This window comes from Kitasatospora arboriphila, from assembly GCF_039528095.1.
Lineage (GTDB): Bacteria > Actinomycetota > Actinomycetes > Streptomycetales > Streptomycetaceae > Kitasatospora > Kitasatospora arboriphila.
Genome location: NZ_BAAALD010000017.1, coordinates 1 through 56,991 on the forward strand (window position 1 = coordinate 1; position 56,991 = coordinate 56,991).

A 56,991-nucleotide genomic window follows, 5' to 3' on the forward strand; every position below is an offset into this window, starting at 1 on the left:
CCGGCGGATCGGCCTCGTACTGGACCGTACGTGGACGATTCGCCGGTGCGTCCAGCTGGGGGCACCTCCCGGCCGAAGGCTGGGGGGAGGATGCCCGGCGTCGCGCGCCCGGCAAGATCCGAAAGAGAGGGCCTCGGACCGGTGGGGGCGCCCGCGGTCACTCGCCCTGGCCGGCGCTTCCCATCGGGCCGATCTTCACCGGGGATCCGCTGCCGTCCGTGACGGGCAGCGAGCCGGAGCCCGGCCAGGGCAGGGTGACCGGGTGGGTCTCGTCCGGCGGGGTCACCACCAGGCCGGTGATCCGGACGCCGGAGCCGCCCGAGGTGTTGGCCGGGTAGATGATGCCGAAGAACGTCGACTTGCCGTTCTTCACGACGGCCGTGACGACCGGCTCGCCGGAGCGCTTCGCGGACAGCGTGCCCGCGGAGGTCTTCAGGTCGACGCCCGCGTAGCCGGCGAGTATGCAGTCCTTGCCGCTGTGGTTCTTCAGCTCGACCACGACGGTGTTGTCGGGGTCACCGGAGATGGTGCGGTCCGCGGCAGTGATGGTCAGGTCGGCCGTCCGGCACTTGGCAGGCTTCCCGGCCCCGGTGGAACCGGCCGGTGCGGCGGTGGAGGCCGTGCTGCCCTTTCCCGGACCTGCCGAGGCCGGACCGCCCGAAGCCGGACCGCCGGAGGCCGGGAGGCCGCCGGCCGCGGTGCCGCTGGAGGCGGTGCCGGTGGACGCGGTCGGGGCTCCCTGTGCGGTGCCCGCCCCGTCGTCCTGGCACGCGGTGAGCGAGAGGGCGGCGGTGACGGCCAGAGCGGCGAAGGCGAGCTTGCGGACGCGCATGGTGATTTTCCTCCAGGAGGCGGCAGTGCCTGGTGCTCGGTGCGAGCGGGTTTCCGAAGACCAGGACCGCCCGCCCGGACGAACCGTTCCGCCCGGGACGCCCCCAGGACAGTGCTGTGACATGTACGAACGGAAACGACCGCGCCGCCGCCCGCCGTACCGCGCCGCACCCTGCCGCCGACCTGCCCTGACACCGCATCACACCACCACCGTGCACCGACACCCGCTGGCCGCCCCGTCACCGACCACCGGGACAGACCCGTGACCCGGACGACCTTGACCACGGACCGCGACACCACCGCGAGCACGCCATGACGAACCCCTCTGTCCCATTCCCGCTGCAGCAAACCGGTGGTGACGGACCCTCCGTGCGGCGGGCTGCCTGGGGCGGCGGCCGGGTTGATCTAGATTGCCCGATTGTGGGAGACAGTCGCGGCATCAGCCGCCGATCGGTGCTCAGGGCTGTCCCCGCCGTGGCCCTCGCCGCGAGGTCCGGCGGAATCCTGGCCGGGCGGGGTACGGCGACGGCACCCGCGCCGTTTCCGCAGCCGGCCGTCGTGGCCTCCCGGCCGGTGCACGGCTCGGCATCGCGGGTGCTGGAGCAGACGCTCGACGTCCGCTTCACGGACGTCTCCGTGCCGGGCCACGGCCCCGTCACCACCCGCACCTACAACGGGACGATCCCCGGGCCGACCCTGCGCGTGCGTGCCGGTCACACCCTGAGGCTGACGCACGTCAACGGCCTGCCGCCCAACCCGCCCCACAGCGGCGGCCACAACACCCCGCACCGGCCCAACAGCTTCAACCTGCACACCCACGGCCTGCACGTCTCCCCGTCCGGGCACGCCGACAACGTGCTGCGGGAGTTCGCCCCGCGCACCCCGGAGGAGTCCGCCGCCGGAGCCGCGGAGCCGCGGTACACGTCGACCGTCCACGTGCCCTGCGACCACCCCGCGGGCACCTACTGGTACCACCCGCACCTGCACGGATCGACCGCCGAGCAGGTCGTCGGCGGCATGGCCGGCGTGATCGTCGTCGAGGGCGACGTCGACGACGTCCCGGAGATCCGGGCGGCCGCCGACCTCGTCGTCTGCATCAACGAGCTCAAGGTCGGGGACGGCCACGTCCCCGCCTTCACCTCCGGCAGCTGGATGACCGGCGTCCCCTCCACCTTCACCGTGAACGGCAGCGTCAACCCCACCCTCCGGCTGCGTCCGGGCGAGGTGCAGCGGTGGCGGCTGGTCGCCGCGACCGCGTTCGCCGCCCTGCGGCTCACCGTCACCGGCGAGGCCGGAGACATGGCACTGCACCAGATCGCCCAGGACGGCATCACCTTCCCCACCCCGGTCGCACGGACGACGGTGGACCTGGCCATGGGCAACCGTGCCGACGTGCTGGTCCGGGGCGGCGCGCCCGGCCGGTACGAGCTGCGGGCCGACGGGCTGCCGGGACCGCTGATGACGATCGAGGTCGCGGGAGCGCCCGTGCGGCCGCCGATGCGGCTTCCGGCCTCACTGCCACCGGGCCGGCCCTTCCTCGACGAGCAGGACATCACCGACCCCGACGCGGACCGGGAGGTGGTCTTCCACGCTGATGCGGGCGTCTTCACCGGGGCGTTCCCGAACGCCTTCCGCATCCTGGGCACCCATGCGACCCCCGCAGCCGACCCCGGAGGCGATCCCACCCGCGACCCGGCTCACGGCCTCTTCGACCCCGCCTGCACCAACCACACCCTGCGCCTCGGCACGGTCGAACGCTGGACCGTCCGGACGGACGAATCCCTCGCGGCGTTCAACCATCCCTTCCACCTGCACACCGACCAGGTCCTCCTCACCCACCGCAACGGCGTACGGCTGGACCCGCCGGTCTGGCACGACACCCTCGGCCTCGCCGGCGGCACGCCCGGAGACTCCGTCACCTTCCTGGTCAGGTACGAGGACTTCACCGGTCGCACCATCGCCCACTGCCACCAGCTCCACCACGAGGACCTCGGCATGATGCAGACCGTCCACTACGTGGCGCCGTGAGGACCCACTGCCCGGCAACCCGGCCGGACGCGAGGAATCAGCGATCGATCACTCATCGTGATATGACGGCATGGCTCGCTACCCCTGAAGGAGGAAGCCATGGCAGGCAAGGCCAGCATCGTCTTCGCCCACGGACTCTGGGCCGACGGGTCGTGCTTCAACAAGCTCATCCCCGCGCTCCAGGCCGAGGGCCACCAGGTGTCCGCCTCGCAGCACGGCCTCGACTCGCTCGAGGGCGACGTCGCCTGCGTGACCCGTTCCATCGATCACGTGCCCGGCCCGGTCGTGCTCGTCGGCCACTCCTACGGCGGCACCCTGATCACCAAGGCCGGCACCCACGACCGCGTCGGCGCCCTGGTCTACATCGCCGCGCTCGCCCCCGACGAGGACGAGACCTCGCAGGGCCAGCAGGACAAGTTCGCCCGCACGCCCGTCTTCGAGCACATCGACGTCGCCGACGGCCGCATCTGGCTCCTCGAGTCGGGCCTCGGCGACTTCTGCGGCGATCTGCCGGAGGCCGAACAGAAGCTCGTCCTCGCGACCGGCGCCGTGCCGGTGCCCGACCTGTTCACCCAGCAGGTTCCCGGCACCGCCTGGCGCACGAAGCCGAGTTGGTACATCGTCGCGAACGACGACCGCACCGTGAACCCGGACCTGGAGCGGGCCGCCGCCGAACGCATGGGCGCCAAGACCTACGCAGTCGACAGCAGCCACGTGCCGATGCTCTCGCACCCCGGCCTCGTCCTCGACGTCATCCGCGACGCGGCGAAGGCCGTCGAGGCGTAACGCCGTCCCCGTCCAGGCCCGCCAGCAGGCGCAGCCCGTCCTCGGCGGGGTCGCCGGGTGCCGCGGACAGCACCAGGAGTTCCAGCCCCGATTCGTCGGGCAGCGCGAAGTTCTCCTGGTGCAGATTCAGCGGTCCGACCAGCGGGTGCCGGTACGCCTTGCGCCCGTGGGTGCGCGCCCGGACGTCCGCGCGGGCCCACAGTCGGCGGAACCGCTCGCTGCCCATCGCCAGTTCGCCGACGAGCGAGGCCAGGTGGGTGTCCTCGGGGTACTTCCCGGCGGCCAGGCGCAGGTGCCCGACCACGTCGAGGGTGCAGTTCTCCCAGTCCGCGTACAGGCCGCACTCGCCCTCGTCGAGGAAGAGGTGCCGGGCGACGTTGAGGCCCTGCAGCGGCCGGCCGTAGAGGAGCCCGGCGAGCCGGTTGCCGGCGAGCACGTCCAGGCGGTGGTTCATGATCAGCGCGGGTGCGTCGGTGACCAGGTCGAGGACGCGCAGCAGCTCCGGCCGGATCCGTCCGCCCGGTGCCTTCGCGCGGCGGCGGCGCTGCCGGGCGAGCCGGTCGAGGTGCTCGCGTTCGGTCTCGTCGAGGCCGAGGACGCGGGCGAGCGCGTCGAGGACCTGCTCGGAGGGCTGGGTCGCGCGGCCCTGCTCCAGGCGGACGTAGTAGTCGACGCTGACCCCGGACAGGTGCGCGACCTCTTCGCGGCGCAGTCCTTCGACCCGGCGGCGGCTGTCGGCGGGGATGCCGGCGGCGGCCGGGTCGACCCGTGACCGCCGGGTCCGCAGGAAGCCCGCAAGATCGTCCATGGGCCCAGTATGGCCTCCGGCGTCGCCCGCGAGGGTGGCCCTGCGATTACCAGGAAGTCCCGTCCGACGGAAGAGCCGTCCCTGAACGCCGGGCGCCGCAGCGCCCAGGATCTGGGGCATCCGATCCGAAGGAGTTCCCGTGAAGACGCTGATCGTCCATGCCCATCCCGAGCCGGAGTCGCTCAACGGCTCGCTGAAGGACCTCGCGGTGTCCACCCTGGAGGGCGCCGGCCACGAGGTGCGGGTCAGCGACCTGTACGCGATGAAGTGGAAGGCGGTCGTGGACGCCTCGGACTACGGCTCCCACGCCTCACGTCCGCTGAAGGTCGCCCTGGACTCGGGCCGGGCCTTCGACGCCGGGGCGCTCACCCCGGACGTCCTCGCCGAGCAGGAGAAGCTGCTGTGGGCCGACACGATCATCTTCCAGTTCCCGCTGTGGTGGTACACCGTGCCCGCGATCCTCAAGGGCTGGGTGGACCGCGTGTTCACCTACCGCTTCGCGTACGGCGTCGGCGAGCACAGCGACACCCGGTACGGCGAGCGCTTCGGCGAGGGCACCCTCGCGGGCCGGAGGGCGCTGCTGTCCGTCACCACCGGCGGCCCGGAGTCGCACTACGCCGCTCGTGGGATCAACGGGCCCATCGACGACCTGCTGTTCCCGATCCAGCACGGCATCCTCTACTACCCGGGCATCGAGGTGCTGCCGCCGTTCGTGCTGTACGGCACCGACCGGATGCGCGCGGAGGACTACCCGCAGGTCGCCGAGGCCTGGAGGCAGCGCCTGCTGACCCTGGAGTCGACCGAGCCGATCGCGTTCCGGCCGCAGAACTTCGGTGACTACGAGATCCCCTCACTGCACCTGAAGGAGGGACTGGAGCCCGAGGGCCGCACGGGTTTCGGGCTGCACGTACGCGGCCGCTGACGGGCTCGGGCGTTCGGGGCCGGGGGTGCGGAGCCGGGGCCCGGCCCGGCCCCGGCACCCCGTTCGACGGCACGGGGGCCTCCGCCCCGGCGTGCCCGGCATCGTCCTCACCGGGTTCACCCTGAACCGGGTCGAAGGCGCCCGGACCTCCGCCCGTCGATCGGCTACACCCTCTCGCCGTGCTTCCGCGGCCCGGCGGACCCGGCGGCACCCCGGGTGCCGTCGGGTGCGGCGCGGGTCAGGGTGCACCGGCCGTCGGTGCAGGAACGTTGCAGGCGGCCCTGCGAGACGGTCTGCATGAGTCCGACGGTCCAGCACATCGGGCATCCGCGCAGGGCGACGACGCCGACCGGCAGGAGGATCAGGCTGACCGGCCCGATCAGCGGAACGAGGGCGAACGCGCCGATCAGCGAGCCGAATCCGACCACGCCGCGCACCAGGTGCCGGGGCAGGGACCGGCTCGCGTAACCGGTGCCGTCGGTGATTGCGGTCATCGCATCCTCCCGGATGTCAGGTCGGGTGAGGCCTGCAGCGTCTGCCGCAGTGCTGCGCGGGCCCGGTGCAGCCGCGACTTCATCGCCGGAGTGCTCAGGCCGAGCGCCTCGGCGACCGTCCGCCCGCTGAGGCCCTGGATGTCGCGCATGACGAGCAGTCGGCGCTGATCGGCGGGAAGGGCGGCGATCGCCGCCGCCACCCGGCCGGCCTCCAGCCGCTGCAGGACCTCGTCCTCGGCCGACAGCACGGAGCCGTCCCGCGGAGGCACCGGATCGCGCAGTACCGCCCGTGCGTGCCGGAGGCACTCGTTGCGCACGATGCGGAACATCCACGAGGCCAGTGCGCCGGAGGCCCGGAGCGTACCGATCTTGCGGTACAGGATGATCAGTGCCTCCTGGGCCGCGTCCTCGGCGTCCTCGGGCGTGGCGCACAGGGAGTGCGCGAACCGCCGTACGTTCGGGTGCGCGCCCGACACCAGGGCGGTGAGCGAGTCGAGGTCACCGCCCTGTGCCGCGACGATCAGCTGCTCACCCGGCCAGTGGCCGGTCCGGTCAGCCACGTCCGTTCCTCCGCCTGCGCAGCACGAGCATGCAGGTGCACAGCACCACCAGTGTGGCGACAGCAGCGATTCCGATGATCACGGCGACCTCCCGGTCCTCTCCGACGTTCGTCCGTACGTGCATAAGAGGGGCGGTTCCTGAAAAAGGATTCGGCATCGCGGTGGGACGGTTGGGGCATCGGCATCGGCATCGACATCGGTCCGGGAGCGGCCTATCCCCGGACGGAGGTGTAGACGAAGCCGAGGCCGGCCAGGTGGACGAGCACCGCCGGGAACAGGGCCGGCCACGGTGTCCGGCCGCGGCGCCGCGCCAGTGCGATGCCGAGTCCGGCCAGCAGTACGGCCGCGACCAGCGAGACCCAGGGCGCCGCCAAGACCTCCAGGTAGCCCGTCCCGTCGCAGACGCGCTGGCCCGACATGGGCGAGGATCCGCAGCCGTCGGGGACGAAGAGCATCACGAACGACAACCCCGCAGTCACCGTCGTGCCGCCGAGCAGGAGCAGCCCGGAGACGACACCGAAGGCGATCTCGGCCGGCCGGCGCGGCACGGGACGGTACATGGGCGGCGGTGAACCGTACGCGGGCGGAACGTTCACGTCATCCCCTCGGGTCGGACGGCCGGGCGGCGGGCGTCTGCCCGACACAACCACCTTGCCCGCCACCCGAACCGCCCTGCATGAGTACACCTACTCAACCCCGGCGGAGGTCGGCCGTCGCGGGCGGATCGGTACGGACTCCGGTGTGGATTCCGGTGTGGTCTCCGGTGTCGTGATCCGGCGGACACCGGGCGTGGCACGCGATAGCGTCGTCACGGTCCGGTGGCCCGCCGATTCCGTGTCGCGGGCTGCCGGCGTTGTTGTCACCGCGCCTGTGAACGGCGCGAGTTGGGGAGGGGACGTACATGGCCGACCCGACCGACGTGCACTCCGGGCTGCCCAACGCCCTGAGCGTTCTGGCCGTACACCTGACGGCGGCCGGGCGGACGGAGGAGGCGCTGACCGTCGCCGAAGAGGCCGTGGCCGCCGCCCGGGCGCACGCGGAGGCGGATCCGGCCGCGTCCGAGCACCTCCTCGCACTGACGCTGAAGGACCTGGCCGGCCGCCTCACCGAGTGTCCCGGGCGATCGGACGCGGGACGGGCGGCCGCCGACGAGGCGGTGGAGACGTTCCGTCGGGTGGAGCCGAGGGACCCGGGAACCTTCGAGCAGCACCTGGCCCTGCACCTGGCCGTGTCGCTCTGGCTGGCCGCCTGCTACCGCGCGGAGGACGACGCCGAGGGCGCCCTGAAGCTGCTCTCCGAATCGGAGGCGGTCTTCTCCCGACTCGACACACGGCACCCCGGCGCGTTCGCCGCAGAGCTCGAAGCGATCGGTGCGGCCCGGGCCGAGTTCCTCCGGCAGTCTGGCATCGGGGACCAGCCCGGGCAGGACCGGCCCCGGGTGCTGCAGGGCGGCAGTACCCCGTAGCCGTCGGCCATGAGGACGGCGTCCTCCTACGGCACTTCCCGTCACCGACCAACGAGGCAGGACATGCCGCAGCGCACCGGCCACGGGGCTCAGTCAGGCCCGCGCGACCAGCAGGCCCGTCGAGGCGGCCAGCCCGGTGGTCGCGACGTGCCGCAGGCCCGCGGCGGCGAACAGCGCGGTGAACTCCGCCTCGGTCCGCTCCCGGCCGGGGTGCAGCGCCATCATGACGGTGTCCCGCAGCTTGCCGTCGTGCGGTGCGTCGTCCTCCGGCACGATGGCGTCGATGACGATGACCTGGGCATCCGGTGCCATCACCTGCCGGATGCTGCCGAGCACCGCCACGCACTGCCGGTCGTCCCAGTCGTGCAGGATCATCGACAGGAGGTAGGCGTCCGCGCCGTGCGGCACGCTGTCGAAGAAGTCCCCGCCGACCACGTCGACCCGGTCGGCGACGCCCGCCGCCTCCAGCACCGCCTTCGCGCCCCGGACCACGGCCGGCTGGTCCAGCAGGGTGGCCCGCAGCTCCGGGTAGCGCGGCAGGATCGTGGCGAGCAGGTGCCCCTGTCCGCCGCCGACATCGACCACCTGCGCCACGCCGGTCAGGTCGCAGTTCTCCACGGCCGCGGCGTGGGCCCGCCGGGCCATGTCGCCCATCGCGTCGTTGAAGAGTTCGGCCTGCTCCGGGTGGGCGGCCAGGTGTGACCACCAGTCCGTGCCGTGCACGTGCGGGAACGTCGGACGGCCCGTGCGCACCGAGTACGACAGTGAGTTGATGGCCTGGAGCTTCTCGGGCAGCCCCCAGAACCTGACCCAGTTCCGCACCGACCCGGGCACCTCGGCGCGCAGCGTCTCGGCCAGCGGGGTCAGGGCGAACGTCTCGGGCTCCACCTCCCGAAAGATCTTCTGGGCGGCCAGCGCCCGTAACACCCGGCGCAGTGCCTGCGGGTGCGCCCCGCACCGGCGGGCGAGTTCCGGCACCGGCACCGGCCCGTCGGCCAGGAGCTCCGCTATGTCGAACTCGGCTGCCACCACGAGAAGTTGGGTGACGAGGGCGCCGTGCAGCAGGTCCATCATCCTCTGCTGCGGGCGCTCGGCCGCGTCCTCGCGGGTGTCCGGAAAGACGCGCTCTTCTTGGACCTCACGGTTCTGCACTTGGCTTCTCCTTGGTGTGCACAGCGGCTGCTCGCGCCTCGGGCGCGGCGCATTCGAGTTGTTCGATGACGGATCACACGGATGGTCACTGGCAGTAGCGGTCCGCCGCCAGGACGATCACGGGGCCGCCATGATTGCGGTGCGGTCCCGATGAATGGTTCCCGGTCCTGCCGCCGTGCCGGTCAGCGCGAGCGGACGCCGGCTTGGGCCGGCGGAAGCTCCGGACGGTGGCCGCGGGGACGCCTCACCGGATGGGGCGGCGTGGCACGAGCGGGTGGCGGCCGTGCACCGGTCGTCTCCCCGACGTGGGCCTTCCCAGCGTGACCGTCGAACGACCCGCCCGTACTCCCGACTACGCCGAAAGTGGCCCGTCGCAGGCCGCCCGGACCGGGTGGAGCCCCCGTGAACCGCACCCGCCCGGCCTGCCCCGGCGGCCGCGCTCACACCGTCGGCCGACACATCGTCAGCCCCACGGTCCAGCCCTGGTGGCGGGCCCCGGGCGGCGCCCATAGCGTCGATCCGACTGGCGGCCCGAACCGGCCGCCACCCATTCTGCGCACCGTGTCACCGCGCCGGCATCCCCGAGAGCGCGGCAAGAAAGCAGGTCACCACAGATGCCCACGCGACGGGTCCATCACCTCGCCGCGGCCACTGCCGCCGCCACCACCCTCACCACCGTCCTGGCCACGCTGGGTGCGGTGCCGTCGGCCCGTGCGGCCGGCGGCCTGCACGTGGTCCAGCCGGGCCAATCGATCCAGCAGGCCGTCGACGCGGCCGGCCCCGGCGACACCGTCCAGCTGCTACCGGGCACCTACCGCGGCAGCGTCCGGATCACCACCGCCGGCCTCACGCTTCGCGGCGCCGGTCCGAACAGCGTCATCACCCCGGGTGACGCCGCCGACGGCACCGCCGGCGACACCGTCTGCGCCGCCGCCGGGCACGGCATCTGCGTCGTCGGCAGCGACCGGAACCCGCTCGGCGGTGTCACCGTCGAAGACCTCGCCGTCGCCGGTTTCCAGAAGAACGGCATCGACGCCACCGCGACCGATGGCATGACCGTGCGCACCGCCCACCTCCGCGGCAACGGCCAGCACGGCATCAGCCAGGAGAAGTCGACCCGGGCCGTGATCGTCGGCAACGAGGCGACCGGCAACGGCCAGTACGGCATCTTCCTCGCCAACATCGTGGATCCCGAGGGCGACAGCAGCGGCGGTGCGATCGACACCGCCGGCACCGTGGTCAGCGGCAACCGGCTCACCGACAACCGGCTCGGCGTCGCCGTCCGCCGTCTGCGCAACCTCGACGTCGAACAGAACGACGTCCACGGCAACTGCGGCGGCGTCTTCGTCGTCGGTGACGAGACGGTGCCCCGGGCGGGCCGGCTGAGCGTCACCCGCAACCGGGTCGTCGCCAACAACAAGTACTGCCCGGCCGCCGGGCGGCTCGCTCACATCCAGGGGACGGGCATCCTCCTCACCGGCGCCGAGGAGGTGGCGGTGACGGACAACCAGGTCAGCGACAACGTCGGCGACTCGCCGATGTCCGGTGGCATCGTGTTCTTCCACAGCCTGGTCGGCGTGGCCAACACCCGGAACTCCGTCGTGACCAACGACGCCGTCGGCAACTCCCCCGCCGACCTCGTCGACCGCGAGGGTGACAGCACGAACCTCTTCGGACGCAACCACTGCGCGGTCTCCGAACCCGCCGGCCGCTGCTGACCACGGCACGTCCTGGCGGTCCGGCCGAGCGGAGACGCCGCATGCGGGGCAGCCCCTCCTCGACGTCACCGGCCGCCGCCGGAGGGAGGGGGAGAGTCGGAGGACGGCCCCGGGGGCAGGTACGCCCCCGGGCCGGGCCGGGCCGGGCCGGGCGTCAGGACTGCGGGGCGGACGGCACGGCGGCCTCCCAGGCGAACCCGTCCGGGTCGGTGAAGGTGTCGGCGGTGGTGCTGCCGAGTGCGATGCGGTGCGAGCCGGTGCCGTCGGCGGGGACGCCGAGGTCCTTGGCCAGGGCGCGGCGCTTGTACAGCGCCAGCTTCACGGGGCTGGACTCGCCGGGGGCGAACTCGACGTACTTGCCGCCGAAGCTCTTGGCCACGGTGAGGCCCCGGCCGACGTAGAACTGCTTGGTGGCCTTCACGTCCTCGACGCCGATCAGCAGGACGAACTCGTCGATCTCGCGGGTGGCGGGGCCGGTGTCCTTCTTCGCCGAGGTCGCGATCTTCCAGATCGTCCCGTCCGGGGCCTGGACGACGCCGCCGTAGCCCCACAGGGACTTCGTGGCGGGCTTCAGCACCGTGGCACCGGCGTCCACGGCGGCGCTGACGAAGCCGTCGACGGTGGCGGGCCCGGAGACGGTGAGCGCCAGGGTGAAGCCGCGGAATCCGGTCGAGGGCGCCTCGGACGCCCGGAGGCGGACAAGGGTGTCCACGCCGAAGGCGCTGTAGAAGCGGTGGGCGGCCTCCAGGTCGGTCACCTCGACGGTGACGGTCGCAAGGGCCGTGTCGGTTGCGGGGGAAGTGGTGGTTGCCATGACCACCACGCTAGGGGGCGGGCGGCCGCCGGGGCTTCTCCGATCCTGACCGGTCCGCCGCCGTGGTCGCGCCCCGGGCCGGACCGCCCCTGGATACCGGGCGCCCGGCGGGGACACGCCCACCGGCACCGGGGCCTCGTCCGGCCGTCTCAGTCGCGCTCGACGCGCACGCCGCCGACCAGCCCCCAGGCGTCGACCCGGACGGTCGGACCACCGGGCTCGCTCGGGCCGTCGTCGCTCACGCCGCCGAGGCGGAGGCCGCCGACCTTCACCCGCACGTCGGGGCGGACCCGCAGCCGCACGCCCCCGACCAGGCTCAGCTTGGTGATCCGGATCTCCGCACCGTCCGGGATGTCCACATCGGTCAGGTCGATGTCGGCGCCGCCGACCAGGGACGCGGTCAACGTCCGCTCCTGGATCACGGCACCGCCCAGGCGGTGGCCGCCGATGATGCTGACCCGGAAGTCCGTCCGCCGGGCATCGCGCCCTTCGTTCTTCGTCATGGGCACCACCGTACGGGGCCGCGACGCCCGCTCGGCAGTGCCCCCTGCCCTGCTGACGGCATGACAACCGTCATGACGTCAGCAGCCGTTGCGGACGCGAAGGGTGCGACGGGCGCATCGGCCCGGTTGTCGCGTCGCCGCGGATGGGTAGGGTCCGGGCGTGGAGACGGTCGAGGTCGTTCCGGAGAAGGTGGCCTGGGTTCTGGTGCGTGGCGGCCGGGTGCTGGTGACGCGCGTCCGCGGTGTGGACGTCTTCTACTTCCCCGGCGGGAAGCGGGAGCCGGGTGAGTCCGATGCCGAAACCTTGGCGCGGGAGGTCGACGAGGAGCTCCGGGCCCGGATCGACACCGCCACCATGGTGCACGTCGGCACCTTCGAGACGCGGAGGGATTCCGACGGCAGCACCGGGTTCCGGATGATCTGCTACACCGCCGAGCACACCGGTGCGCTGGTCGCCTCCAGCGAGATCGCGGAGTTGGACTGGTTCGGGTACGGCGACCGTGCACGGGTCTCGGCCGTGGACCGGATGGTGTTCGACCAGCTGCACGCGTCCGGCCGACTGCCCTGAGGGCGCCCGGTCGCGTGCGGGACCCGCCGGCGGACGTCGTCCGGCGTTAGCCGGTGGCCGCGCGCAGGATGCGGGTCGCGCGAGGCCGCCGCCTCGGCGCGCAGCGCGGGCAGGTCGACGTCCAGGACGCGGCCGGCCCACTTGCGGACCCGCCCGGCGACGAGCACGGTGTCGATGTGCGGGTGTTCCAGCCGAGGACCACCGCCCCGACGGGGTCGTTCAACGGCAGGTTCTTGATCTCGTCGGCGGTGAGCAGCAGCAGGTCGGCCTGTTTCCCGGGCGTGAGGGAGCCGGTGACCCCGTCGAGGCCGCAGGTGCGCGCACCTCGCAGGGTGGCGAAGTCCAGCACGTCGGCGGTGCCGATCCGGCCCGGTGCCGGTGCGGTTCCGCCCGATGCGTGGGCGGCGTTCACGGCCCGCATCCGCTGGATCGCGAGCAGGGTCCTCATCTGGGTGAACATGTCGCCGGCCAGGGCGACTTCGACGTCGATGCTCAGTCCGGGCCGTATCCCGACGGCAAGGGCCTCGCCGACGGCGGGCACGGCGCTCTCCAGGCCGATCTGCGGTTCGGAGGTGGGCGCGAGCGAGACCGTGACACCGGTCGCTGCGATCGCCCGCCAGGCGTCCGGGCCGAGGCCGGTGGCGTGGATCAGCGGCACCTGTTCGTCGAGCAGGCCCGCCCGCCCCCAGTCGAGGACCGCCCGCGAGGAGGGGGCGCCGAACACCGCGTCGACGCTCACACCGATGCCCAGTGTCCTTGCGGCAGCGGCGAGTTCGGGCCCGTAGGCGAGGCCGGGACCGGCGATCTCGTCGGTGGCCAGGGCGGCGAGGCGGAAGGTGATCAGACCGCTGCCGAAGCGGTCGCACAGCCTGGCGAGATCGGCCGGCCACTGCCGGTCCCAGACGCCGAAGTGCGGTGCCGTCGCGGCGTGGACGCCGCGGATGCCGGTGTCGACCAGGGCCTGAACGGCGGCGTCGGAGTGCGCGGCGCTGCGGGAGTTGTGGGAGAACCTCATCGGCCGATCCGGTGAGGAGACCGTACAGGCAGGGAACAACTGGGAGACCGGCACCCGCTTCGGCGAACTGCACGGCTGCGACGGCGCCCGCCTGCATGCCCCACAACTGCCGGCGACCCCGTTGAACCGCGCGGACGAATACGCTGACCTGCGGAAACATCTATCGATTGCGCAGGCCATGCGAGCAGTCAGGCAAGGCTGGAAGGCCTCGCTGCGCCGAACGGCGGAAGCTCCACGGCGCCGCGATCGCCATCTGGCAGACGCGCAGCCTCCGCGGCACGGATTCTCATGTTCGGGTCGGTGCGGCAGGGTCTGAGCGGATCGATGCTGACCTTTTGCCGACTTCCCGACTACCCGCCGGATGGAGACCATGGTGTGCTGACGGACCGTAACAGGGGCTATCCCCGCACAGGCGGGGAGCAGTCGAAGCGGCTCATGGCGAGCGGGTCCGCCAGGAGCACGCTGGTGTCGAGAACGTACGTGCGCCGACCGGTCTGGCGGGAGCCGCCGGGCTTGTTCCTGATGCCACGCGTGTGGTCGGTCATCGCTGCATCTCCCGATCCGCCGCGATCGGCCCACCGTTCCCAGGACACGCCGGGGGTCGGGCACCGCCGCAGCCCGGTGGTGTGTGGGTGGACGGTAGCCGAAGCACCCGAGCGCGCGCGACGATGCGTGAGCCCCGTCACACCGGGCCGCAGCCGGAGGGGCTCAGAGCTCGGAAGTCGGAGCTCAGAGGGAGTCGACGAGGCCGCCGTCGACGACGAAGTCGGCGCCCGTGATGTTCGCCGCTCCGGGACCGGCGAGGAACACCACCAGGTCCGCGACCTCCGACGGACGGGTGAAGCGGCCGGTGGGCGACTGGGCCGCGGCGGCACGGGCCACGTCGCCGGGGTCGACGCCGCGCGCCGGCCCGACCGTGGCGGCCACGCCGTCGGTGCCCTGCCACAGCGCCGTCTCGACCGGGCCGGGACCGACCGTGTTCACCCGGACACCGCGTGGCCCGACCTCCTTGGACAGGGCCTTGCAGAAGTTGGTCAGCGCGGCCTTGGCGGCGCCGTAGTCGATGACCAGCGGGTCCGGCAGCCGGGCGTTGACCGAGGAGACGGTGACGATCCGGCCCGCGCCGGAGGCGAGCAGGTGCGGCAGCGCGGCCCGGGTGGCGCGGACGGCGGCCATCAGGTTGACGGTCAGGGCCCAGTCCCAGTCCTCGTCCGTCACGCTCAGGAAGCCGTCCACCCGCGGGCGCACCGCCCCGACGTTGTTCACCAGCACGTCGACGCCGCCGTGGAGCGCGGCGGCCTCGGCGACCAGCGCGGCCGGTCCGTCCGGCGTCGCCAGGTCGACCTCCACGACGGTGAGGTCCGCACCCCGCGCCAGGTGCGTGTCGAGGGCGTCGGTGCGGTGGCGCGATCCCGCGACGACGTGGCTGCCCGCGGCGAGGAAGGCCTCGGTGATCGCGAGTCCGATGCCGCGCCCGGCTCCGGTGACCACGACGGTCCGTCCGGCCAGGCCCGAGTCGGTGTCCGCGGCGCTGTCTCCTGTCGGCGTGGTCACAGCTGGTGCCTCCCTGCCGGGGTGTGCCCGGGTGTCCTGACCCGGCAGATCCATCAGACCGGAACTCCGGCGGCCCCGCACGGGGGACACCCCGCGTGGCCACGTTCACGGCTGCTGTCGCAGCCGTCCGATGGCGGCGCCGAGGTCCTTCTCGATGCCGTCGGGCTGCTGCAGGCCGTTCTCCAGCAGACGCCGGACGAACGGCCGGTGTTCCGGGCGCCCGGCGGTGGCGAAGTACGCCCTGAGACCGGGAGCGAATTCGCTGTCCTCGGGCAGGGTGGCCACGTCGACCAGTTCCTTGGTCCCGGTGACGGCCACCTTGTCGAAGGCCGCAATGCGGCGCGCGAACGCGTCGGTGAACTCCTCGATCTCGGCATCCGGGACGAGGCGGTTGACGTAGCCGTACTGGGCGGCCAGGTCGGCGGGTATGTCGTCGCCGCCGAGCAGGATCTCCAGGGCGCGGCCCCGGCCGACCAGCCGTCCGAGCCGTGCCATGGGCCCACCACCGGGGACGGCACCGACACCGACCTCGAACTGGCCGAGGACCGCCGTCTCGGAGGCGAAGCGGATGTCGGTGGCGAGCACGAACTCGCTGCCGGCGCCGCGGGTACGGCCGCGGATCTCCGAGATCGTCGCCGCCGGGAGCCTGCTGAGCCGTACGAAGTTGTCCAGGTACGGGTGCAGGCCGGTCGGTCCGGGAGGCATGCCCGCGACCCGGGCGTTGTCGGCCCTGAAGTCCCAGTGGGCCATGAAGTAGCCGGGCGTTTCGCTGCGGAACACGACCACGGTGAGGTGCGGGTCGGTCTCGATGCGCCCGACGAGCGCGCCGAGCTGGTCGAGCGTGTCCGGGTCCATCAGGTTGACCGGGCCGTTGTCGAAGGTCACCCGCCAGTAGGAGGGAGAGACTTCGGCGACGTGGAACTGTTCCGCAGTCATGTCGCCTCCGTTGCTGTCGGCGTGTTCGTCACGAGACGAACTGCTGCCCGCCGTCGATGTCGTAGGTCCCGCCGGTCAGCGCCGTATTGACCATGAGGTGGACGGCCAGCGCCGCGACGTCCGCGGGTCCGACGACGCGGCCGATCGGCAGCGTCGCGCGCAGCTCGGCGCGCCGTTCCTCGATCCGGTCGCCCAGCAGCGAGGCCGAGAGCGGAGTGTCGACGAAGCCTGCGGCGATGAGGTTGACGCGCACCGGTGCGAGTTCGAGTGCGAGGGCCGCGGTGAACGGGGGCAGCGCGTTGGTGGCGGCGGAGGCGACCCCGAGGCCCCGGCCGACCCGCCGTGCTCCGGTACCACCCATGAACACCAGGCTGCCCCCGGGTCTCGTCCGGCCCACGGCGTTGCGCGCGACCTCGAGCTGCAGCACCGCGTGATCACTGATCGCGTCCCGCACCTCGGCGGCGCTCATGTCGAGCAGGGGCCCGTAGCTCGGGCCGCCGGCTGTCACCATCACATGGTCGATCGGGGCCGGCAGGTCCTGGAAGAACGCCGCCAGGGCCGCGGGATCGGTGGCGTCGAACGCCGCGGTGCGCTGCGCGCCGAGCTCTCCGGCGGCGCGCTCCAGCCGGCCGGGATCGCGGCCGACGAGGACGATCTCGGCGCCCTCGGTCCGGGCGCGCCTGGCCGTCTCCAGCCCGATGCCGGCGCTGCCGCCGATGACGACGACGGTCCGGCCGAGCAGTTCGGGCTCGCGCATCGGGGTTGTCACGTCCGCACTCCTCCTCGACCTCCCGCAAACGGGCGGCCGCTCGGGTCCGCGCGCCGTCGCAGGTCACGGACGTCGGCCGGTCCTCGTCAGCGGCCCGGCAGGCGTGTCCTGATCTCCTGGAGCAACCAGCCGTTGCCGTCCGGGTCGCCGAACGACGCGAAGGAACCGTAGTCCGCGTGCTCGGGTACCGGTCCGTCAGCACGTCCCCGCGTCCCGGCGCGGTGGAAGACGCCCGTGACGTCGTGGAGCACCTCGCTCACGTCCACCCCGCGCCGGACGAGAAGACGTCCCCCCACCCATGAGAACCGCCCCCCGGCGGCACCCGCAAGCCAGGGGTCCGAAGCCGGGCACCGGTTCCGTGGCCCCCGCTGACCACCACCGGCACCCCCGGCGGGCGCCTGGGGCAGCAGCACCGGCCGCCACCCGGGCAGCGACGCCCCGGCCCGGCGAACGGCACGTTGCTCAGCCCGACGGAGGGATGAACCACTGCTGCGCCCGGTTGCCCGGCGTGCAGGTCTGCATGGTGGCGGCGCTGCCCGCGCCGTTGTCGGTCAGGCAGGTGGAGCTGCTGTAGTCCTTGAGGTAGACGGCGCCCTGGGTGGGGGCACTGCTCACCGTCCAGCGGTACGTGACGCTGAAGCCCGAGGAGAGTTCGACGTTGCTGCCGCTCTGGACGAGTCCCGGCTTGCTCATGTTGCAGGGGTAGAGGCTGTACCAGCCGCCGGGGTCGGGGGCCGAACGGATCCAGCCGTAGGACGTGTTGCGGCCCACCACCGCGCTCGTCCCGCCGGCCAGGCCCGGGGCGGCGAGCCCCAGCCGCTGGCCGCTGCCGACCCCGGTGATGTGGCCCCAGCCGGTGCCGCCGCAGCCCTGGGGCGGCCCGGTCTGCGCCGGGGTGGCCGCGGGTGCCGTGGTGGCCGGGGTCCTGGCCGGCGGCGGGACGGCTCCCCCGGTGCTGGTGGCACCCCCGCCCGTACCGGTGCCCGCGCCGGCACCGCCCGCGGCACCACCACCCGCGGCACCGTCCGCGCCGACGCCGCCCTGGTCCGGCGCCGGATTGCCCGGCTGCCGGCCCGGCGCGGTCTGCGTGCCGGTGGCGCTGCCCGACGGCGACGCCGCGCCGGTACCGCCCGGGCCGCCTGCCCCCGCCGACGCGGCGCCCGGGCTGAACGGCGCCGCCGCCGTGGGCTGCGGCCCGGCCCCCTGTGTGCGGGACTGCCACGGGGCCTGCTCGATCAGAACCACACTGCCGACCCCGGCCGAGATCACCACCGGGATGACGATCGGGACGATCAGTCGGCTGCGCCGCCGCTGCGGGGGCTCGGCGGCGGCGGGGCGGGGAGCGCCGGCCTGCGGCGCATCCCGCGGGAGGGGCTCGGGCACGGTGGCGAACACGGTGGGTTCGCGGACCGCCTGCCCGGCACCCGGCCGGGCCGCCGCCGCGCGGGCGGCGCCCGCCATCGCGCCGGCGTCGGGGAAGCGCTGCGCCGGATCCTTGGCGAGAGCGGTGGCGACGAAGTCGCGCACGGCCTGCGGGAACTCCTCGGACAGTCGGGGCGGAGGCTGCTGGATGTGCTTGAGCATGATCTCCAGCACCGTCTCTCCGGTGAACGGCACTCGGCCGGTGAGCAGTTCGAAGCAGACCACCCCGATCGAGTACAGGTCGCAGAGGGGGGTGGTGGGCTTGCCGTCGGCCTGCTCGGGAGCGATGTAGAGGGCGGTGCCGAGCACCGAGTTGGTGGTGGTGATCTTCGTCCCGGCCATCGCATGGGCGATGCCGAAGTCGATCACCGTCACGCCGCCGTCGCTGCGCACCATCAGATTGGACGGCTTCAGGTCGCGGTGCACGATGTCCTGCTGGTGCGCGGCGTGCAGCGCGTCCAGCGCGTCGGCCAGGATGCCGAGCGCCCGAGCGGGCACCATGGGGCCTTCGTCGGCCAGGACGGAGTTCAGCGGCCTCCCGTCGATGAACTCCATGACGATGTAGGCGATCTGCTCGTCCGAGCCGTCGGCCGGCTCGGCGTAGTCGTGCACGTGGACGATGCCCGGGTGCCGGAGAGTGGCGAGGATTCGCGCCTCGCGCCTGAACCGCTCGGTGAAGCTGCGGTCCGCCAGCAGCCCCGGCTGCATGATCTTGGCGGCGACCTGCCGCTTCAGCACTCCGTCGTCGGCGCGCCAGACCTCGCCCATCCCGCCGACCCCGACCCGGTCGGTGAGCGTGTAGCGCCCACCGAGCACGGTCCCCGACCCCACATGCCGATCCCCTCGTCCCCGACCTGTCACCGACAGACCGTCAAATGGCGCGCTCAGTGTGTCAGATGACTGATCATCCGTTGTCGGCCGGGAGCACCGCGGTTTCACGCCGCCCCGCCGCAGCTGCCGAACCGTGTGCGCCGTCCTGTGGCGCACGGGCCGCGGACGCACTGCCGGCGCGGTTGTGGCCGACGGCGGTGGGCCGGGGGCGCAGCCGGCGAGCGCAGGACCGGCCGCACAGGCCCCGACGGGATCTCGCAGGGCTGTGCGGCCGGTCCTGGGAAGGTCCGGTCGCGGTCACGTGCCTCCGTCGGCGTGGTGCCACGCCTCGATGGCCTTGCCGGTGTTGGCGAAGGCCTTCGAGAGGTGGCGCTTGCCGACGGTGCCGACGACCACGCCGAGCACGCGTCCCTTGAAGTTCTTGCCCTCGCGGACCACGACGGCGTCCACCTCCGTCGTGCCGTCGGCCTTCGGCGTGAACGTGTACGTGTGGCCCGACTTGCCGCCCCACACGTTGGAGTCGGTGGTGGTCATGACGACGCGGCGGGGGTCGGACCAGTCGTAGTGCAACCGCTCCCAGATCCCCGCCGAGCCCTCGGTGACATCGGCCTCCTGGGGCCCCCGGGCGTGCACGTCGAGGTACTTGTCGTCACTGTTGCCGAAGAGTTCCGAGCGCCCGGGCCCGAAGTCGGTGAGTCCGGCGACGTACTCCTCGGGCGTGGCGGCGATCGTCTGATGCAGATGAATCGTGGACATGAGCGCTCCTTGCCGTGAGCAGACCCGCTCCGAGCGTCTCTCCGCGCCGTTCCGCCCGCAACAGTTCGGCACACGCGGGCGTCGGACGCCGCAGCGGCCGTCGGCGCCTCGCCGCCCGGCGGCCCGCGGGACGCCCCGCTCGGACGCGCCCGGGCGAGCAGTCACGCTCGGTGCACTCGGCCCGGCCGCGGGAAGGCCCTCACCGATCGCTGCAACGGCTCCGGGCCGCGGCCGTGCAGCGAGCCGCAGCAGCCGATGCGGCGGCGGGTCATGGACCCGGCACCGGACCCCGGCACCAGACCCGGCCCCGGCCCGGCGGTGCCGGAGCAACGCTGCCAGGACGGGGCCGGTCCGGTGCACGGTGCCGCCACCGCCCGCCGCCTGTGACAGCTCCGGCACCACGGGCCGGGCGCGCGGCTGACGTGCGCTACTCCGGGGACTCCTGGCAGTCCGCCCGCAGCACGAGCGGGGCCGTGTCCCGGGCGGTGACCGACCACACGTGTCGGGCCAGGAGCGCCTGCGCCTCGCCCGGCTCCACCCGGTGTGCGGACGGGCCCGCCCGGCCCGCCGGGAACGGACGGAGGGCGGCGAGGCCGCGCTCGATCGCAGCCGCCAGGTCGGCCTCGGCCGACTCCCGGTCCCGCTCCCCATCGGGACACCGGTCGCGCGCCGCCTCGCAGCACACCAGCAGCCTGGCCTCGACCACCGTGCCACCGTGGCCGGACAGCGGCAGCCACGGCTCGTCGAGGCGCAGCACCTCGGCCCGACCGGGGTACGTCCCGCCGGCGGCTCCGCGGGTAGCGGCGCGGACGCTGTCGGCGACCTGCTGGGCGAGTTCGCGCTCGTCGGTGCCGGCAGGTACCGGAGCGGTCAGCAGGAACACCCCCGCCCGGGCGAGGTACTGCCGGCGGTGCCGCAGGTCGGGGTCGGGGCAGGTCTCGTGGTAGCAGGAGCAGCCGGGGCAGTGGGGGCACGCCCACGCGATCGGGCATCCGCACTCCAGGCACAGCAGCCCGTCCCACGCCGCTGCCTCTCCGGCGGCGCGGTAGCGGCCGGCATCGGGCCGGAACGGGGCCTGCCGGTCCAGGGATTCCGGCCAGTGCGGCGTCGGCCACGTCGGCGGCGCGGCGTCGAGCGCGGCCGTCAACTGCTCGTCGGCCGCGGCGGGCCGGGCGGTGAACTCCACCCGATCGGCCTGCCCGGGGCGCCGTCCGCGCCGGGCGTCGGCGGCGAACGTGCCGATCGGCAGCGCGGCGGCGAACCGGCCGGGCAGTGCCGGGCCCGCGGCCGGATCGAGGGCGGCGCGAACGTCGTCCAGCACCGCCTCCCACTCCCCCGCGCGCTCCCACGGGCGGTGGGCCACGACGGTGGCCACCGCGTACGGCGGCTCGTCCGGCTCTCCGGCCGCGGGCAGGAGGTCGACCTCGGCAGCCGCGGGGTACGCCTCGCCACTGCTCATCCGCGTCAGCGAGGTCAGGGCCTCGGCGGCCGCCACGGCCCATGCCCGGCGCTCCGATTCCTGCGGTCCCACGGCCGTGGCGTTTCCGATCACCAGCACGGTCAGCCCCGCGACCAGCGGCTCGTCGGCGGACGGACCGTCAGCGGCTGCAGGGACCGCGGACCGCAGCAGTGCGGTGTAGCGGGTGGTGGAACCGGTCTGCTGCGCCTCACGGGCCCGACGGGCGGCATAGGAGCGGTTCTTCTTGGGCGACACGGTGCACTCGATCCTGGCGGGTCCGCCCACGCGCCGCCCGCCCGGTCCAAGGGCACGACAGAGATCCACGGGCGTCGGGGGAAGCCCCCGTGACTCCTTGGTCGGCGGCGCCCGGCGTCCCGGCGTGGGCGGGGATCGGGCAGCGACGATCGGCAGTGCGTGTCCAGCCGGGCAGCATGCTAGCGGACGTGGACCCGTGATGCCGGTCCGATGGGGCCGGCAGGTCGGATCTCTTCGGCCGGCTCCCACAGATGCACGGAGGTTCCGTCCTCGGAGACCGTGTACCAGGTGCCGTCCCCCGCTGCGCGGGCAGGCCCCGAGACGGGAACCGGATAGGAGATCTCGCCGCGCACGGTCATCTCCGGTACGTCGACCAGCCGGTGGCGCGCCGTGCCGTACCGGGCGTCGCACTCCGAGGTACCGGCAACCGGGGTGTCCTCGTCGACGAAGGCCGCGTCGAAGTCCCAGTACACCCTGTCCCCGCCCGTACTCCCGGGTGCGTCGGCACGGCGTCCCGGGCGTCCGACTCCCGTACGACCGAGCCGTTCTCCGCCCGGCGGAGGGAGGGCGGCCACTGCCCGACGTCCACGGTCAGGAGGCGTCGGCCGGACGGGCTCACCGCAAGGAGGACCTGCTCGATGCCGATGGGTTCGGCGGTCAGCTGCTGCCCGTCCCCACGCGCCGACAGCACGGGCGAGCCTTCCTCGCCCTCACCGATGCTCAGCCCCTTCCGTGCCGGATCCGGGTGCGGAGCGTGCTCGGAGCCGGAGGCCACGGTCATGGTGTTCACACGTCCCAGGACCCTGCCGTCCACGGCGTCCAGGACCGCCCACACCTCCTGGTCGTCCTCCGGGTCCGTGTCGCTGCCCGACGGACCGCGAACGTGGGCCCACACGAGGCTGCCGTCAGCGCCGACCGCAGCGGAGCCTCTGCCGACGCCGGATCCAGTGGCGCGGTGACGGTGGTGACGAGGTGGGCGGCGAGGGTCATGGTTCTTCTTCCGGTCACGGACGCGCGATGCGAGAGCCTGACGTCCCCACCCCATGTTCGAGGTCGTGGCGGCCCGAGCGGTGTTGACCATCCGGTGCTGCTGTTCGTGTCGAGGGATCTGCTATTGATCCGACGTGCGCAAAGTGATTCAACGTCGTTTGGGTGGTCCTGAGGTCCTTGAGGTCGTCGAGGTCGATGTTCCTGAGCCCGGGTCGACGGAGGTCCTCGTCGAGGTCAGGCGGCAGGGGTGAACCCCGTCGACTGGAAAGTGCGCGGCGGGGGTCTGGGGCACTTCCCTTTCTCGGTCGGTTGGGATGTGTCCGGGGTCGTGAGAGCGATCGGCGCGGGGGTGACCAGGTTCGAGGTCGGGGACGAGGTGTTCGGTATGCCCGGGTTCCCGTTCGAGGCGGGGGCCTACGCGGAGTTCGTGACGGGGCCGTCGCGCCAGTTCGCCCTCAAGCCTTCCGGGCTGAGTCATGTGCAGGCGGCGGGTCTGTCCTTGGCGGGTCTCACTGCGTGGCAGGCCCTGGTGAGTACGGCAGGGCTGGAGGCGGGCCGGCGTGTGCTGATTCCGGCCGGAGCCGGCGGTGTCGGCCATCTGGCGGTCCAGATCGCGAAGAGTCGGGGGGCGTACGTCATCGCGACGGCAAGCACGGCGAAGCACGACTTCGTCCGGGGCCTGGGCGCTGACGAGGTGATCGACTACCGAAGTGTGGACGTCGGTTCCCGTGTCGACGGTGCGGATGTCCTCCTGGCCACCGTCGCAGGCCAGCTGGAGAACCTGGCGGGAACGCTCACGCCCGGCGGCTGGGTCGTCGCCCTGAACGGTGCCGACGCAGAAGCGGTTCAACAGCTGTCGAAGACGGGTCTTCGCGCCGGCTTCATGCTGGTGGAGCCCGACCGGGCAGACCTGGAGACTCTGGCGGCCCTGGCACCGTCGGGCGGTCTCACTGTGCATGTCGACAAGGTCTTCCCGCTTGAGCAGGCAGCCGAAGCACACCGCTTCGGCGAGACCGGACGGTCCACCGGGAAGATCATTCTGGTTCCCTAGAGAGCCGGTCGGGTCTTCGACCGAAGGCACAAGGTGCTCCCAGCCGCGCGGGGCTGGAACGCTGCGGCCCATCGGCAGTGCCGGCTCAGCGGTGGAAGTCGGCCACGGCCGTGCCGAGGCCGCGTTCGAGCTCGCCGGGTGTCTGGAGGCGCGGCGTGCCAGGTGGTCGAGGCGCTCGCGGGTTTCGGGCCGGGCGATCAGGTCCTGGAACGTTGCGGCGTCGGAGCGCACGTTCGCCCGGTCCGGGAGCGTGAGGTCGTTGACGGCCCGCTTGGCGGCCTTGACTCCCTCGGGCGGGAAGCCGGCGATGCGCTCGGCCAGGCGCTCGACGAATTCGTCCAGTTCGGCGTCGGGCAGGGCGCGGTTGATCCAGCCGTAGCGTTCGGCGAGGTCGGCGGCGAAGTCCTCGGCGCCGACGACGGCTTCGATGGCCCGTGCCCGCCCGAGCCTCCTGGTCAGGTGCTGGAGGCCGCCGGCGCCGGGCAGGGCGCCCGTGCCGGTCTCGAACTGGCCGAAGACCGCGTTCTCGCGCGAGGCGAAGATCATGTCACAGGCCAGGGCGAGTCCGTCGCCGCCGCCGCGGGCCCTGCCGCGCACCTTGGCGATGGTGATCACCGGGACGCGCGCGAAGGCGTACAGGAACATGCCCAGCGAGGCGTCGACGGGGCCGACGGCCTTCGCGGTCTCGGCGGTGTACTGCGGGACCTCAGTGAGATCCACGCGCTTGCCCCCCTCGGAGGGCAGGAACATGGCCTGCCGGAATATCACTTCAGCACGATGCCGCAGGTCGGATACGGTGCAGGACATGCCCGACGCCCTTCCCGCCGATGTGGCCGAGGTCCTCGACCTCCTTCTCGGCGCCGACGATCCGGTCCACGTCGCACTCCGCCGGCAGATCCCGCACCTGAGCGTCTCCGGCCGCTGCACATGCGGCTGCGGCACCGCCTACTTCGACCTCGACGAGGCCGCGGTCCGGCCGGCGCCCACCGAGCCCGGCACGGGAGTGGCCGCCGAGGCGCTCATCCACACCGAGGACGGCAGCTGCCCCGGAGAAGTCCTCCTCTTCGCCACGTCCGGCCGCCTGTCGTGGCTGGAGGTCTGCTCCTGGGACAACGAGATCGACGTCACGCTGGACCTGGCCCGCCGATCGCTCCGCCGCTGACGTTCCCGGCCCGGACCCGAGCAGACCGACTTCCCTCGGGTTCTGAATCGGGAAACACCGCCTCGGCCGGTATGTCTGAGCGAGCGGCGGAGCGGGTCGGTCAGCGGTCAGCCGCAGTGGACGCCCCCGACGCTGCCGCCGCTGGCGTAGCTGCCGTTGTAGTCGACACGGCCCACGACGTTGATGCAGTGGTCGGCGGCCTGCAGCTTCACCGGCCCCGGCGTAGTACTTGTATTCCTTGGCGCCGACCCTGACGTCGTCGATGCTGCAGGTGCCGGTGGGCGGGGTCTGCTTGCACCGGATGGTCGTCATCGCCGTGTACTTGTCGACGCCGTACCCGCCGGCGGAAGTGGCGACGTTGACGGCGCAGTTGTCGCCGGTCGACGGGTCGTAGTACGGGTGGATGGTGCCGAACGTGGTCGAGCCGGCCTTCACCGGGGAGGTGTCGATTTCGCCGCCGGCGCAGCCGTAGGCGCCCGCGGAGGCGTCCGGCGCGCTCAGGGCGAGGCCGGCGGCGGCCAGGCCGAGGGCGGTTGCGCCCGAGGCGATCTTTCGAAGGATCATGGCTGTTTCCCCCATGGTCGACGCTGCGTCGGATCGGTTCCGCCGTCGGCCCGGGCATCCTGCAAACCGTCGATCCCGTGATCCGATCGCGCGGATGTCCCGGCCGCGGCCGGCGGAACGCCGGGCCCCGTCAGCCCGGTTCACCCCCGCTGCCCTCGACCGCGAACCGCAGGGTGACCAACTCGAAGGGTCGGAGCCGTAGTTCTGTCGCGCCCTCGCCCGTCGGGCGTTCCAGGAGGTCGCAGCGGTCCACCCGGGCGTACTCGAAGCCCGGCGCGACGCGGACGCGGGCCCGGCCGCCGCAGGACTCGTACAGCCGGACGACGACGTCGCCGCTGCGGTCGTCGGCGAGCTTCACGGCACTGACGACCACGGCGTCGTCGTCGAGCGTGATCAGCGGAGCGACCTCCGCGGCCCCGGGAACCCGCCGTTCCGGCAGGCCGATCCGGTAACCCTCACGGACCGCCGCGCCGACGTCCGCACCGGGGACGAGCGCGTGCCGGAAGCGGTGCAGCCCCTGGTCGGTGTGCGGGTCGGGGAAGCGCGGGGCGCGCAGCAGGGAGACCCGGACGGTGGTCGTGGTACCGCCGTCCTCCGGGCGTACCGTGCGGGTCACGTCGTGGCCGTAGGTGGAGGCGGTGACCAGGGCGACGCCCCAGCCGGGCTCCTCCAGGTGGACGAAACGGTGGTTGCAGGCCTCGAACTTGGCCGTCTCCCAGCTGGTGTTGGTGTGGGTCGGCCGGTACAGGTGGCCGAACTGGGTCTCGGCGGCGTACCGGTCGGTGCGCACGTCGAGCGGGAAGGCGGCCTTGAGGAACTTCTCGGTCTCGTGCCAGTCGACCTCGGTGTCGAGGTCGAGCCGCCCGGACCCGGCGGTGAGGGTGACGGTCTGGACGGCCCGGGAGGACCCGAAGGTACGGGTCGCCCGGACGGCGACGGCCTCGGGCCCGGAGGCGGAGACCTCCAGCGAGTCCAGGGCGGTCAGGTCGGTGACGGTGTTGCGGTAGAAGGAGTCGACGTCCCAGGCGTCCCACATGGTGGGGAAGTCCGGGTGGATCTGCAGCAGGTTGGCGGCCGCACCGGGGGCGAGGGCCTCCCGGCCGGAGGCGGAGTCCAGCACCGACACCACCAGCCCGCGCGCGTCGACGGCGACCTGCAGCAGACCGTTGTCCAGCAGGTGGCCGCCGTCCGGCCGGGCTTCGACCGTACAGCCGCCGGCGGCGGGGGGGGCGGGCCGGGCGCCGCCGGCCGGCACTCCCCCGCGTTCGTGCGGGGCGGCGTTGAAGACGACGGTGCCGTCCCCCTCGCCGGCCAGCGCCCGCTGCGCCCGGGCGGTGATCGCGGCCAGTTCCTCCGCCACTGCGGCGTACGTCCGTTCGGCCTCCCGGTGCACCCAGGCGATCGAGGAGCCGGGCAGGATGTCGTGGAACTGGTGCAGCAGCACGGTCTTCCAGATCCGGTCCAGTTCCTCGTACGGGTACGGGAGCCGGGCCCGTACCGCCGCGGTGGCGCACCACAGTTCGGCCTCGCGCAGCAGGTTCTCGCTCGCCCGGTTGCCCTGCTTGGTCCTGGCCTGGCTGGTGAGCGTGGCGCGGTGCAGTTCGAGGTAGAGCTCGCCCGTCCACACGGGCGGGTCGGGGTATTCGCGCTCCGCCTTCGCGAAGAACTCGGCGGGCCGCTCCCACCGCACCCGGGCCGATCCCTCCAGGTTCCGCAGGCGTGCCGCCTTGGCGACCATCTCGCGGGTGGTTCCGCCGCCGCCGTCGCCCCAGCCGGTCGGGGCGAGGGAGCACCGGGCCCGGCCCTTGTCCTTGAAGTTGCGGGCGGCGTGGGCGATCTCCTTGCCCTGCATGGAGCAGTTGTAGGTGTCGACGGGCGGGAAGTGGGTGAAGATCCGGGTGCCGTCGATGCCCTCCCAGAGGAAGGTGTGGTGCGGGAAGGTGTTGACCTGGCTCCACGAGATCTTCTGGGTCAGCAGCCGTGTGGACCCGGCCGCCTTGATGATCTGCGGCAGCCCGCCGGCGAAGCCGAAGGTGTCGGGCAGCCAGGCCTCCTCGTTCTCGATGCCGAACTCCTCCAGGAAGAAGCGCTTGCCGTGGACGAACTGACGGGCCATCGCCTCGGATCCGGGCATGTTGGTGTCGGACTCCACCCACATGCCGCCGGCCGGGACGAACCGCCCCTCCGCGACCGCCTTCTTGACCCGGGCGTAGACCTCGGGCCGGTGCTCCTTGATCCAGGCGTACTGCTGGGCCTGGGACATGGTGAAGACGAAGTCGGGCTCGTCCTCCAGCAGCGCGGTCATGTTGGCGGTGGTCCGGGCGACCTTGCGGACGGTCTCGCGCAGCGGCCACAGCCAGGCGGAGTCGATGTGGGCGTGGCCGACGGCGCTGATCAGGTGCGCGGACGGCTCGGCGGGCGAGGCGAGCACCGCCTCCAGCTCGCGCCGGGCGGCGGCCGCGGTGCCGTTGACGTCCTGCAGGTCGACCACGTCGAGCGCCCGTTCGACCGCGCGGAGGATCTCCCAGCGGCGGGCGCCCTCGACCGGGAGTTCCGCCATCAGTTCGCCGAGCACCTCCAGGTCGACGACCAGTTGCCACACCGTCTCGTCGAAGACCGCGAGGTCGATCCGCTCCAGCCGGTACTGCGGGCGGTCCCCGGCGGTCTCCTTGTCGCCGAGCCCGGTGGGCAGGAAGGGGTGGTAGTCGAGGATCACCGGGTTGGAGGCGGCCTCGACGTGCAGCAGCACCTCCTCCCCGCCCACCGCGGGCGCGACGATCCGCACCCACTGGTTGCGCGGGTTGAGGCCCTTCACCGGGGTGCCGTCGGGCCGGTAGACCAGGCCCTCGCACTGGAAGCCCGGCATGTTGGCGTCGAACCCGAGGTCGATCAGCGCCTCGACCGTCCGGCCCGCCCAGGCGTCGGGGACGGTGCCGGAGACGGTCAGCCAGCTCGTCCCCCAGGGCGCGCCCCACTGCGCACCGGCCGCGATCGGGGTGCGCGGCGCGGCCAGGCCCTCCGCGACGGGCACCGGCTCGTCGGGAGCCGTCCAGATCGACACCTCCAGCGGGACCGACTCGGGGTACACGGCCGGCCGGATGCGCTCCTCCAGGACGCGCTTGAGCCGGGACTCGACGAGGTTGCGGTCATCGTGCATGCGGGCTGCTCCCAGGGGTGGCGGACGGTTCGAGAGGGCCTAACGGAGCTGGTCGACGGTGACGAGTTCGGTGATGCCCCGGGCGGCGAGGTGGGCCGCGTCCGTGGCGCGTCCGGCGAGGACGGCGGCCGGCCGGGCGCCGGTGGCCGCCATCCGCATGAACGCCTCGAAGTAGGACCCGCCGGGCGCGCAGACCGAGCGGTCCGGGGCGTCGTCCGGCAGGTCGAGGACGAGTCCGGTGGTCCGCACCGGCGGCGGGGTCCACTCTGCGCGGACCTCCGCCGCCAGGGCGGCGACCGCCGCGCCCGCCGGCTTGGTCTCCCGCGCGTTGGTCAGCAGGCCGAGGCCGTACTCGAGTTCGGGGAAGTCGGCGAGGGCGCGGTCGACGTCGTGCGAGCACCACCAGGTGATGCCCCACAGGTCCGGGCAGTCCAGGGCGTTGGCGACGGTCGTCCGGGCGAACGCCGCGGCCCGCCCGGCCGGGATGTGCGGGGCGGGCGCGCCGACCTCCTGGAGCCAGACCGGGCGGTGCGGGTCGTCCGCCCAGGCCTTGGACAGTTCGATCAGGTAGGCGGCGTGCTGCCCGGTGGCGGCGGCCTCGGGGCCGTGCCGCTGTGCGGTGCCGTTGAACACCCAGGAGTGGACGGCGGTGGCCGTGCCGATCCGGGCGGCGTGCGCGGGGGTGAACGGGTGGCCGTCCCGGTACCAGGCGGCGTCGTACGCGGCGTGCAGGTGGAGGCGGCCGGGTGCGCCCTCCTCGCAGGCGGTGAGCATCCGGTGCAGCCACGCCTCGGCCTGGGCCGGGGTGATCCGGTCCGGGTCGGGGTGCGGGTGGCCGGAGAACTGGTCGATCTCGTTGCCGACGGTCATGCCGATGAAGTTGGGCCGGTCGGCGAGGGCGGCGGCGAGCGTGCGCAGGTAGGCGCGCTGGCCGTCGATCACCTCGGGGTCGGTGAAGAGGTTCCGGCGGTGCCAGGTGGTCGTCCAGGCGGGCAGGAAGTCGAAGCTGGACAGGTGCCCCTGGAGGCCGTCGACGGCCACGTCCAGGCCGCGTTCGGCGGCGGCGTCGGCGAGGGCGACCAGCTGCTCGACGGCCCGGGGGCGGATCAGCGTGCGGTTGGGCTGGAAGAGCGGCCACAGCGGGAAGACCCGCAGGTGGTCCAGGCCGAGTGCGGCGATCGAGTCCAGGTCGGCGCGCACCTCGTCCGGCTCGAAGTCCAGCCAGTGGTGGAACCAGCCCCGGCTGGGCGTGTAGTTGACGCCGAAGCGCGGGGGCCGGACGGTCTCGGTCATGCGGCGGCGGGTTCCTTCGTGAGTCGCGGTCATCCCTTGACGGCCCCTTCCTCGACGCCCCGGAAGAAGAACCGCTGCAACGAGGCGAAGACGACGACGATCGGCAGGAAGGCGATCATCGTGCCGGCGGCGATCAGCCGGGGGTTGGCGCTGAAGGTGCCGTTCAGGTACTGCAGGCCGACGGTGAGCGTGTACTTGCCCGGGTCGTTGAGGACGATCAGCGGCCACAGGAAGTCGTCCCAGGCGCCGATGAAGGTGAAGATGACGACCACGCTGAGCATGCCGCGCACGTTCGGCAGGCCGACGTGGACCAGCCGCTGCCACACGTTGGCGCCGTCGACCAGGGCGGCGGCGTCCAGGTCGGGCGGGACGGCCCGGAAGGCGGTGCGCATCAGCAGCACGTTCAGCATCGCGATCGCGCCGGGCAGGGCCACCCCGGCCAGGGTGTCGGTCAGGCCGAGGCTGCGCACCGTGACGTACTGGGAGACGATGGTGACCTCGCCCGGCAGGACGAGGGTGGCCAGGAACAGGCCGAGGACCAGGCGCGCGCCGCGGAAGCGCAGCCGGGCCAGCGCGAAGCCCGCCAGGGTCGCGCCGGCCGCGTTGCCGATCACCGCGATCGCCGCCACCACCAGGGAGTTGGCGGCGTACGTCCAGACCGGGACGGTGTCCGCGACCTCGGCGTAGTTGGCGAGGGTCGGCTCCTGCGGCAGGAAGCCGGGGGTGCGGGACCAGATGTCCTCGCCCGGCCCCTTGAGCGAGGTGGACAGCTGCCACAGGAACGGGCCGACGGTGAGCAGCAGGACGAGCGCCAGCAGCAGGTAGCGGGCGGCCTTCTCGGCCGGAGACGGGGTGCTGAATCCTCGGGCCATCGGTCAGGCCGCCTTCCTGCCGAGCCGGGCGAGCAGCAGCATCGGTCCGACGGTGATCGCGAACAGCAGCAGGCTGAGCGCCGAGGCGTAGCCGATGTGCCCGGTGAAGCCGCGGCTGTACAACTGGATGAGCATCACCACCGACATGTCGCGGCCGCCCGGGCCGCCGGTGCCGTGGGAGAGCACGTACAGCTCGGAGAAGACCCGCAGGGCGGAGACCGAGATGAGCACCGAGACCAGCAGCATGGTGGGGCGCACCCCGGGGAGGGTGACGTGCCAGAAGCGCCGGGCGGCCGACGCTCCGTCGACGGCGGCGGCCTCGTGGAGTTCGCGGCCGACGTTCCCGAGCGCCGACAGGTAGATCACCATGTAGTAGCCGAGCCCCTTCCACACCGTCAGGCCGATCGCGCTGAAGAGCAGCAGCCAGCGGTCGGTGAGGAAGGAGACCGGCCGCGCGGCCAGGCCGAGTTGGCCGAGCAGGCCGTTGAGCAGGCCGCGGTCGTCCAGCACCCATCCCCAGATCAGCGCGACCACCACGGCGGAGGCGATGACCGGGGTGTAGAAGGCGGTGCGGAAGAAGGTGATGCCGGGGAGCCTCCGCTCCACCAGCAGGGCGAGCAGCAGCGGCAGCAGGGTGAGCAGCGGGAGGCAGATCAGCAGGTAGACGATGCTGTTGATCAGCGCGTCCACCAACTGGTCGTCTTCCAGGGCGCGCTGGTAGTTGGCGAGGCCGGTGAAGCGGCCGCCGCCGAGCGGGCGGGCGTCGGTGAACGAGAGGATCACCGTGTTGACGGCCGGCCACAGGTTGAAGACGGCGAGCCAGAGCACGGCCGGGCCGGCCAGCAGCCAGGGGGTGAACCAGCGCCGGTGGGTCATCGGGGTGCCTTCCTCGAGAGGGGCGGGCGGACCCGGGCAGTCCCTGCGGTCAGGACCGGGCGGTTGCCCTCGGGCGGCGGCCGGGTGGGGGCGGTCGCCGATCGCGGGGCGCGGTTCAGCCGCCGAGCAGCTTGTTGCAGCGGCTGACGGCGGTGTCCAGGGCTTGCTGGGAGCCGATCTCGCCGCTGATCGCCAGCGCGATCTGCTGGTTGACGACCGTGCTCATCGCGTCGTTGACCTGGACGGGCTGGAGCATCCGGGCCTTCCCCAGCGAGGTGAAGGCGATCACCTTGGCGTCGGAGGCGTTGCTGCCGTCGCTCCTGCTGAAGAACGGGTCGTCGGCGGAGGCCTTGGTGGAGGGGAAGATGCTGGTGAGGTGGGCGAAGGCGGCCTGGTTCTGCGCGTTGGTCACCCAGCGGGCGAGTGCCAGGGCGGCGGCCCGGTTCTTGCTGCTGCGTGCGACGGACAGGCCCTGCACGTACAGCGGCGGGGTGCCGATCGCCGGGGACGGGACGACCTTGGGCGCGAGGGTGGGGTTGTCGGTGGCGAGGCCGGTGATGTAGTTGCCGCCGCCGGTCGTCCAGGCGACGGTGCCGGCGTTGAAGAGCTTGGCGTTGCCGGCGTACGTCTCGGTGAGCACGTCCTTCGGCAGCAGGCCGTCCTTGTAGGCGTCGCGGTACTTGTCGAGCAGGGCGGCGGCCTCGGGGGTGTTGAAGGTGAAGCTCCTGCCGTCGTCGGCCATGAGCTTCACGCCGGCGTCGGCGAGGTCGCCGAGGCCCGGCTTGCGGCTCATCAGGTAGGTCGAGCCGCCGGACTTCTCCTTGACCGTCCTGGCCCGGGTCATCAGTTCGTCGAGGGTGGCCGGGGGCTTCTTCGCGTCCAGCCCGTACTCGGCGAGGAGTTCGGAGTTCCAGTAGTTGACGTCGGTGTTGAGGTACCAGGGGTAGCCGTAGGCGCCGTCCCGGCCGGCGAAGCGGTAGGCGTCGATGCCGCCCTTGACGTAGTCGTCGGCCAGTTTCGGGTCGGCAGCGGCGACGTCGAGCAGCATGCCCCGTGCGGCGAGCGGCAGCGCGAAGTCGGGCGGGAGGTTGACCACGTCGGGCAGGGTGCCGCCGGAGGCCTGGCTGAGCACCTTGTCCGAGTAGCCGTCGCCGGGTTGGTCGAGCCACTCCACCCGGACGCCGGGGTGCTGCTGCTGGAAGGCGTCCAGGACGCCCTGCATGTAGTCGGTGAACTTCGGTTTGAGGGCCCAGGTCTGGATCGAGACCTTGCCCGTGACCTCGGCGCCGGCGGTCACGGCCGGGCCGTCCGGGCCGGTGTCCGGGTCGCTCAGGCCGCAGCCCGCGAGTGTCGCGGCCGCGACCGCGGCCAGTGCCAGCCGTGCCCAGTGGCTTCCTAACATGCGGCGTCTCCCGATCCGTCGAGCAGAACCCCTGAAGCTCTACTAAAGCCCTTTAGCGCTTCGGCAGCATCTCCCTGGCTACACTCGCCGTCAAGGGAGCGCGCACCAGAAATCTCCGAGGAGGGCCCGCCCGATGCCCAGACCGACGATCGCCGACATCGCCCGCGAGGCCGGGGTCTCCAGCGGCGCGGTGTCGTTCGCGCTGAACGGCCGGCCGGGGGTGAGCGAGGCGACCAGGACCCGGATCCTGCAGGTCGCCGAGCGCATGAACTGGCGGCCGCACAGCGCGGCCCGCGCCCTGGGCGGGGCCCGGGCGCGGGCGGTCGGGCTGGTGCTGGCCCGCCCGGCGCGGACCATCGGACTGGAACCCTTCTTCGGGCAGTTGCTGTCCGGCTTGCAGGCCGGGCTGTCCGGCGACGGCACCGCCCTCCAGTTGCTGGTCGTCGAGGACACCGCGGCCGAGATCGAGGTGTACCGGCGCTGGGCGTCCGAGCACCGCGTGGACGGCTTCGTCGTGGTCGACCTGCAGGTCCACGACCCGCGCGTGCCGGTGCTGGAGGAGCTGGCGGTGCCCGCGCTGGTGATGGGCGGGCCGGGCCGGCACGGCTCGTTGCCCAGCGTCTGGGCCGACGACCGGGAGGCGATGGTGTCGATCGTCGACTACCTGGCGGCGCTCGGGCACCGCCGGATCGCCCACCTGGCCGGGCTGCCCGCCTTCCAGCACACCCGGCGCCGGATCCGGGCGGTGCGCGACTGCGCACGGCGGCTCGGGCTCACCGAGGCGGTGTCGCTGCCGACCGATTTCTCCGACGCCGAGGGCGCCGCCGCCACCCGGGCGCTGCTGGCCCGCCGTCAGCGGCCGACCGCGATCATCTACGACAGCGACGTGATGGCCGTGGCCGGACTCCGCGTGGCTGCCGAGATGGGCGTCGCCGTCCCCGACGACCTGTCGGTCGTCTCCTTCGACGACTCGGCACTGGCCCGGATCGTCCACCCGTCGCTGACGGCGCTCTCCCGCGACACCTTCGCGCTCGGCGAGCAGGTCGCCCGGGAACTGCTGGCCGTGATCGCCGATCCGTCCGCCGCCCGTGACGTCCAGAACCCGACGCCCCGGCTGACCGTCCGCGAGTCCACCGCCCGCGCGACCTCTTGACACCGCGAACTAAAGCTCTTTAGCCTGCGGGACGCTCGCCGCTCCACGTCATCCGCACCACCACTGCACCAGCAACCGTCCCCCGCTGGACCGGAGTCCCGGATGAAACGACGTCTCGCCATGCTGCTGAGCACCACCCTCGCCGCGTTATCGGCCGTTCTTCTCGCCCCCGCCCCGCAGGCCGCGGCCGGCACCGGCGGAAGCCAGCCGTACGCCTCCTACTGGTACCCGAACACGATCCTCGACTGGGATCCCGCCACGGACCCCGACGCCCGGTTCAACCGGGCCACCGTCCCGCTCCGCCCCCGCACGTCGGACCCGGCGCTCAAGGCCAACGCCAACGCCCGCCCCGGCGAGGGCAAGGTGGTCTCGCTGGTGTCCTTCGGGCCGACGTCGAACAACCCCTCGCAGGGCTCCACCGACCCGAACTACTACGCCTTCGGCCACTGGCAGTACGTCGACACGCTGGTGTTCTGGGGCGGCTCGGCGGGCGAGGGCCTGATCCTCGCCCCGAACCCGACCGTGATCGACGCCGCCCACCGCAACGGCGTGAAGGTGTACGGCACGGTCTTCTTCCCGCCCACCGCGTACGGCGGAAAGCTCCAGTGGGTGCGCGACTTCGCCCGGAAGTCCGGCAGCCGCTACCCCGTCGCCGACAAACTGGTGCAGGCCGCGCAGTACTACGGCTTCGACGGCTGGTTCGTCAACCAGGAGACGGACGGCGGCGATCCGGCGCTCGCCACCGCGCTGCGCGACGAGATGCGCTACGCCCGCTCGCTCGGACCGGTCGAGTTCATGTGGTACGACGCGATGACCGAGTCCGGCTCGGTGAACTGGCAGAACGCCCTCACCTCCGCCGACGACGCGTTCCTCCAGGAGTCCGGGCAGAAGACCTCGGACTCGATGTTCCTCAACTTCGGCTGGTCCGCCGCCGGCCTCGACTCCTCCCGGACACTGGCCCGCTCGCTCGGCCGCAGCGAGTACGAGCTGTACTCCGGCATCGACACCGAGGCCAACGGCTACAACACCTCGGTGAACTGGAACGCGCTCTTCCCCGCGAACAAGCCGCACACCACCTCGCTGGGCCTCTACCGCCCGGAGTGGACGCACACCTCGGCCACCGGCCGCGCCGACTCCTACGCCCGCGAGGCACGTTACTGGGACGGCGCCAACGGCGACCCGTCGAACACCGCGACCTCCTCGTCCTGGAAGGGCCTCGCCGGCTACGTCCCCGAGTCCTCGCCGATCACCGCCAAACCGTTCGTCACCTCCTTCGACGCCGGTCAGGGCGACTTCTGGAACTCCGGCGGCGTACGGGTCTCCTCCACCGGCTGGAACAACCTCTCCGTCCAGGACGTCCCGCCGACCTACCGCTGGCTGGTCTCCTCCGCCGGCACCAGGATCACCCCGTCGATCGACTTCACCGACGCCTACGAGGGCGGCTCCGCGCTTCGCCTCACCGGCGCCCTCGACTCCGACAACACGGTGCGGCTGTACCAGACCCGGCTGCCGGTGGCCGCGGACACCCGCCTCGACGTCGTCCTGAAGACCCCGGCCGCCGGGGCCACCCACCTCCGGGCGGCGGTCGCCTTCACGGACTCGCCGACCGTCTTCACCACCCTCGACCTCGGCTCCACCACCACGGCGGGCTGGGAGCGCCGGACGCTCGACCTGTCGCCGTACGCCGGACGCACCATCGCCCAGCTGGGGTTGCGGACCACCGGCAGCACGCCGTCCCTCGACGTGAAGGTCGGCCAACTCGCCGTCCGTGACGGCACGGTGGACACGGCCGCCGCCCCGAGCGGGTTCACCGTCCTCGGCTCCACCGACGTCGGCCCGACCCGCAAGTCCGTGCGGCTCGCCTGGACGCCCTCCGCCACCGGCGCGGTCCACCACTACGAGGTGTACCGGCGCAACCCGGACGGCAGCCGCACCTTCCTCGGCGCGACGCCGAACACCGCCTGGTTCGTCCCGCAGCTCGACCGGGCAGGCACCGAGACGTCGACCGTGCTGGACGTCGAGGCGGTCTCCACCGAGTACGGCCGCTCGGCCGCCGCGAGCACCACCGTCACCTGGTCCGCGGCGGCGAGCAGCAACCTGGCACTGAACCGCCCGACCACCGCGTCCGGCCAGTGCAACGGCAACGAGACCGCGGCGAAGGCCGTCAACGGCTCGGTGTCCGGCGGCAACGGCGACAAGTGGTGCACGCTGACCGGCAGCAAGTGGCTGGAGGTGGACCTCGGCTCGGCCCGCAGCCTGACCTCCTTCGTGGTCAAGCACGCCCAGGCGGGCGGTGAGAGCCCGTCGTGGAACACCCGCGACTTCACCGTCCAGGTCCGTAACGCCACCACCGACCCGTGGACCACCGCCGTCACCGTCACCGGCAACACCGCCGGCACCACCACCCACCCGGTGTCCCTCAGCGCCCGCTACGTCCGGCTGGTGATCACCAGCCCGACCCGGACCACCGATCCGGCCGCCCGCATCTACGAGTTCGAGGCCTGGGGCCCGTAGCAGCGCCCGCACCACCGCACCCCTCCGCCCGCCCGGGCCTAACCTCGTACCAGGGTCCGCCCCGAGGAAGGACACCCCGTGCCGGTCGTCCGCATCACCCATGTCGCCTCCACCGACCTGTTCACGGGCACCGAGGCCGCGCCGCGCCAGATCCTGCGGATGACGGTGGACGGCCCGCCGTGCCGCATCGACGTGACCGGCCCGGGCGTCCGCGGCAGTGCGACCGGCACGGGCCCCGTCGAGGTCCCGCTGGAGGTCGACGACCCGGTCCCCGGCGAGCGCCGCCGGGTCACCGTGACCGCCGGCGACGGCGAGGCCCCCGGCGAGCTGGAGGTCGCCGAGCCCGGCTGGACGATGTTCATGGTCTCGCACTTCCACTACGACCCGGTCTGGTGGAACACCCAGGCCGCGTACACCTCGCCCTGGGAGCTGCTGTCCGGCGACGCCACCACCCGCCCGCTGTGGGAGCGCAACGGCTTCGCACTGGTCGACGCGCACCTGGAACTGGCGCAGCGCGACCCGGTGTACACGTTCGTCCTCGCCGAGGTCGACTACCTCAAGCCGTACTTCGACCAGCACCCCGAGCGCCGGGCGCAGCTGCGGGAGCTGCTGGCGAGCGGGCGGGTGGAGCTGGTGGGCGGCACCTACAACGAGCCGAACACCAATCTGACCGGCGCCGAGACCACCGTCCGCAACCTGCTGTACGGCATTGGCTACCAGCGCGACATCCTCGGCGGGGACCCGCGGACCGCCTGGCAGTTGGACGTCTTCGGCCACGATCCCCAGTTCCCGGGCCATCTGGCTGCCGCCGGGCTGACCGGCAGTGCCTGGGCGCGCGGGCCGTTCCACCAGTGGGGGCCGATCCAGAGGAACTTCCGGGAGGCCAAGGACGACGCGACGGTGATGCAGTTCCCGAGCGAGTTCGAGTGGATCTCGCCGTCCGGGCGCGGGGTGCTCACCCACTACATGCCGCACCACTACTCGGCGGGCTGGTGGATGGACTCCTCCCCCGACCTGGCCGCCGCCGAGCAGGCGGTGTACGAGCTGTACCGCAAGCTGAAGCCGGTCGGCGCGACGAGGAACCTGCTGCTGCCGGTCGGCACCGACTACACCCCGCCGAACAAGTGGGTCACCGAGATCCACCGGTCGTGGGCGGCCAAGTACGTGTGGCCGCGGTTCGTCTGCGGCACGCCGCGGGACTTCCTGACCGCCGTCCGGGCCGAACTCGATTTTTCGGGGCGCAAGTTGAGCCCTCAGACCCGGGACATGAACCCTGTGTACACCGGCAAGGACGTCTCCTACATCGACACCAAGCAGGCCCAGCGGGCGGCCGAGACGGCGGCGCTGGACGCGGAGCGGTTCGCCACCCTGGCCGCGGTGCAGGGTCTCGGCCGGTACCCGGAGGCGGCGCTCGACAAGGTGTGGCGCCACCTCGCCTACGGTGCGCACCACGATGCGATCACCGGCTCCGAGTCCGACCAGGTCTACCTGGACCTGCTGGGCGGCTGGCGCGAGGCCCACGACCTGGCCGCCGCCGTCCGGGACGCCTCGCTCGAAGCGCTGACCGGCGGGATCGGCACCGGCGACGACCGTTCGGTGGTGGTCGCCAACTCCCTGTCCTTCCGGCGCTCCGGCGTGGTGTCGCTCCGGCTGCCGGACGGCCTCGACGGCGTGCGGGTGCTGGATGAGGACGGCCTGCCGGTGCCGTGCGCCGTGGACCGGGGCACGCTGCACTTGCGTGCCGACGCGGTTCCGGCACTCGGCTGGCGCACCTACACGCTGGTCGACGGCCCAGCCGACACCCTGTGGCAGGCCGCGGAGGGCCTCACCGCCGCCAACGCCCGCTACCGGGTGACCGCGGACCCGGCACGCGGCGGCGCGCTCGGCTCCGTCCACGACCTGCTGCACGGGCGGGAGTTGCTGCGCGAGGGCGAGGTCGGCAACGAGCTGCGGGTGTACGAGGAGTACCCGCAGCACCCGGACTTCGGCGAGGGGCCGTGGCACCTGGTCCCGAAGGGCCCGGTCGTCGGTTCGTCCGCCGGGGCCGCCACCGTGCGGCGCGAGAGCGGCCCGCTGGGCGAACGGCTGGTGGTCGACGGCACCGTCGACGGCATCGCCTACCGGCAGACGGTGACCCTCTGGGACGGTCTGGACCACGTCGACTTCCGGACGGTACTGGCCGACTTCGCCGGCGCCGACCGGCTGCTGCGGGTGCGCTTCCCGGTCGATCTGCCGGGCGGCCTCCCGGTGAGCGAGGTGGCGGGAGCGGTGGTCGGGCGGGGCTTCGCGCTGCCCGACGTGGACGCTGCCGAGGCGCCCTGGACGCTCGACAATCCGGCCAACACCTGGTTCGGCCTGGGATCGACCGCCCGCGTCTCGCTCACCGGCCCGGACGGCGCCCCGCTCGGGGAACGGGCGATCGGCGTGGCCGAGGTGATCGTTCCCAGCGCCGACGACGCCCACGGCGCACGGGAGTTGGTGGTCGCCCTGGCCCGGGTCGGGGTGACCGCGACCACCACAGGTGCCGACCGGGCCCGGTACGGCTGGCTCGACGTGGACTCCAACCTGCCCGATGTCCGGATCGTCCTCGGCGGTCCCGGCACCAATCCGGCTGCGGCGGCGCTGCTCGAACGGGCCGGCGCCGAGCACGCGGCCGTCCTCGCCGAGCACGGCGCGGTCTGGGTGCCCGCCGACAAGCCGCTGCACGAGGTCTGGCAGCCCAACGCCGACCTGCGCGACCTGGGGGCCCTGCCCGCACTGATCGCCACCGACCCGGCCGCGCTCGCCGCCGACCTCGCCGACGCCGTGATCCGCGCCGTCTGCCCCGGCCGCCTCCCCGACGGTGAACGGCTCGCCGACCGCACCGTGGCCCTCCTCACCCGCGGACTGCCCGGGTTCGCCGTCGACCCGTCGGGCGCCCTCCACCTGTCGCTGATGCGCTCCTGCACCGGCTGGCCGTCCGGCGTCTGGATCGACCCGCCGAGGCGCACGCTGCCGGACGGTGCGTCGTTCCAACTCCAGCACTGGACCCACGAGTTCCGGTACGCCCTGGCCGGCGGCGACGGCGACTGGCGGGCCCGGCACCTGCCGGCGCAGGGCCAGGAGTTCAACCACCCGCTGCACGCCCGGCTGCTCCCGCCCGGCCGGGCAGGCGGAGTACCCCGGACCTGCTCCTGGCTGCGGGTCGAACCGGAGCGGGAGGTGCTGCTGTCCGCGCTGAAGCCGACCGGCAACCCGATCGCGCACGGTTCCGCGGCGGCCGTCTCCCCCGGGTCGTCGGTCACCCTGCGACTGATCGAGTCCACCGGTCTCGGGCGGACGGCCCGGCTGGACGGCTCGCTGCGGCTCTCCGCGCTGCGCGCCGCCGACCTGCTGGAGCAGCCGGGCGGGACACCGGCCGATCCGGCACCGGCCGATCTGGTGCTGGCCGGCGCGGAGGTGGTCACGGTGACGGCGGTACCGGAGGCCACGGCCCCCGGTCCGGTGACCGCCGCACTGGGGCCGACGGCCGAGGCTGCGCAGCCCGTCCACGCCCGGTACTGGCTGCACAACCGGGGCCCCGCACCGATGGGGTACCTGCCGGTGTCGGTCGGTCTCTCCCCCGGCCTGGTCCGCACAGCCGGCGGTCCGGTCGAGCTGTCCGCCGTCCTCGCCTCGCACCTGGTGGACGCCGAGGTGGAGGGCGCCGCCGAGGTCCTCGCCCCCGACGGCTGGCAGGTCTCCGTCCGCCGCCGCCCGTACCGGCTCGTCCCCTCCGGGCACGTGCGCTTCCCGCTGACGCTCGACCCGCCGGCCGGCACCGAGCCCGGCCTGTACTTCGTCGCCGTCCGCACCGAGTACGGCGGCCAGCTCGTCGAGGACGTCGCCACCGTCGCCGTCGGCGACCTGCCTACGCTGCTGCCCGCCGACGGCGGGGCACCCGAGGACTGGACGGCCGCCCAGGGCACCCGGGCCGCCGACGGACGCGACACCGGCCTGTCCGTCTCCGTCACCACCCCCTCGGTCCGGCTGTCGCCGGGCCGGCGCGGCACGCTCGGCGTCGTCCTCGGCAACCGCACCCGTGGCGAGATCCGCGGCGAGCTGCAGGTGGTCGCCCCCTTCGGCTGCTGGGACGCACTCCCCGACCCCGTCCGCGGCTTCACCGTGCCGGCCGGCGCCCGGCACACCGTCACCTTCGACGTCGCCGTCCCGGCCGACGCCGAGCCCGGCGCCTACTGGGCGCTGGCGAAGGTGATGTGGTTCGGCCGCTGCCAGTACGCGCCGACGGTGGAGCTGGTGATCGAGCCGTGACCGCCGGACCCTCCCTGCTCGGACTGCTCGACGGCCACCCGCTCCCCCGCGCCGAGTTGGACCGACGGCTGGCCGCGCTCCGTGCCGGCCCGAGGTCCTCCGCGCTGCCCGCCCCCGGCAGCGCGGAGGACCGCCAGCTCACCCGCTGGGTCGCCCAGGTCCTGCTCACCGAGGCGCTCTGCGCCGCCGAGGCCGCCGCCCGCGGCCTCGACTGCGCGGCCGCCCCGCCGGTCCGCCTCGACCAGCGTGCCGCCGTCGAGTTGGGCTCGATCACCGCCGCGGCGTTCGAGGGCTGCGCGGCCGTCCGCGCGGTCTTCGCCGCCGTCACCGCCGACGTCGCCGTACCGCAGCCCGGCCTCCACCGGCCCGTGCCCGTGCTCGCCACCGTGTGGGAACTCGCCACCCCCGACGGCGACTTCGAGGCGGACCCGGAGACCCTCCCCGTCGCGCTCGCCGCCGCCCTGCGTGCCGCCCCGCCCGGCCACCGGGTGACCGCGGCCGGCTGGACGGCGGCGCTCGTGTCGACCCGCACCCGTACCGTCCCCGGCCCGGACGCGGCCCCCGACCCGCTCCCCCCGGCCCGCCGCCTCGCCTTCGTCCGCTGGCTCGACCACGCCCGCGCTCACCACCTCACCCTCGTCCCCGGTCTCGAACATCCCGGCGACCCGACGCAGCCCGACAACCACCACCGTCACTGATCCCACGCGGAGCCGCACCGGCCGGAGAGCCGCGGGCCGAACGGCGGGAGAGCCGAGCACCGCCCTCGCCGCCGGAGCACGAGCGGCCCACGCCGTGCCGGCGGGATCCCCGCGCACCACCCGACACGGGCCCGATGCCCGAGTACCGAGGAAATCGGCAGGTATGCGACCATACGCGCCATGTCCAGCACGTTTCCTTCGGAGCGGGGCCCCGGCGCCCCGGCCGACCCCCGGCGCCGTCTCCTGCTCGAACTCGGTGCAGGCATGTTGGGCGGCGGCCTGCCCGTCCACGACGTGGAGGAGGAACTGCGCGGGCTCGGGCGGACGCTCGATGCACCCGATGTGCGGGTCGCCGCCCTGACCACCGGCCTGTTCGTGGCGCTCCACGCGGACGACCCTGCCGTGTTCGAGCCCGTCGGCCCCGCCCTGCGGTTCGAGCAGACCGCCGACGTCCTCGACGTGGTGCACCGGCTACGCGCGGGCGGCCTCGACGGGCACCAAGCGCTGCGCGACCTGGACGCGGTCCGCCGGGCCCCGGCCCGCTGGCCGGTCTGGGTCGCGGATCTCGGGGTGCTGCCGGTCGGGGTCGGGCTCTGCCTCTACCTGCAGCCGGTGGCGGCGAACGTCCTCGCCGCCGCGCTCGGCTCACTCATCGTGGTGGGCCTGACCATGACCGCCCGCCGACTGCCGCTGCTGCGGCCGCTGCTGCCGGTCACCGCAGGCTTCCTCGTCTCCGTCCTGGTGCTCGGGGCCGCCCGGGCCTCCCTGCTCGACGGACCGCTGCGCACGATCGTCGCCACCCTGGCGATCCTGCTGCCCGGCGGCCTCCTGGTGACCGGGCTGTCGGAGATCGCCGCGGGTGCGGCCAGCGCCGGGACGGCCAGGCTGGTGTCCGGCTCCGTGCAGCTGTCACTCTTCCTCGCCGGTGTGGTGGCGGCCGCCACCGCCACTGGCGTGCCCACCTCCGTGCTGGCCAACACCCTGGTCGCCGCGCCGAGTTGGTGGGTCGTCTGCCTGGGCTTGGCACTTGCCGTGGCCGGAGTCGTGATCAACGTCAACACCCCGCCGCCCGCGATCCCGTGGATCGTCGCGGTGATCGCGGTGACCGCCGCCGTCCAGATCACGGTCACCACCACCAACGGCCCGGCGATCGGCGGTCTGGCCGGCGCGGTCACCGCCGCCACCGCCGCCACCGTCGCGCACTGGCTGCGTCGCGGCTCGTCCTGGCAGGTGCTCTACCTCCCCGCGTTCTGGGTCGTGGTGCCCGGCTCGTTCGGCCTGCTCAACACCGCCCAGATCGAGGTCGGCAACGGCGCGCAGGCCGTCCTCACCGCCGTGTCCGCGGTGTTCGGCGTCTCCATCGGCACACTGATCGGCTCGGTCATCAGCCGCATCCCGCGACCCGCTCCACCGTGGCCACGGTCCTGACCCCGAACGACCGTGACGCCTTCGGACCGGGCGCGTCCGCGGCACCGCGGAGCCGTCCGCGGTCCCCGGGCGGAGGCCCGACCGGTGTGCGGATCGTCCGCGCGCGGCGGAGGCTTGGGGCAGGGACGGCCGGCCGGTCCGCACGACTGCGGGCCGTCCGCCGTCGCGCGGCGACGACGGACGGAGTGAGCCCATGGGCGGCCCCGACATCGCGGACCGGACCGGACGGGTGCTGGACGAGGACGACGCGGTCGAACTCCTCGCCTACCTGCTCTGCTCTGCCCGTACCCAGGTGGACGAGGCCGCCGAGTACGCCCCGCTGCGGCTGCTCACTGCGGCGGGACGGCTTGCGGAGATGATCGAGCCGCAGGCGGGCGACCGCCTGCGGGCACTCCTGCACGAGGTGCGCCGCGGGCACGCCGAGACCTCGGTCCGGGCCGGCGATCCGCAGGGCTACGTCGACCGGCTGGACGCGCTCTCCCGGACCCTGGCCGCGTACCTGCTCGATTCGCTCGACCCCGGCGAGGCGGCGAACGACGGAACGGCAACCGGCGGGGCGGCGAACGGCGGGTCGTCGTGAGCGGCGAGGAGCCCACAGGTGGCGACACCGCCGGCGGGGACGCCGTCCTGCGGGCGATCCGTACCCGCCGCGTGGTCCGGGCGCTCGCCGACGCGCCGGTCGAGCCCGGGCAGCTGCGGGCCGTCCTGGACAGCGCCCGGTACGCGCCGCACGCCGGCAACCGGCGCCTCCACCGGTACGTGGCCGTCACCCGGCCCGGAATGCTGCGGGCGATCCGGATGGTCTCCCCCGGGATGCTCCAGCGCCCGGCGGCCGCGATCGTCGTCTGCGTCGACTGGGCCGGGGTGCGCGCGTACGGCTTCCCGGAGAGCAACCCCGGCCCGTACGTCGACGTGGGGACGGCGGCGGCGACCATGCTGATGGCGGCGCACGGCCTGGGGCTGGGCGCCGGGCCGGTGACCTCGTTCAGCCGGGCGGCGGTTGCCGTGCTGCTCGGAGCGCCGGACGGGGTGCGGCCCGAGCTGATCGTCTGCCTCGGCCACCCGTCGCCGCAGCAGCCTCCCCCGGTGCGCCGCCGGGGCGGACCGGCCTGGACGGACCAGGTGCGGTGGGAACACTTCTGAGTGTCCGCTCCCGGGCCCTCCACGACCTGCTGCGCCTGTGCGCCGGGGCGCAACTGCGCCGGGAGGACGGCAAGGCTGCACCGGAGCCGCTCGGTCCCGGCTGCGCGCCCCGGCTGCTCGACACCTCACTCACCACCGGGCGGTGTCACGAAGCGAACCACGGCGCGCCGTCGGAAGGTTGCCGGGCCGACGGCCGACCGCGGGCCTCCGCCACCTCACCGGCTGTCGGGCCGGGGGCCGACCATCAGGCCCGTACGGTAGGCGAGGGCGACGGCCTGGGCGCGGTCGCGGGCACCGGGCTTGGCGAGGATGCGCTTCATGTGGGTCTTGACGGTGGACTCGGCGAGGTACAGCTCGTCGGCGATCTCCGCGTTGGAGCGGCCCTGCACCCGTCTGGAACAGGGCCGCGAGCAACCCCTCCCCGCAACTGCTGCAGGCCGTCGCCCGCGCGCTGCGGCTGGACGAGGACGCCGGCGAGCAGGTCGCACCGGCGCTGCGGCACCTGGTGGACGCACTGCCCACCCCGGCCGTGGTCACCGGCCGGACGCTGGACGTCCTGGCACTCAACCCGCAGGCCGCCGCCCTCTACGCGGGGTTCGCGCGGGTGGACAACCTGGTGCGGATGACCTTCCTCGACCCGGCGGCCCGTTCCTTCCACCGGGACCGGGAGGCGCCCGCCCGCGCCGCGGCCGCCGCGCTGCGCAGCCCCGCCGGCCCGGGGCGGCCGCGATCCGCGGCTGGTCGCCCTGGTCGGCGAACTCTCGCTGCAGAGCCACGAGTTCCGCGTGCTGTGGGCCCGCCACGAGGTGCACGGCAAGTCCGCCGGTGCCAAGCTGCACCACCCGCGGGCCGGCGGCCTGGAGCTGGCGTACGAGACGCTCACACCGAACAGCGCCCCCGGCCGGCAGCTGGTGGTGTACCGGGCCGTGCCGGGCAGCCCGTCCGCCGAGCGCCTGTCACTCCTTCAGCTGCAGGACACCTCGGCCCGGCCGGTCGGTCCGGTCAGCGGAACCGGCCGGTGACGGTGCCCCAGCCGTGCCAGCGGTCGACCTCGATCAGGGCGGTGACCCGGCCGCGGTCCCGCACGGGGTAGTCGCGGCCCCGGTAGTGCCGGGAGAGCCGGTCGATGTCGGCGAGCTCCCGGTCCTCGTACAGCTCGGCGACCCGGCCGATCAGGGTGATGTGGGTGTACCAGGAGTGCTCGTCGAGCACCGTGAGGCTGACCCGGGGGTCGGCGCGCAGGTGGTGCAGGCGGGTGCGGCCCTCGTCCATGTTGACCAGGACGCGGCCGTCCTCCTCCCAGAGGTACCAGGTGGCGGTGGAGACGGGCTGGCCGTCCGGGCGGAGGGTGGCGATGACGGCCGGGTTCGCCTTGCGCAGCAGCGCGACGGCCTTCTCGGGCAACGGTGGCTCGGGCATGAGCGCTCTCCTGGTCCACGCCGGGGCCCGCCCGCGCGGCGGGCGGCTGCTCTCCGGTCCCTTCTCCGGTCACTCCGCAGCGTAGGCCCCGCTCGGCCGGTCACCACGGCGCAATGCCGGACGGGTCGTGAGTCACCTCCGTGGACCGGTGGCACCGGCGGATCCATGTGGTCGGATCCGGCCTCGCCGCCGAGCACCCCTGGAGCGGGCGCTGTCCGCCCGCCGGATTCGACCGCTGACGGCCGCTCCCCCCCGGTGGCCGAAACGGCGCGCCGCGGGGACGCCGGTAGGGGATCCGGCGCGATACTGCTGACCATGCGTGTCGCGCTCATGACGGCCGGTTCCCGCGGCGACGTCGCCCCGTTCACCGGACTCGGGTCCGGGCTGGCCCGGGCCGGCCACCAGGTCACCCTGGTCACCCACGCACGGTTCGCACCGCTCGCACAGGGCGCCGGGATCGGCTTCCACCCGCTGCCGGTGGACCCGCGCGAGGCCCTGGAGTCCGCCGCCGGGCAGGGCCTGCACCGCAGTTCCAGCGGGATCGGCAAGATGGCCCGGCTGGTCGCGATGGCGCGCTCGCTGGTGGGCAGGATGGCGGACGAACTGCTGGTCGCCGCCCACGGCCAGGACGTCCTGCTGCTGTCGGCCGCGCTGGCACCACTGGGGCACGCGATCGCGGAGGGCATGGCCCTGCCCAGCATCGGCCTCCATCTGCAACCGCTCGCCGCGACGGCCGAGTTCGCCCCGCCGGTGATCGGCGCGAGGTCCTGGGGCGCGGGCCCGAACCGGCTGGCCGGGCATGCCGTGAACGCGGCCGTGGACAGCATCTTCACCGAGGCCGTCCGCCGTACCCGCTCGCGCCTCGGGCTGCCCCGGCGCAGCCTCCGCTCCGCCCGCCGGGCGCGCGAGCAGGCCGACTGGCCGGTCTTCCACGGCTTCAGCGAACTGGTGGTGCCACGCCCACGCGACTGGCGTCCGGGTCTGCGGGTGGCCGGCTACTGGTGGCCCGGGGACCCGCCCGCGGCCGAGCTCCCGCCGGAGCTCCGCGACTTCCTGGACGCGGGCGACCCCCCGGTCTTCGTCGGCCTGGGCAGCGCGGCGGTGCCCGACCCTGAGCAGGTCTCCCGCACGGTCGTGGCGGCGCTGCGCGCGGCCGGGCTGCGCGGCGTGGTCCAGCGCGGCTGGAGCGAGCTGCACGCCGAGGGCCCGGACGTGATCACCGTCGACGACGTTCCGCACCACCTGCTCTTCCCGCGGACGGCCGCCGTCGTGCACCACGCCGGGGCCGGCACCACCGCGGCGGGCCTGCGGGCCGGGGTGCCGGCCGTCCCCGTCCCGATCCAGTTCGACGCCGCGTTCTGGGCCGGCCGCCTGACCGGCCTGGGGGTGGCCCCCGCGGCCGTGCCGCTGCGCCGCCTGACGGCTGGCGCCCTCGCCGCGGCGCTGCGCGCGGCCGACGCCGACCCGGGGCACGCCCGCCGCGCCCGGGCCCTGGCCGCCCGCCTGCGGGACGAGGACGGCGTGGCCCCGGTGCTCGCCGCCGTGGACCGTCTCGCGAACTGAGCGGGCTGGGCGGGCTGGAGCCGCAGCCGCCGTCCACGGGCCACCGACGGCGTGTCAGTTCCAGGTGCGATCGTGTGCCGCATGAACGACACCACTCCGCGTGGCGGAGCACAGCCGACCGTTTTGCTCGACCAGGCCCCGCCGGGGCCCTGGTCGTTCCTGCCCGTACCGCCGCCGCTCACCGGCGGGGCACTGCTCTCGGCGCTCCGCGAGGCCGAGCGGACGGCGCACGGCGAGCTGCGCGAGCTGTGGGGCTTCGCCGCGATGAACGCCGAGGCCGCGATGAACGCGGTGCCCGGGATGCGGCCGACCTCCGGTGAGCTGTGGGCCGCCGCCCAGGAGTACGCGCAGATCGCCGCGAGCGCGCGGTGACCCGGCACCCCGGGGCCGCGGGGGTCCCGGGGCGCGCTGCCCGGGGCCCCCGCGGCCGGGCGGTCAGGGGGTGGTCGCCCAGCGCTGCGCGGCGCTGCCGGTGCAGGCGGCGAGCAGCAGCCCGGTGCCGTTCGCGGTGCCGGACTTCTCCGGTGCGAGGCACTTCCCGCCGCTGACCAGGGCGAGTTGCGGCCCTTGCTGCCAGCGCTGCCCGGTGGAGCCGTTGCAGGGCTGCACGGCGACGGTGCCGGCCGTCCCGTCGAGGCAGACCCCGGCGAGTCCGGTGAGCGACCCGTCGGCGTGCAGGGTCCAGCGCTGGTTGCCGCCGCCGTGGCAGGTGTAGAGGGTCGGCCGGGTGCCCGGGGCGGTCGCCGAGCCGGGCAGGTCGACGCAGCTGCCGGAGGCGCCGTTGACCAGGGTGGTGTCGGTCGGTGGCGGCAGGGCGCGTCCGGTAGCGCCGATCTCGGCGGCACTCGTCCACGGGCCGCGGTCGCCCGCCTCGCTCAGCGCCTTCAGCCGCAGGTAGCGGCCGTTCTTGGCGCCGAAGGAGATCCGTTGCTGCACCGCGCTGTCCGGGAGGCTCCCGGTGGCGACGGGGCTGCCCCAGTCGGCGGTGGTGTCGGAGACGTACACCTCGTAGCCGCCGATCCGGCCGTTGACGCCGCCGTCCTGCCGGGGCAGGTAGCTCAGGCCGTCGACGGCGTAGCGGGCGCCGAGGTCGATCTGCAGCTCGTGCGGCAGTGGTGCGGCGGTGCCGGACCACTTGCTGTGCCAGAGGGTGGCGCTGTTGCCGTCGATGGCGTTCGCGGCGGCGCCGTTCTCGGCCGAGGTCTCCTGGCTGTCGGCGTAGGCGATCGTCCAGCCGGCGGTGGGGATCGGGGTGGCGCCGGGGATCGCGCTGCCGGTGGGCAGGGTGAGGCCGGCGGCCGTCACGGTGAAGGCGGCGGAGCGGGAGCCGGTCTTGACCAGGAGCACGCCGGAGCGGTCCGCCGGGTCGAAGTACCAGCCGCTGGCGGCCGCGTCGTAGGCGCTGCGGCTGGCCAGTGCGGGCAGCGCGGTGCCGCCGACGCTGACGCTGCCGGGTGCGGCGGCGGCGTGCACGGTGAACTCGTAGTCGCGGGAGGCGGGTTTGCCGGTGTAGCTGCCGGTGGCCGCGCCGACGGCGATGCTGACGTCGCCGGTGCCGGACTGCGGTGCGGTGACGTCCACCCGCTGTCGGGCGTACGCCCCGGACTGGTAGGCGCGGGTGGTGCCGTCGTCCTCGTACAGGCTGAAGGTGGAGCTGCCGCGCGGGTAGACGTCGTAGGTCAGCCGGGAGACGGGCTTCTCGCCGGCGTAGTTCATCTGCGGCCACATCGGCACGACCGCACCGGACTTGACGAAGAGCGGCAGGGTGTCGAGCGGCGCGCTGTAGCCGTTGAGCCAGCCGGGCCCGGTGTACGCCTTGCCCGTCCAGTAGTCCGTCCAGGTGCCGGCGGGCAGGTAGATGCCGTCGCGGACGGCGGTGTCGGAGACGACCGGGGCGACGAGGAAGGAGTCGCCGGCCATGAACTGGCCGCTGGTCGCGTTGCCGCGCGCCACCGGGTCGTCCGGGTACTCCAGCACCATCGCCCGGGTGGACGGGACGCCGGTGTCGGTGGCGTTGCGGCTCATCGTGTACAGGTAGGGGGTGAGCCGCATCTTCAGCTGCAGGTACTTGCGGTTGATCGACAGGTAGGGCTCGGCGAACCGCCAGGGCTGCTTGTCCTGGTAGCCTGCGGACGGGTTGGTCGCGCCCCAGCCGGACATCGTCATGAACGCCGGGGTGAAGGCCTTCCACTGCAGGTCGCGGACGTAGGTCTTCGGGCTGCCGCCGAAGATGCCGTCGACGTCGCCGGAGGCGTAGTTGAGGCCCGACAGGCCCGCACCGGCGATCGCCGGGACGTGCCAGCGCATGGCGTCCCAGGTGCCGCTGGTGTCGCCCGTCCAGACGACGGCGTTGCGCTGGGTGCCGGCCCAGCCGTCGACCGTCCAGACGAAGCGGCGGGCGTCGGAGTGGTCCTCGATCCCGGCGACGGCCTGCTGCACGCCGGTGAAGGCGGTCTTGTAGCCGCCGCCGATCCAGGCGACGTCCGTCTTCACCGCCCGGGAGCCGGCCGTGCCGACCTCCCAGTCGATGTTCGACAGCCCGGTGGAGGTCCACAGTCCGGTGTGCACGCCCTTGGCGGCGAGACCGGAAACGGTGTTCGGCAGGTCGGTGTAGCCGCAGCCGTAACCGTCGTTGGGCAGGAACCAGCCGGAGGGCATGTCGGCGGCGCGGGCGTCGGCGGCGTAGCCGACCGCGTCCGGGGTGGTCTGGTGGCGGAGCCGGGCGTGGTCGCCCTGGTAGGCGGGGTTGGAGGCGTTGAAGCAGTCGGCGTTGCCGAGTTCGAGGCCCCAGACCGGGGCGAGGAAGGGCTTGCCGGTGACGTCGGTGTAGCCGCCGAGCACGCCCTTGAGCGAGTCGCCGGCGAAGTACCAGGCGTCGAAGCGCTTCTCGTCGTGCGCGAGCGTGGTCGGCGAACCGAAGCCGTAGGAGCCGGGGGCCCAGGTGTTGCGCATCACGCCGTAGCCGTTGGTGGACATGTAGAACGGCGCGGGGCTGGCGTTGCTGTTCTCCGTCCAGGAGTTGCTGACGGAGACCGGCACGGTTTTGTCGCGCAGCGCCCAGTCGCCGAGGCGCAGACCGGTGCCGTAGAACTGCTCGTCGGCGCCGCGGGTGAGGTACTGGGTGGTCCGGTTGGCGGTCCAACTGGTGGGCTGGGACTCGGCCCAGAGCAGCGTGGTGTTGTCGGCCCGGTACAGGGCGAAGGTGAGCGGCGACTTGTTGATCCGCAGCGAGACGGCCGGGGTGGCGATCCGCCAGTAGGCGCCGGCGTCGGTCTGGGTGGCGTCGACGGCGCCGAAGTCGGTGGTGATCGCGAGGTCGTGGCCGGCCGGGTCGTCGGTGAAGCTGCCGTCCGGCGAGAGCCAGATCCGCAGGATGTCGGCCCGGGCGAGGACGATCCGGGCGGCGGCGCCGCCGGAGGCGGTCACCGTGAAGGTGTTGCCGGAGCGGGTGATCCCGGTGGCGTTGCCGGGAGTTGCGGCGCCGGCGGGGTGGGCCGGGCCGAGGACGGCGGCGAGGACGGCGACGAGCAGCAGGGCGAGCGGGAGCGCGATGGGCCTGGCGCCGGGACTTCCCGGCCGCGGTCGGACGGTGGGCGGAGCGGATCGCACGAGGGTGCCTCCTCGGAGGTCTGCGGGGTCCGGTGACCCGACACGGCGCCGCGGCACGCTCGACTCGGCCGCGGGCAGGGGCAGTCGGGGCTGTCCCGGCGGTCCGGACCGTCGGGGCGGTCGGGGCCGTCAGGGCGCTTCACATCAGAGCAGAGCCCTGATGTGACGTCAATTGCTCGAACCGGCCGATGTTTGCGCAGTTTCGCGCAGATGCGCGCGAGCCGTGCGCACGAAGGGGCCGGAGCCGCCACCGGACGGGGCGGGACCTCGCACAACGGCCGGGGCCGGCGCGGACGATCCGCGCCGGCCCCGGCCGTCTGCCTCCTCGGTGCTCAGAACCGCACCGGCAGCTCCAGCATGCCGCGGGCCCGCAGCGAGGGACGGTGCCGCAGCTCCGACTCCGGCACGTCCAGGGCGAGTTCGGGGAAGCGGCGCAGCAGGGCGGTCAGCGCGACCGAGGTCTCCAGGCGGGCGAGCGGGGCACCCAGGCAGTAGTGGATGCCGTGGCCGAGGGCGAGGTGGCCGGTCTCCCGCCGGTGCACGTCGAGCCGGTCCGGTTCCGGGAACTGCTCCGGGTCGCGGTTGGCCGAGGCGAGGACGCACAGCACCGTCTCCCCCGCCGGGACGGTGACGCCGCCGATGACGACGTCCTCCCGCGGGAAGCGGCGGATCGCCAGCGGCGCCGGCCCGTCGTAGCGGGCGAACTCCTCCACGGCGGCCGGGACGAGGCTCTCGTCGGCGCGCAGCGCGGCCAGTTGGTCGGGGTGGCGCAGCAGGGCGAGGACGGCGTTGCCGATCAGGTGGACGGTGTTCTCGTACCCGGCGAAGAGGATCAGGAAGGCGAGCGAGGTGAGTTCGTCCTCGCCGAGCCGGTCCCCCTCGTCGCGGACGGCGATCAGGTCGGAGAGCAGGTCGTCGCCGGGTTCGGCGCGCTTGCGGTCGATCAGCGCGGTGAAGAAGGCGAGCATCGCGGCGACGGCCGCCCGGGCGTCCTGCGGGCGGGCCGGGTCGGGGGTGACCAGGGCGTCCGTCCAGGCCCGGAAGTCGTGGCGGTCCTCGGTGGGCACGCCGAGCAGGTCGCAGATCACGGTGATCGGCAGGGGTGCGGCGTAGGCGGTGATGAGGTCGGCCCGGCCGTGCGGGGCCATCGCGTCGAGCAGGGCGTCGGCGACCTGCTCGACCGGTCCGCGCAGTGCGGCGATCCGCCGCGGGGTGAACGCCTGGGAGACGAGCCGCCGGATCCGGGTGTGGTCCGGCGGGTCCATGTTGAGCAGGTTGGCGTCCAGGGCGGGCGGCAGGGCGAAGCCGCGGTAGTTGCCGGGCGCGGCGTGCTGCTTGTCCAGGGCGAGCCGGGGGTCGGCGAGCGCCCGGCGCACGTCCGCGTACCGGGTGACCAGCCAGACGGGCAGCCCGTCCGGGCCGGTGATCCGGTGCACGGGGCCGGCCGCCCGCAGTCGGGCGTACCCGGCGTACGGGTCGGCGATCAGCGCGGCGGCCGGGTCGGCGGAAGAACCGGCGGAGGGTTCGGCGGCAGGGTCGGTGGAAGGGCGGGCGGAGGGGCGGGCGGAGTGTGCAAGGTCCGGTGCGGTCACCCGGTCAGCCTAGAGGGCGCCCCGTGCGCCGATCGGTGACACCCGGTCAGGCGCGGTTGAACGTCACATGGGTGACCCCGCTGGGGCTCGCCACCGTCTCGATGCGGAAGCGCTCCTCGATCCCTTCGAGCCCGTCCCAGAGGCGCTCGCCGCGGCCGAGCAGGATCGGCACCACGACGACGTGCAGGTGGTCGACCAGGTCCTCGGCGAGGAAGGCCCGCACGGTGCTCGGCCCGCCGCCGAGCCGGACGTCGAGGCCGCCCGCGGCCTCCTTGGCCTGCTTCAGCACCTCCTGCGGCGACCCGTCCACGAAGTGGAAGGTGGTGCCGCCCTTCATCTCCACCGAGGGGCGGGGGTGGTGGGTCATCACGAAGACCGGCGTGTGGAACGGCGGCTCCTCGCCCCACCAGCCGTTCCAGTCGTGGTCCTCCCAGGGGCCGCGCTGCGGGCCGAACTTGTTCCGCCCCATGATCTCGGCGCCGATCCCGTCGGCCCAGGTCGCGGCCATGGCGTCGTCCACGCCGAAGTCGCCGCCGTCCTTGCCCTGCATGGACCGGAACGCCCTGGTGTTGAAGAACCAGCCGTGCAGCCGGTGGCCGGCGTGGCCGAACGGCGCGTCGAGGGTCTGCCCCTCTCCGGTGCCGAAACCGTCGAGCGAGACCGAGAAGTTGTGGACCCGTACCAGCGACACGCGAGGACCTCCGGCGATCGGCACTCCGGCGCGGCCCGGCCGCGCCCGTTCCGACCGAATCTATCCCCGGGGTACGACAGATCCGCGGAGCACCGGACGGCGGGGCGCGGCGCGACCGGCGCGCGACGCCAACGGGTACCTCGGGCGCGGCGCGGGCCGGGATGCGGTGCTGGGCCGAACGGGGCAAGGTCGAGGCATGACCGATGTCCTCGTACTCCTCGAACTGGAACCCTCCACGGAGGTCCTGGACAGCGGCGAGGTCGACGTCGGCGCGCGCATCCGCTGGGTCCATGCCGCCCCCGCCGACCCGCAGGACCCGGAGCGGCCCGCCGCCGCCACGTTCTGCGGCCTGCCCACCGGCGACCTCGAACCCGAGCCCTACCGTCGCGCCGCCCCCGGCGACAGCTGGTACCCGCCGTCCCAGACCACCCGCCACTGCCTCGACTGCGACCGGGCCCTCACCGCGGGCTGACCGCCGGAGGGCACCGGGACCGCCCGCTACTCCGGTGCTCCCGCGAGGGCCCGGACCAGGCCGTCGGTGAGGGTCCGCACCAGGCTGCCGTCCTGGTCGCGGAGGGGGTTGATCTCCGTGACGACCACGGCGGCCAGCTGCGGGGCGCGGGCGAACTCGGCGAGGCAGTCCAGTGCGACGGCCAGCGGCAGGCCCTGGTTGAAGTGCGGGAAGTCCGCCAGCGGCAGCTCGGTCGAGTCGATCACGTCGACGTCGAAGTGCAGCAGCAGGTGCGCGTACCGCTCGGCGAGGTCGCTGCGGACGGCGCGGGCCGCGGCGACGGGGTCGGCCCCGGGGGCGGTCAGCCCGGTGCACGGATGGGTCCGCAGGCCGTACCGGGCGAGCCGTTCCCGCTCGGCCGCGTTCACCTCCACGGGGTCGTGGCCGAAGGCGGTGACGGCGTCGGCGGTCAGCAGCGGGGTCCGCGGTCCGAGGCCGGCGAGCTCGGGGGCGCCCTCGCCGAGCAGATGGGCGAGGACCATGGTGTCGAGGACGCCGGAGACGGTGCTGTCGGGCACCGACAGGTCCACGTCGCCGTCGAAGTAGATCAGGCCGGTGTCGGGCCGCCGCGCGACCAGGGCGGCGGTGACGCCGAGGGTGATGGTGCAGTCCCCGCCGATCACCAGCGGTAGCGCGCCGCCGTCGAGCAGGGCGCCGACCCGGTCGGCGACGGACCGGGCGACGTCGGTGACCAGGGCGAGGTTCTGCCGGTTGCGGTGCTCCGGGTCGGTGCGGAAGGGCACCGCCGGCAGGTCGCCGTGGTCCCGGACGGCGAGACCCGCGCTGCGCAGCCCCTCGACCAGCCCGGCCGCCCGGACGGCGGCGGGCGCCTTCTCCTGACCGGGTCCGTGCGTCCCTGCGCAGGACGGCACTCCCAGCAGCGCGATCTCACGCGGCACGGCATGGCCCCTCTCCGGTTCGCCGGCCGGGGACGGGAACCCGGCCGCGCCTGCGGCGAGCGTAGGCGCGGCCGCGGGGCCCGGCGGCCTCCCACGCCCGGGACGGACCGGTCAGTCCTCCGTGCAGAGCAGCATGCCCCGGCCGACCTCGTGCGCGGCCACACCGGTCAGCAGCAGACCCACGGCCTCGTCCGCTCCCCCGTCCCCGGCGAAGCAGCGGCGGAACCGCTCGACGCCCGCGATCGTGACCGCCACCGGCCGCCGCCCGCCCGTCCGTCCTTCTGCCTGCCCGTCCGGGCCGGGCAGCAGGGCCCGGTCCGGGACGGCCGTCCCGGCGGCGAGCCGGCCCGGCGAGGGCACCCGCGGCGACGGGCAGGCCCGCACCGCCGCCTCGAACAGCAGCGCGCCGAGCGCCGGGCCGAAGCCCGGCGCCGACGGGTCGGCACCGACCACCTCCGGCACCGTCCGGGACAGCTCCTCGCGCGCCGCCAGGACCCGCCCCGCGGCCGCCGCCGTGCTGGACTCCACCTCCTCCGCCACCGCCGCCACCGGCAGGCCCACCGCGTCGTGCAGCACCACCGCCCGGCGCTGCGGCCGGGTCAGCCGGTGCATCGCGGTGAGCAGCGCCCGGTCCCGGGCGGTCGGACGGTTCTCGTCCGGCCGGCGGCGGGCCCGCTCACCCTTCACCTTGATCCTCCGGTGCGGCAGGTGGCGCCTGCCCGCACGACGGGGACCGCCCCGCCGCCACGGCGACAGCGCCGACTCGAACGCCGCCGCCCGGACCCAGCCCTCCGGGTCCGGCAGCTCCGCCACCTCGTCCCACCGCAGCGCCGCCGCCCCCAGGGCGATCCGCACACTGCGGGCCGCCCGGTGCGGCGACCCGGTGACCAGGAACGTCTGCTGCACCAGCCGGGCGTGCACGGCCGCACTGAACGCGGCGAACTCCGGCCGGCGACGGGGCGGCGCCCCGGCCAGCGGCGGACGGGAGAGCGGAGCGGACGGCTGCTCCTGAGGGCGGGCCTGCGGCGGCTCGGGCTCCTCGGGCGGTCGGGGCCCGTCCGGAGTCCGCGGGGGCTCCTCCGGCGTCGGCGGCGGCGAGGGTTCGACCGCGGCCCCGGCCGGCACCGGGCCGGGCTCGGCGGGCCCGGTCGGCATGGTCGGCCCGGTCGCCCCGGGGGTTTTGGGGGGTGCCGCAGGGGTGGGTTCGGCGGTGGGCCCGGGCGTCCCCAACAGGGCGGCCAGGCGGGCGGCCTCGGCGCGCGAGCCGACCCCCAGCTTCCGCATCGCCCGGTTGAGGTGCTTGCGGACGGTCGCGGGGGCGATGCCGAGCGCGGCGGCGACGGCCCGGTCGTCGTCCCCTGCCGCCGTCCGGGCGAAGACCTGCGCCTCACGCGGGGTCAGCCGCTGCAGCAGCCGTGCGACGTCCTTCCGCGCCCGGTCCGACGGGGCCGCGGCGGGCGTCCGGGCAGCGGTGGTCGGGCCGGTGGGGTCGTCCCCGGCCCGGTCGGCCTTCGAAGGTGCGGTCACCGCGGCTCCCCGCGGCGGCTGCAGAGTCGAATAAGGCACATAAGCAAATAATCCGGGACACGGCGAAGGTTTGCCGCTTCACGGGGCGCAACGGGTGATCTTGGGAGCATGTGGCCCATGACGCAGTTGATGGGCCGTCCGATCCTGGGCCTGCCCGACGATCTGGGCTCCCGCTCCCCGTTCGCCGACCTGCTCGTCGGCGCCCGAACGGCCCTCCTCGCCCTCTCCGTGATCGCCGTCCCCGTCCTCGGTCTCTGGGTGCTCACCCCGTACGGCGACGTCACCGCCCGCGGCGCCCTCCGGCTCGCCTGCGCCCTCTGGCTGCTCGGCCACGGGGCACCGCTCACCCGCGGTCCGGGCGGTGCACCCTTCACCCTCACCCCGCTGCTGCTCACCGCCGTCAGCACCGGCCTGCTCCGCCGCGCGGGGGCCAGGGCGGGGGCACGCGCCCCGCACGGCACGGGAGCCTGGCGGGCCGCCCTGCCGCTGGGCATCGGATACCTCGCGGTGGCCGCGCTGGCCGTCGCCGAGTGCAGCGGCAGCGAAGCCGTCCTGGCCGCCGACCCGGTCACCGACCTCCCCGTCGTCGCGGCCGTCACCGCCGCCGGACTCGCCTGGGGAGTCCTGGCCGGCCACGGCCACCCGCAGCCGGGCCTGCCGGCCTTCCTGCCGGCCGTGCTCACCGACCGGCTCCGCTCCTGGGCGGCCGCGGGCTGGGCGCCGCCGCGGGACGCCACCGCCGCCCTGCGTCGCACCGCGGGCAGCTGGCTGCTCGGCCTGCTCGCCGCCGGGGGACTCCTGCTCACCACCGCCGTCGCCCTCGGCACCGCGGGCAGCACCGCCGCCGGCCTCGCGGACGGCCCCGCGGGCGTCCTCGGACTCCTCCTCGCCTGCACCCTGCTGCTGCCGAACGCCGTGCTCTGGGCCGCCGCCTACGCGCT

49 protein-coding genes and 2 pseudogenes (1 of these 51 only partly in view) are annotated in these 56,991 nt (G+C 73.8%); 21 read left to right on the top strand and 30 right to left on the bottom strand.

Going from position 1 to position 56,991, the window contains the following annotated elements; all coding sequences use genetic code 11:
- Positions 1-157: 157 nt before the first annotated feature.
- The gene (locus ABD353_RS11740; RefSeq protein WP_344623468.1) at positions 158-832 is read right to left on the bottom strand and encodes a DUF4232 domain-containing protein; all 675 of its coding nucleotides are present in this window, start codon (positions 830-832) and stop codon (positions 158-160) included.
- Between the two features lie 593 nt (positions 833-1,425).
- On the opposite strand from ABD353_RS11740, the gene ABD353_RS11745 reads away from it, so the two are divergent.
- A complete protein-coding gene (locus ABD353_RS11745; RefSeq protein WP_344623469.1) occupies positions 1,426-2,859 on the top strand; it encodes a multicopper oxidase family protein in 1,434 nt (477 codons plus the stop codon).
- Positions 2,860-2,958: 99 nt separating this feature from the next.
- Positions 2,959-3,645: an alpha/beta fold hydrolase gene (locus ABD353_RS11750; RefSeq protein ID WP_344623470.1), complete on the top strand. Its 687-nt coding sequence runs from the start codon at positions 2,959-2,961 to the stop codon at positions 3,643-3,645.
- On the opposite strand, the gene ABD353_RS11755 is transcribed toward ABD353_RS11750, so the two are convergent.
- Positions 3,611-4,453, bottom strand: coding sequence for a helix-turn-helix transcriptional regulator (locus ABD353_RS11755; protein ID WP_344623471.1), 843 nt, complete (start codon positions 4,451-4,453; stop codon positions 3,611-3,613). The genes ABD353_RS11750 and ABD353_RS11755 overlap by 35 nt on opposite strands.
- A gap of 139 nt (positions 4,454-4,592) precedes the next feature.
- On the opposite strand from ABD353_RS11755, the gene ABD353_RS11760 reads away from it, so the two are divergent.
- Complete coding sequence (locus ABD353_RS11760) at positions 4,593-5,375, top strand: NAD(P)H-dependent oxidoreductase (protein ID WP_344623472.1); 783 nt, start codon at positions 4,593-4,595, stop codon at positions 5,373-5,375.
- Between the two features lie 164 nt (positions 5,376-5,539).
- On the opposite strand, the gene ABD353_RS11765 is transcribed toward ABD353_RS11760, so the two are convergent.
- The 3 genes from ABD353_RS11765 to ABD353_RS11775 all read right to left on the bottom strand — a co-directional run bounded on the left by ABD353_RS11765 (position 5,540) and on the right by ABD353_RS11775 (position 6,989).
- Positions 5,540-5,869 (bottom strand): hypothetical protein, encoded by a 330-nt coding sequence (locus tag ABD353_RS11765; RefSeq protein WP_344623473.1) that lies wholly within the window; start codon positions 5,867-5,869, stop codon positions 5,540-5,542.
- The gene (locus ABD353_RS11770; RefSeq protein WP_344623474.1) at positions 5,866-6,429 is read right to left on the bottom strand and encodes an RNA polymerase sigma factor; all 564 of its coding nucleotides are present in this window, start codon (positions 6,427-6,429) and stop codon (positions 5,866-5,868) included. Before ABD353_RS11770 ends, ABD353_RS11765 begins: the two co-directional genes overlap by 4 nt.
- A 212-nt stretch (positions 6,430-6,641) precedes the next feature.
- Entirely contained in the window at positions 6,642-6,989 is a 348-nt protein-coding gene (locus tag ABD353_RS11775; protein ID WP_344623475.1) for a hypothetical protein, read from the bottom strand.
- Positions 6,990-7,330: 341 nt separating this feature from the next.
- Here ABD353_RS11775 and ABD353_RS11780 point away from each other — a divergent pair, with 341 nt between their 5' ends.
- Positions 7,331-7,894 (top strand): hypothetical protein, encoded by a 564-nt coding sequence (locus tag ABD353_RS11780; RefSeq protein ID WP_344623476.1) that lies wholly within the window; start codon positions 7,331-7,333, stop codon positions 7,892-7,894.
- A 93-nt stretch (positions 7,895-7,987) separates the two neighbouring features.
- Here ABD353_RS11780 and ABD353_RS11785 read toward each other — a convergent pair whose 3' ends face one another.
- A complete protein-coding gene (locus ABD353_RS11785; RefSeq protein ID WP_344623477.1) occupies positions 7,988-9,046 on the bottom strand; it encodes a methyltransferase in 1,059 nt (352 codons plus the stop codon).
- A gap of 614 nt (positions 9,047-9,660) precedes the next feature.
- On the opposite strand from ABD353_RS11785, the gene ABD353_RS11790 reads away from it, so the two are divergent.
- Positions 9,661-10,764, top strand: coding sequence for a right-handed parallel beta-helix repeat-containing protein (locus ABD353_RS11790; protein WP_344623478.1), 1,104 nt, complete (start codon positions 9,661-9,663; stop codon positions 10,762-10,764).
- 154 nt (positions 10,765-10,918) lie between these two features.
- On the opposite strand, the gene ABD353_RS11795 is transcribed toward ABD353_RS11790, so the two are convergent.
- Positions 10,919-11,578 carry a glyoxalase gene (locus ABD353_RS11795; RefSeq protein WP_344623479.1) on the bottom strand — a complete coding sequence of 220 codons (660 nt, stop codon included), beginning with the start codon at positions 11,576-11,578 and terminating at the stop codon, positions 10,919-10,921.
- 149 nt (positions 11,579-11,727) lie between these two features.
- Positions 11,728-12,081, bottom strand: a complete 354-nt coding sequence (locus ABD353_RS11800; RefSeq protein WP_344623480.1) for a hypothetical protein — start codon at positions 12,079-12,081, stop codon at positions 11,728-11,730.
- Between the two features lie 160 nt (positions 12,082-12,241).
- Between ABD353_RS11800 and ABD353_RS11805 the strand changes: the two genes are divergently transcribed.
- Positions 12,242-12,649 carry an NUDIX hydrolase gene (locus ABD353_RS11805; RefSeq protein ID WP_344623481.1) on the top strand — a complete coding sequence of 136 codons (408 nt, stop codon included), beginning with the start codon at positions 12,242-12,244 and terminating at the stop codon, positions 12,647-12,649.
- A 46-nt stretch (positions 12,650-12,695) separates the two neighbouring features.
- On the opposite strand, the gene ABD353_RS11810 is transcribed toward ABD353_RS11805, so the two are convergent.
- The 9 genes from ABD353_RS11810 to ABD353_RS11850 form a co-directional block, all read right to left on the bottom strand.
- A complete protein-coding gene (locus ABD353_RS11810) occupies positions 12,696-13,664 on the bottom strand; it encodes an amidohydrolase family protein (protein ID WP_344623482.1) in 969 nt (322 codons plus the stop codon).
- Between the two features lie 729 nt (positions 13,665-14,393).
- Positions 14,394-15,218 carry an SDR family NAD(P)-dependent oxidoreductase gene (locus ABD353_RS11815; RefSeq protein ID WP_344623483.1) on the bottom strand — a complete coding sequence of 275 codons (825 nt, stop codon included), beginning with the start codon at positions 15,216-15,218 and terminating at the stop codon, positions 14,394-14,396.
- 105 nt (positions 15,219-15,323) lie between these two features.
- Positions 15,324-16,154 (bottom strand): enoyl-CoA hydratase/isomerase family protein, encoded by an 831-nt coding sequence (locus ABD353_RS11820; protein ID WP_344623484.1) that lies wholly within the window; start codon positions 16,152-16,154, stop codon positions 15,324-15,326.
- Positions 16,155-16,182: 28 nt separating this feature from the next.
- Positions 16,183-16,923, bottom strand: coding sequence for an SDR family oxidoreductase (locus tag ABD353_RS11825; RefSeq protein ID WP_344623485.1), 741 nt, complete (start codon positions 16,921-16,923; stop codon positions 16,183-16,185).
- Positions 16,924-17,009: 86 nt separating this feature from the next.
- On the bottom strand, positions 17,010-17,183 hold the full coding sequence (locus ABD353_RS11830) for a VOC family protein (RefSeq protein ID WP_425555139.1): 174 nt from the start codon (positions 17,181-17,183) through the stop codon (positions 17,010-17,012).
- 202 nt (positions 17,184-17,385) lie between these two features.
- Complete coding sequence (locus ABD353_RS11835) at positions 17,386-19,176, bottom strand: serine/threonine protein kinase (protein WP_344623486.1); 1,791 nt, start codon at positions 19,174-19,176, stop codon at positions 17,386-17,388.
- Between the two features lie 297 nt (positions 19,177-19,473).
- Entirely contained in the window at positions 19,474-19,932 is a 459-nt protein-coding gene (locus tag ABD353_RS11840; RefSeq protein ID WP_344623487.1) for a hypothetical protein, read from the bottom strand.
- A gap of 427 nt (positions 19,933-20,359) precedes the next feature.
- Positions 20,360-21,646: a hypothetical protein gene (locus tag ABD353_RS11845; protein WP_344623488.1), complete on the bottom strand. Its 1,287-nt coding sequence runs from the start codon at positions 21,644-21,646 to the stop codon at positions 20,360-20,362.
- 179 nt (positions 21,647-21,825) lie between these two features.
- Positions 21,826-22,119 (bottom strand): hypothetical protein, encoded by a 294-nt coding sequence (locus ABD353_RS11850; RefSeq protein WP_344623489.1) that lies wholly within the window; start codon positions 22,117-22,119, stop codon positions 21,826-21,828.
- A gap of 785 nt (positions 22,120-22,904) precedes the next feature.
- Here ABD353_RS11850 and ABD353_RS11855 point away from each other — a divergent pair.
- On the top strand, positions 22,905-23,687 hold the full coding sequence (locus tag ABD353_RS11855; protein WP_344623550.1) for an NADP-dependent oxidoreductase: 783 nt from the start codon (positions 22,905-22,907) through the stop codon (positions 23,685-23,687).
- Between the two features lie 183 nt (positions 23,688-23,870).
- Here ABD353_RS11855 and ABD353_RS11860 read toward each other — a convergent pair.
- Positions 23,871-24,494 (bottom strand): annotated as a pseudogene (locus ABD353_RS11860) (enoyl-CoA hydratase/isomerase family protein); the annotation flags it as partial.
- Between ABD353_RS11860 and ABD353_RS11865 the strand changes: the two are divergent.
- Positions 24,493-24,849: a hypothetical protein gene (locus ABD353_RS11865; protein WP_344623490.1), complete on the top strand. Its 357-nt coding sequence runs from the start codon at positions 24,493-24,495 to the stop codon at positions 24,847-24,849. The pseudogene ABD353_RS11860 and the gene ABD353_RS11865 overlap by 2 nt on opposite strands.
- A 694-nt stretch (positions 24,850-25,543) precedes the next feature.
- Here the strand turns inward: ABD353_RS11865 and ABD353_RS11870 are convergent.
- From ABD353_RS11870 to ABD353_RS11890, 5 genes are all read right to left on the bottom strand, one after another.
- On the bottom strand, positions 25,544-28,570 hold the full coding sequence (locus tag ABD353_RS11870; RefSeq protein ID WP_344623491.1) for an alpha-mannosidase: 3,027 nt from the start codon (positions 28,568-28,570) through the stop codon (positions 25,544-25,546).
- A gap of 39 nt (positions 28,571-28,609) precedes the next feature.
- Complete coding sequence (locus ABD353_RS11875; RefSeq protein ID WP_344623492.1) at positions 28,610-29,863, bottom strand: glycoside hydrolase 5 family protein; 1,254 nt, start codon at positions 29,861-29,863, stop codon at positions 28,610-28,612.
- A 29-nt stretch (positions 29,864-29,892) separates the two neighbouring features.
- Complete coding sequence (locus ABD353_RS11880) at positions 29,893-30,735, bottom strand: carbohydrate ABC transporter permease (RefSeq protein WP_344623493.1); 843 nt, start codon at positions 30,733-30,735, stop codon at positions 29,893-29,895.
- Positions 30,736-30,738: 3 nt separating this feature from the next.
- A complete protein-coding gene (locus ABD353_RS11885; protein WP_344623494.1) occupies positions 30,739-31,611 on the bottom strand; it encodes a carbohydrate ABC transporter permease in 873 nt (290 codons plus the stop codon).
- 115 nt (positions 31,612-31,726) lie between these two features.
- Positions 31,727-33,013: an ABC transporter substrate-binding protein gene (locus ABD353_RS11890; RefSeq protein ID WP_344623495.1), complete on the bottom strand. Its 1,287-nt coding sequence runs from the start codon at positions 33,011-33,013 to the stop codon at positions 31,727-31,729.
- Positions 33,014-33,146: 133 nt separating this feature from the next.
- Between ABD353_RS11890 and ABD353_RS11895 the strand changes: the two genes are divergently transcribed.
- From ABD353_RS11895 to ABD353_RS11925, 7 genes are all read left to right on the top strand, one after another.
- The gene (locus tag ABD353_RS11895; protein WP_344623496.1) at positions 33,147-34,166 is read left to right on the top strand and encodes a LacI family DNA-binding transcriptional regulator; all 1,020 of its coding nucleotides are present in this window, start codon (positions 33,147-33,149) and stop codon (positions 34,164-34,166) included.
- Between the two features lie 102 nt (positions 34,167-34,268).
- Positions 34,269-36,680 carry an endo-beta-N-acetylglucosaminidase gene (locus tag ABD353_RS11900; protein ID WP_344623497.1) on the top strand — a complete coding sequence of 804 codons (2,412 nt, stop codon included), beginning with the start codon at positions 34,269-34,271 and terminating at the stop codon, positions 36,678-36,680.
- A gap of 78 nt (positions 36,681-36,758) precedes the next feature.
- The gene (locus tag ABD353_RS11905) at positions 36,759-40,970 is read left to right on the top strand and encodes a glycoside hydrolase family 38 N-terminal domain-containing protein (RefSeq protein WP_344623498.1); all 4,212 of its coding nucleotides are present in this window, start codon (positions 36,759-36,761) and stop codon (positions 40,968-40,970) included.
- Positions 40,967-41,668, top strand: a complete 702-nt coding sequence (locus ABD353_RS11910) for a DUF7158 domain-containing protein (RefSeq protein WP_344623499.1) — start codon at positions 40,967-40,969, stop codon at positions 41,666-41,668. The genes ABD353_RS11905 and ABD353_RS11910 overlap by 4 nt, the downstream gene beginning before the upstream one ends.
- 180 nt (positions 41,669-41,848) lie before the next feature.
- A complete protein-coding gene (locus tag ABD353_RS11915) occupies positions 41,849-43,096 on the top strand; it encodes a threonine/serine exporter family protein (RefSeq protein ID WP_344623500.1) in 1,248 nt (415 codons plus the stop codon).
- Between the two features lie 193 nt (positions 43,097-43,289).
- Positions 43,290-43,676: a DUF6092 family protein gene (locus tag ABD353_RS11920; RefSeq protein ID WP_344623501.1), complete on the top strand. Its 387-nt coding sequence runs from the start codon at positions 43,290-43,292 to the stop codon at positions 43,674-43,676.
- The gene (locus tag ABD353_RS11925; protein ID WP_344623502.1) at positions 43,673-44,239 is read left to right on the top strand and encodes a nitroreductase family protein; all 567 of its coding nucleotides are present in this window, start codon (positions 43,673-43,675) and stop codon (positions 44,237-44,239) included. The genes ABD353_RS11920 and ABD353_RS11925 overlap by 4 nt, the downstream gene beginning before the upstream one ends.
- Positions 44,240-44,454: 215 nt before the next feature.
- On the opposite strand, the gene ABD353_RS11930 is transcribed toward ABD353_RS11925, so the two are convergent.
- Entirely contained in the window at positions 44,455-44,628 is a 174-nt protein-coding gene (locus tag ABD353_RS11930; RefSeq protein WP_425555140.1) for a response regulator transcription factor, read from the bottom strand.
- Between the two features lie 140 nt (positions 44,629-44,768).
- On the opposite strand from ABD353_RS11930, the pseudogene ABD353_RS11935 reads away from it, so the two are divergent.
- Both ABD353_RS11935 and ABD353_RS11940 read left to right on the top strand, forming a co-directional pair.
- Positions 44,769-44,891 (top strand): annotated as a pseudogene (locus ABD353_RS11935) (MmyB family transcriptional regulator); the annotation flags it as partial.
- Between the two features lie 112 nt (positions 44,892-45,003).
- On the top strand, positions 45,004-45,261 hold the full coding sequence (locus ABD353_RS11940; protein ID WP_344623551.1) for an MmyB family transcriptional regulator: 258 nt from the start codon (positions 45,004-45,006) through the stop codon (positions 45,259-45,261).
- On the opposite strand, the gene ABD353_RS11945 is transcribed toward ABD353_RS11940, so the two are convergent.
- On the bottom strand, positions 45,242-45,658 hold the full coding sequence (locus ABD353_RS11945) for a PPOX class F420-dependent oxidoreductase (protein ID WP_344623503.1): 417 nt from the start codon (positions 45,656-45,658) through the stop codon (positions 45,242-45,244). The genes ABD353_RS11940 and ABD353_RS11945 overlap by 20 nt on opposite strands.
- A 315-nt stretch (positions 45,659-45,973) precedes the next feature.
- On the opposite strand from ABD353_RS11945, the gene ABD353_RS11950 reads away from it, so the two are divergent.
- Both ABD353_RS11950 and ABD353_RS11955 read left to right on the top strand, forming a co-directional pair.
- Positions 45,974-47,221, top strand: coding sequence for a glycosyltransferase (locus tag ABD353_RS11950; RefSeq protein ID WP_344623504.1), 1,248 nt, complete (start codon positions 45,974-45,976; stop codon positions 47,219-47,221).
- 81 nt (positions 47,222-47,302) lie between these two features.
- The gene (locus ABD353_RS11955; protein ID WP_344623505.1) at positions 47,303-47,593 is read left to right on the top strand and encodes a hypothetical protein; all 291 of its coding nucleotides are present in this window, start codon (positions 47,303-47,305) and stop codon (positions 47,591-47,593) included.
- A gap of 63 nt (positions 47,594-47,656) precedes the next feature.
- Here the strand turns inward: ABD353_RS11955 and ABD353_RS11960 are convergent, their stop codons facing one another.
- From ABD353_RS11960 to ABD353_RS11970, 3 genes are all read right to left on the bottom strand, one after another.
- Entirely contained in the window at positions 47,657-50,830 is a 3,174-nt protein-coding gene (locus ABD353_RS11960; RefSeq protein ID WP_344623506.1) for a TIM-barrel domain-containing protein, read from the bottom strand.
- 332 nt (positions 50,831-51,162) lie between these two features.
- Positions 51,163-52,317 (bottom strand): cytochrome P450 family protein, encoded by a 1,155-nt coding sequence (locus ABD353_RS11965; protein WP_344623552.1) that lies wholly within the window; start codon positions 52,315-52,317, stop codon positions 51,163-51,165.
- Between the two features lie 151 nt (positions 52,318-52,468).
- The gene (locus ABD353_RS11970; RefSeq protein ID WP_344623507.1) at positions 52,469-53,113 is read right to left on the bottom strand and encodes a dihydrofolate reductase family protein; all 645 of its coding nucleotides are present in this window, start codon (positions 53,111-53,113) and stop codon (positions 52,469-52,471) included.
- 196 nt (positions 53,114-53,309) lie between these two features.
- Here ABD353_RS11970 and ABD353_RS11975 point away from each other — a divergent pair, with 196 nt between their 5' ends.
- Positions 53,310-53,585, top strand: coding sequence for a hypothetical protein (locus ABD353_RS11975; RefSeq protein ID WP_344623508.1), 276 nt, complete (start codon positions 53,310-53,312; stop codon positions 53,583-53,585).
- 26 nt (positions 53,586-53,611) lie between these two features.
- Here the strand turns inward: ABD353_RS11975 and ABD353_RS11980 are convergent, their stop codons facing one another.
- On the bottom strand, positions 53,612-54,523 hold the full coding sequence (locus tag ABD353_RS11980) for an arginase family protein (protein WP_344623509.1): 912 nt from the start codon (positions 54,521-54,523) through the stop codon (positions 53,612-53,614).
- Between the two features lie 111 nt (positions 54,524-54,634).
- The gene (locus ABD353_RS11985; RefSeq protein WP_344623510.1) at positions 54,635-56,050 is read right to left on the bottom strand and encodes a LuxR C-terminal-related transcriptional regulator; all 1,416 of its coding nucleotides are present in this window, start codon (positions 56,048-56,050) and stop codon (positions 54,635-54,637) included.
- 117 nt (positions 56,051-56,167) lie between these two features.
- Between ABD353_RS11985 and ABD353_RS11990 the strand changes: the two genes are divergently transcribed.
- Positions 56,168-56,991: the 5' portion of a cell division protein PerM gene (locus tag ABD353_RS11990; RefSeq protein WP_344623511.1), read on the top strand. The gene runs 571 nt beyond the window's last position; the window shows 824 of its 1,395 coding nt (coding positions 1-824); its start codon is at positions 56,168-56,170; its stop codon lies off the right edge, out of view.

Excerpts from the sequence above, each read along its gene's own strand:
- ABD353_RS11885 (WP_344623494.1), bottom strand. The coding sequence starts at position 31,611 with ATGACCCACCGGCGCTGGTTCACCCCCTGGCTGCTGGCCGGCCCGGCC.
- ABD353_RS11880 (WP_344623493.1), bottom strand. The coding sequence starts at position 30,735 with ATGGCCCGAGGATTCAGCACCCCGTCTCCGGCCGAGAAGGCCGCCCGC.
- ABD353_RS11790 (WP_344623478.1), top strand. The coding sequence starts at position 9,661 with ATGCCCACGCGACGGGTCCATCACCTCGCCGCGGCCACTGCCGCCGCC.
- ABD353_RS11950 (WP_344623504.1), top strand. The coding sequence starts at position 45,974 with ATGCGTGTCGCGCTCATGACGGCCGGTTCCCGCGGCGACGTCGCCCCG.
- ABD353_RS11840 (WP_344623487.1), bottom strand. The coding sequence starts at position 19,932 with ATGTCCACGATTCATCTGCATCAGACGATCGCCGCCACGCCCGAGGAG.
- ABD353_RS11740 (WP_344623468.1), bottom strand. The coding sequence starts at position 832 with ATGCGCGTCCGCAAGCTCGCCTTCGCCGCTCTGGCCGTCACCGCCGCC.
- ABD353_RS11750 (WP_344623470.1), top strand. The coding sequence starts at position 2,959 with ATGGCAGGCAAGGCCAGCATCGTCTTCGCCCACGGACTCTGGGCCGAC.
- ABD353_RS11975 (WP_344623508.1), top strand. The coding sequence starts at position 53,310 with ATGACCGATGTCCTCGTACTCCTCGAACTGGAACCCTCCACGGAGGTC.
- ABD353_RS11900 (WP_344623497.1), top strand. The coding sequence starts at position 34,269 with ATGAAACGACGTCTCGCCATGCTGCTGAGCACCACCCTCGCCGCGTTA.
- ABD353_RS11895 (WP_344623496.1), top strand. The coding sequence starts at position 33,147 with ATGCCCAGACCGACGATCGCCGACATCGCCCGCGAGGCCGGGGTCTCC.
- ABD353_RS11820 (WP_344623484.1), bottom strand. The coding sequence starts at position 16,154 with ATGACTGCGGAACAGTTCCACGTCGCCGAAGTCTCTCCCTCCTACTGG.
- ABD353_RS11780 (WP_344623476.1), top strand. The coding sequence starts at position 7,331 with ATGGCCGACCCGACCGACGTGCACTCCGGGCTGCCCAACGCCCTGAGC.
- ABD353_RS11795 (WP_344623479.1), bottom strand. The coding sequence starts at position 11,578 with ATGGCAACCACCACTTCCCCCGCAACCGACACGGCCCTTGCGACCGTC.
- ABD353_RS11775 (WP_344623475.1), bottom strand. The coding sequence starts at position 6,989 with ATGTACCGTCCCGTGCCGCGCCGGCCGGCCGAGATCGCCTTCGGTGTC.
- ABD353_RS11765 (WP_344623473.1), bottom strand. The coding sequence starts at position 5,869 with ATGACCGCAATCACCGACGGCACCGGTTACGCGAGCCGGTCCCTGCCC.
- ABD353_RS11810 (WP_344623482.1), bottom strand. The coding sequence starts at position 13,664 with ATGAGGTTCTCCCACAACTCCCGCAGCGCCGCGCACTCCGACGCCGCC.
- ABD353_RS11870 (WP_344623491.1), bottom strand. The coding sequence starts at position 28,570 with ATGCACGATGACCGCAACCTCGTCGAGTCCCGGCTCAAGCGCGTCCTG.
- ABD353_RS11955 (WP_344623505.1), top strand. The coding sequence starts at position 47,303 with ATGAACGACACCACTCCGCGTGGCGGAGCACAGCCGACCGTTTTGCTC.
- ABD353_RS11915 (WP_344623500.1), top strand. The coding sequence starts at position 41,849 with ATGTCCAGCACGTTTCCTTCGGAGCGGGGCCCCGGCGCCCCGGCCGAC.
- ABD353_RS11890 (WP_344623495.1), bottom strand. The coding sequence starts at position 33,013 with ATGTTAGGAAGCCACTGGGCACGGCTGGCACTGGCCGCGGTCGCGGCC.
- ABD353_RS11755 (WP_344623471.1), bottom strand. The coding sequence starts at position 4,453 with ATGGACGATCTTGCGGGCTTCCTGCGGACCCGGCGGTCACGGGTCGAC.
- ABD353_RS11945 (WP_344623503.1), bottom strand. The coding sequence starts at position 45,658 with ATGCCCGAGCCACCGTTGCCCGAGAAGGCCGTCGCGCTGCTGCGCAAG.
- ABD353_RS11875 (WP_344623492.1), bottom strand. The coding sequence starts at position 29,863 with ATGACCGAGACCGTCCGGCCCCCGCGCTTCGGCGTCAACTACACGCCC.
- ABD353_RS11920 (WP_344623501.1), top strand. The coding sequence starts at position 43,290 with ATGGGCGGCCCCGACATCGCGGACCGGACCGGACGGGTGCTGGACGAG.
- ABD353_RS11865 (WP_344623490.1), top strand. The coding sequence starts at position 24,493 with ATGCCCGACGCCCTTCCCGCCGATGTGGCCGAGGTCCTCGACCTCCTT.
- ABD353_RS11800 (WP_344623480.1), bottom strand. The coding sequence starts at position 12,081 with ATGACGAAGAACGAAGGGCGCGATGCCCGGCGGACGGACTTCCGGGTC.